Raw genomic sequence first — 57,671 nt, 5'->3', positions numbered from 1 at the left:
TCTTGCGACGTACCGTTTTCTGCTCGACAGAGTTATCAACACAAACTCCTCATAATTAGGTATTTACCCGTAAATGTTTAACCACGAATACAAAAAAGAGGCACAAGATAGACTGCGCCGTGCAGTAGAAAAGTACCAAAGAGATTGTGAGTATTTACAAAATGCCGCTGGAAGTCTTTATCAAACGCGAGTTAATCGGGGGGTTGAGATTATCCAACTATGCGAAAATTACATTAACACGTTGGCCAATTCGCCAAAAGAGTTTAGCAAAGTCGTTACAAAACTGAAGTTTCAGCTCAAGGAAATTACTGGCAAAGATTGGGATCTAATTTATTCGGCTCATAACAGCAATGTAGCAGCAGCAGGTGGTGCAGGAGTCATGGCTGGAGCAGGAGTTGCCTGTTTTGGGCCAGCAGCAGCAATGGCAATTGCCACAACTTTTGGAACAGCCTCAACAGGTACTGCGATTGCTTCTCTTTCCGGTGCAGCCGCCGTTAACGCTGCTTTAGCCTGGTTAGGAGGTGGCGCTCTTACTGTGGGTGGTGGCGGTATGGTGGCTGGAAATGCACTGCTGGCACTAGCAGGGCCGATTGGCTGGGGGATTGGTGGTGTAGCTTTGGCTGGTAGTGCTTTTTGGACAAGTAGCGAGAATGAGAAAATTGGGAGAGAAGCTACTAACCGCGCTCTTGAAATTGAAGGTGACACAGCTAAAGTCAACATCACCAAGAAAGAAGTCAATCTTCTTGAGGGGGAAACTGTCAAACTAGCGAATTTTATTCAAAGTGAACTGCAATACTTTAAGCAGAATGCAGCTTTGAATTACCTGAATTTTAGGTCATCTCTCAAACAAAGGCTGGCGACTTTAATCAATTCTATTGAAGCGCTGAGCCAGTCGCTTAAAAAGACCGTAGACCTGAAACTGTAATTATAATTAGGAGTGCAGCATTGTTCTCTAGCAATTAGGGAGTAATGCTGCTATTTTTTAAACATGGAAAAAAGAGAAGATAGACATCTGACAACTCAATTCGTTGCTGCAATAGTAGCCGAGGAAAATCTGCGCCATGCAGAACAGCTTGCAACGGAACTCAGTAAACAAGACCGAGCCTTTTTTGCAGCGATCGGGGAGATTGATAAAGTTCGTGATTTTGTAGGTATCCCCGAAAAAATTCTGGGAAACACAAGCACAAAACACGGTGAAATAGCTGAACAAGTGGAAGTTGGTATTCGCAATGCAAAATCTATTTTGAACTCCTCTGAAACTCGCGCTACTTTTGAGGGAGTGGGTAGAACAGCACCGGAAGATTATTTAATTGATGGTATTAAAGTACAGTCTAAATTTGTGAATGGGATTGGCAATAATTTAGACCACGTTCTCGACCACATGAATAAATACGAAAACTTTGGCAGAGATGGGTCATATTACCACATCCCTAAAAACCAATATGAAATTATTGATAAAATATTGAAAGGGCAACAAGTCGAGGGAATAACAAGTCGTACTGCTCAAAAAATACAAGAAAAAGCTCAAGAAATAGAGCAGATGTCTGGTCGTCCTTTCACTCAGACTGTTCAAGCTGGATCGTCTAACTATGAAGATGTGCAAATAGGCAAAGTTGACGATACGCTAGACCGCAAAGAGCATGAATTAAAGCAAGAACACAAACAAATTAAGGATGGGATACGCTACGAGGCTCAACCTACTCTGGCTGATTTTGGTAACGTTGCTGTTAAAGGCGCGGTTATTGGTGGTAGTATTCGATTTGCTACTAAGCTTTACGCCAAGTATAAGCAAGGTAAAAACGTTTTCAAGGGCGAATTAACCCTCGAAGATTGGCAAGAAATTGGACTTGATACCGCAAAAGGAGCTGCGCTTAGTGGTATATCGGCAACGGCTATTTATGGGTTAACCAATTTTGCCCAAATATCTGCACCTTTAGCTGGTGCTTTTGTTAGTGCAGGCATGGAAATTGCTAGTTTAGTCGGTAGTTTGAATCGAGGGGAAATTACTCGCGATCAATTCGTTGAATTAAGTTTGTTCGCTTGTGCTGATTCAGCCATTGTTGCTGCTGGAGCTACTATCGGACAAGCTTTGATTCCGATTCCTGTTGTTGGCGCTGTCATTGGTGCGATCGCAGGTCGAATTGTGACTGGTTTCTGCAAGCAGTTATTGGGAAAAGATACTTATCTTGCTCGACAAGTGGAACAATATTATCAACAGTCCCTCGCTAAAATTGACCGCGGTTATAAGGCAGCCGTTGCTAATCTTGTTGCTACCTATGAACGATTAGGTAACTTAGCGGAAGCAGCTTTTGACTCTAACTTAAACCTTGAATTGAGATTGCAAGCTAGTATCGAATTAGCTGAAGCTTATGGCGTTCCTGATTCCAAGATTATTCATAATGTAGATGAGCTTGACTCTTTTATGCTGAGTTGATCGAACAAAATATTAGGAAATCATCGGGAATTTTTAACGCAGATTTAGTATAAGGTGCGCCGCAGCGCACCCTACAGAATTAGATCGCAGCTATCAATTCTTCAACTTCAGCAACGGTTCAATCTGCTGCCTTTGAAACTGCAGTTCATCCGCCAAAGGCTGATAAATTTCTCGATCGCCCGATTCATTGCAATAATCCCAAAGACCATTGTAACAGTGCCTGTCGTCATCCCAACCCGGATGGTTGACAATCGGATACAAGCAGATTCCGTCTATTGGAACTCCTGCTTTCATCGCGGCCACTACCTCAGTGCACACATAATTAAACCAGACAGGTCTAAAATCGTCTTCAGTGCCTGTTTCTGCTACGAATAAGGGGCGGCGGTAGCGCTCGAACACTTCTTGCAGCAGTTCACGAAACGGGCGGTACAGCGGATCGCTGTATTTCATCGGTTCTTCATTGTGAATCCACTGATTGCGATCGTAATAATTCACCCCAATAATATCGAGATATTTTTCCTTACCGCCGAGTTCCGGGCGAAAGCGTCCCGCCAACATATCCCAAGCTTGATATTGAGATAAGCGATAACCTTCCGCCTCGTCCCGATCCTCCGGTTTATCAGGATCGGCAATAATGTTAATTGTGGGGTCGATTTGAACTATGCGGGTGCGGGGATTGACTTCCCAAACTGATTCTATCGCTGCGATCGCTGCTTTAATCAACTGGATTTTGAGTTCGTCTCCTCTTCCTTTGGCAAAAGGATTGATATAAGCAACTTCGCCGCCTGCCCAAGCAATAAATGAAATTTCATTGACAGGTGTCACGAAAGGTGTTTGGTCGGTTTCCTCAGTTAGCACTTCCATAAAAGCGCGCACCATCTGAGCAAATCTAGACACAAACTCGGGACTGAAAATATCAATATCGTCAGGCCAGCCGTAGTGAAACAAATCCCAAATTACCTGCATTTTCATGTCGCGGGCGGCGCGGATGATGGGAAGGGAACTGGAAAAATCGTATTTTCCGGGAGTCTGTTCGATTAAGTGCCAGCGCAGGCCTTCGCGGACTGTGTAAATGCCTTGATCCTGCAAGCGCTGGTAGTCGGCGACTGCAAATTTATCGTGACCGGTGGCGGCTGTGACATCGAGGCGTTTTCCAGATTGCACTCTGTGGGTGGAACATTCAAATCCGCCCATGAAAAAACTTTGAAACATCAATCGAATGGGTAATGGGGCATTCAGGTTTGCAGTCAGGACTAAAGTCCTTAGATTTCAATCATAAAAAACTAAAGTCCTTACTACAAACGGTATTTTTGTAAGAAGTATATCGATCGGTAAAAGTCAAAATGAAATCAGAAAAAAATCTCAGATTTTTACTTTTTTCTTGACTAATCACCAATTAGCACTGAGTAATAGCTTGTGGCTGTGAACTTTCTTCGGGAATATCCCAGCCGAGAGTTGCCGCCGCGATTACGTCTATGGGAAATTTGGGAGTGCGATCGGCATACAGCAAACCGTTAGCTTCTTGGTAAGTATCGGTCAATTGCGTGTAACAAAATCCGCTGAACATTTCCACTTGGTTTACCACCTTCAGCAGCGCGGTGTAGCGCCTTTGCAGTTCGATCGTGTCCCACGCGCGCACGTAGCCCCAAACTCTGTGAAAATCCGGGTTTTCGCGGCCGGCGCAGGCGATGCCGCCGAATTCTGTCAGCATCACCGGCTGTCCTTGGTGCGGGTGCCCGTCCAGGGTGAGGATGCGCCCGCCGGGACGCCCGCGATCGAACAAATCGGCTAGCTGGACTTCGGGCCCGTAGCGTTTTGCCACAGTTTGCGGGTTGTTGTCGTAGTCGTGAATCGCCAGGATGTCGGTATCGATGCTTTCCCAGCCGTCGTTACCGATGACGGGGCGAGTCGGATCGAGGGTTTTTGTCAAGAAATAAAGGGCTTGCACGTAGTTGCGGTGGGCTGCGGCTTCTACTAAATTCGGAACTCCCCAGGATTCGTTGAACGGCACCCAGACTACGATACAGGGGTGGCTGGCGTCGCGGTCGATGACTTCCGTCCACTCCCGCGTCAGCCGTTGCACGGCTTTGGGAGTGAAACGGTAGGCGCTGGGCATTTCTTCCCAAACTAGGAGCCCGAGCACGTCAGCCCAGTACAAAAATCGCGGGTCTTCGATTTTTTGGTGCTTGCGGACGCCGTTGAAACCCATTGCTTTAACTAATTCGACATCGTGACGCAAAGCTTCGTCGGAGGGGGCAGTCATCATGGTGTCGGGCCAGTAACCTTGGTCGAGCACCAGCCTCAGGTAGTAGGGGCGGCCGTTGAGCATGAAGCGATCGCGCTGGATGCTGACCGTCCGCATGGCGGTATAAGATTTAACCTCGTCGAGCAATTTGCCGTCCGCCCACAACTGCACTTGAGCGTTAATTAGCGTCGGCTTTTCGGGACTCCACAGCAGTTCGTTGCGGTAGTCGTCGATACCAGGGTCGGAGAGGGCGATGCGGCGGTGGATTTCGCCGTTGATGACTTCGTAGGTATCGTTGACCAGCAGCATACAGCCGATCGACAGTTTAACTTTAATCTGGATTCCAGACTGGCGATCGCCCGCGACAAACGCTTCAAAACCGATTTCCCAGCGTTCAAACTGAGGAGTCCAGCGGATGCGCTCGATATAAGTGTGAGGCACCAATTCTACCCAGACTGTCTGCCAAATGCCGGTCGTGCGCGGATACCAAATACTGTGGGGCTCTATTTGCCAGTCTTGCTTGCCGCGCGGTTGCTCCAAATCTTGCGGGTCGTCTTGGGCCCAGACTGTCACCCGCTGCGGCCCGTTGAGGTTCAAAACTGCTGTAATGTCTGCCGTGAAAGGAGTGTGTCCGCCTTCGTGTTGGATGACAAACTGACCGTTCACCCAGACGCGCGCGCGGTAGTCTACGGCCCCGAAGTGCAGCAGCACTCTGCTTTCTGTGTGGGGTAAGTCAAATTCGCGTTCGTACCAGCAGTTGGCGTGAAAATTCGTGTCGCCGATGCCGCTTTTTGCCGATTCAGGAGCAAACGGCACTTCTATAGTGTGAGTCCACTCAGAAATATCGATCGGCTGCACGCAGCCTCCCGCGTCGTCGTAAGCAAACCTCCACTGACCGTTAAGACAAATCCAGTTGCTGCGGCGCAATTGGGGGCGCGGATAACCTGTTTTCCGCCCTTGAACAGTTACCTTGCTGTCAACAGTTGCAGACTCTTCAATATCGCAATTTTCTAGCTCTCTACCTAACCAGCTCATCGGCACATCTACCCGAAGTTATATATATAGGTTAGCGACAATTACCCCGACTTTGACAAGTTTTTTGCTGATTAATTGTAAAAGTTTAGCAAATTAAAACAGCCTCATCTAAAGGCTGTCTTGTGCTGAAGGCAGAAGTCATTAGTCATTAGTCAGAAGCAAGGAAGAAGCAAGATTTTTCTGATCCCCGAGTCGGACACTCTGGATCTCTCCTGTCTGGGTCTCTTCCCCTCTGGGCCACTCTGAGTCTGACACTCTCCCGAGTTCATAACTCTAGTTTAGCTAGCAAGACTGTGCAAACCTCCTAAATGGTCAGTTAGCTCACTTTTGAGGGGAACTTCATGTTCTACAGGCGGCAAACACTGAAATATTTGTTCGAGTCCCGTGAGTTCAAATAGGATTCTAACTTGTTCGCTCATGGCAGATATCAAAAGTATACAGGAGCTGTCTCTAACTAATTTTACGATCGCCACTACAGCCATTAACTCCGAATTGTTCAGGAAATTAATTTTTGAGAAATCGAGCATCAGAATTTTGCCACCACTTTCAATTAAGCGCTCTATTTCTTTATGGAAATGCGGAAATTGAGAAGTTTGCAAAATCTCATGAGACAAAACTATTTTAATTATAACTCTCATTTTCACCTCAACACTTGTTTGAATTGTTAAATAAATTTTGATCCAAACCGAGTAGGGTGATCCGTGCATACCTTACGTTTTTAGCGATCGCCGTAGGGTGCTCACGGATCACCAGACATTTTGACCCTTACAAACTCACAGATTCCAGCTACTTGCTACCAGATTTGCCGCCGTTGCCGTTGCCGTTGCCGTTGACAGCAGCGACTTCTAGAGAAGCTGCGGCTGGGCGATCGACAACTCCATTCGAGGAGCTTACATTAGAGGCAGAACCGTTAACATTCGCCGCCAATTCAATCACCGGCTTGGTAGTAATTTGAGTGTAAGTTGTCAAAGCTTGAGCGACCACTTGATCCATGTTGTAATACCTGTAAGTCGCCAGCCTTCCCACAAAAGAAACTCCCGGAGTTGCATCAGCCAAAGCCTTATATTTCTTGTAAATTTCGGCATTTTCTGGACGCGGAACCGGGTAGTAAGGGTCTCCCTCAGCTTGGGGATATTCGTATACAATGCTAGTTTTTAGATGCTCTTGTCCGGTGAGGTATTTAAACTCCGTGCAGCGAGTATATAAATGCTCGTTGGGGTAATTTACCACCGGTGCTGCTTGGTGTACGGGTACGTTTAGCGTTTCGTGCTTGAATTCCAAGGAACGGTAAGGAAGTTTGCCGTAGCAATAATTGAAATAAGAATCAACAGGCCCGGTGTAAATCATTTCTCCGTAAGGGATAAAACCCTCAATCTCCCGGTAGTCGGTATTCAGCATCACCTTGATGTTTGGGTGAGAAAGCATCTTTTCAAACATCCGAGTGTAGCCGTGCAGGGGCATTGCTTGATAGGTATCGGTGAAATAGCGATCGTCCCGGTTAATGCGAGTGGGAACGCGCGCAATCACTGAGTTGTCGAGTTCCGAGGGGTCCATTCCCCACTGTTTCCGGGTGTAGTTGCGGAAGAATTTCTCGTAAAGTTCGCGACCGACTTTGCTGACAACTACATCTTCGGAAGTGCGAATGTAATCCTTTGGTTCTGCTACTTTCGCGAAGAAATCTTCTACTTCAAATGAGGTGAGATTCAGTCCGTAAAGTTGGTTTACGGTGTTGAGATTGATCGGAATTGGCAGCAATTGACCGTCAACGCTGGCGAGGACGCGGTGTTCGTAGGGCCGCCACTCGGTGAACCGCGAAAGATACTCGAAAACTTGGCGCGAATTGGTATGAAAAATGTGGGGGCCGTATTTGTGTACCAGGATGCCGTGATTGTCGTAGTGATCGTATGCGTTGCCCCCGATGTGGTTGCGGGTATCAATTATCAAGACAGTTTTTCCTGCCTCGTTTGCTAGTCTTTCGGCAATGACGCTACCTGCAAAACCTGCTCCGACAATTAAATAGTCAAACATTAAAACACCTCTGATTTTTGGTAAGGGTAATTGGTAATTGGTAATCAACAAGCGAGCATAGTTGAGTGTTAAGTTTTGAATTCATAAATTGGTAACTCTTTAACTTAAACCTCAACATTCCTAACTTAAAACTTTCATCCTGCCTTCTGCTTTCGGCCTTTTCTCGTCGATCGCACTTTCGATCAACCTCAACATTTCGCCCCAGGTATTGTCCCAAGAATTGTCTGCTAAAAAAGCGTCTACTTCGCTAAGCCACTTGGTGCGAACGTCCGAACTTTCGCTGAAGATTTCTTCGGCACAAGCAACGAATTCTTCAGAATTACTAGCAATCCGAACCAAGCCGTTTTCTCCGTAGGGCCGCACCACGTCGCGGATAGGAGTAGAAATCACAGGTTTGCCGGCAGCGAGGTATTCTGGAGTTTTCGTCGGACTAATAAACTTAGTCGATTCGTTAATCGCAAAAGGCAGCATGGCTATATCCCACCCGCCAAGATACGCTGGCAGTTCTTGATAAGATTTGCCACCGAGATAGTGGATATTTGAGTGAGTTGGCAGAGTTGCCGGATCGATTTTCGCCACCGGGCCAATGATGACTAAATGCCAGTCCGGCCTTGCTTCGGCAATGCCCCCCAGCAGTTCGATATCCATGCGTTCGTCTATGACGCCATAAAATCCCAAACGCGGGTGAGGAATGTCTTTTTGATCCGCTGGTTCTTCTGAAAGATTCCTGGCTGTCGCAAAGTGTTCTTTTTCGATGCTGCTGGGGAAGGCGTGAATGTTTGGGTGCTGGTGCTGTTTGGCTTCGTAAAGGTTGTGTCCCCCGGTAAATACTACGCTGGCGCGTTTTAATAATTGGTTTTCATTGGCTTTTAAATCCGGGTGCGCGCCTTGGAATGCTGAGAGTTCATCCATGCAGTCGTAGACTACAGCTAGCGGCTTTAAGTGGCTTGTGAAACTGACAGCCATTGGTGTGTAATACCAGAGGATGTACTGGCTAATTTCTGCTGCTTTAAACAAATCATCTAGCATGGCTTGCTGAGCAGTTTGTGCTGTTGCTTCGCTGGTTCCTTCACTCAGGTGCGGTACTATTACCCAGACTCCGCTTTCGTGGATGCTGACATCAAGCCACCAATCTGTAGCCTCGCTAAAAATCGGTTCTTCTACAAAGAATACGCGACGACTTTTCGCACAGCGACCCAAGAGATGTTGCGGACGCTGATAGACAAAATTCCACCGCAAATGAGACAGGCAAACTAAATCCGGTGCATCTAAAGAATCAGCTTTTAATAATTTAGCGCGCAAGGCCGGCGAGGGAGCGAATTGAGAAGGCGATTTGGCAGGATCTATAGAGGTAAATCGGATCTCCCATGCTCGACCTTTATTGCGGCTATAATTATTGTTTACTGAGTTTGGGGGGGGCGACATAATTAGCCTCTGGAATTTGTCAATGAAAATTTGTCAATGAAAATTTGTCAATAGAATCTGTTTCTCAGCAGTGTCTTGCTAAAAGTCGCAAGAAGCATCAATCTGAGAACTTTTATTGACGAGCAAGCGCCGCATTCATGGAACCAAACAAAGAAACTGTTTAGCTGCGGAGAAACACGCTTATCTGCTTTTTTCAGAATTGAAACGGGGAGATAAGTTAATATTGTTATACTTGCTATTGTTGTTAACTATAACCCAGTTTTTCTGCCATAACTTCTATCTGAAGGATGACTTCTATCTCAGGATGCGCTTAGCTTACACGCTGGGTTCAAAAGCGGTTAAAATGCCGATCGACCTTGTAAAATCACCCTTAACTGGCAGCTACGGGGTGAAAAAAGAGCTAGTTTTATTGCTTTATTTGGAGAGGATAGAAAATTTCCCTTCAAGTTTATGTTGCTTTTTAATTTAACAAACCTAGCCTTTTTTAAACTCATCCGATCGCTCGCATGGAAAATTTGTATCCTAATATACAAAGCTGCACCAGAGATTTCTGACTTCCGATAGATTAACAATTGACAGTTTATGCAGTGGGGTTAAACTCACCGAAGAGTACCTGTCTCAACAATAGCAAAGAAACCAGGTAACGGCAAGGATAAACCTAAGATTTTGCACGAGTCAGTAGCAAGAAACCAATGTGATGACATTTGCACTGTGGGCCTGAGTTTAACGTCGCGCCCACAGCAAAAATATCAATCATCCCTCTAAGGGCGGGTTCGCCGATATCTGCGATCGAACGCAAAATATCCACGTAAACCCGCGACTAAAAAATAGCAGCAACTTTACAGTCGGCTGCTATCAATTTTGGTGATTCCCCCTCCAAAGGCAAAATCTTGCACGGTCGAACTCTTTAAGAAATCGTGGGGAAAACCCAATTCAATTGCACTTACTTTGTCTAACTGCTGCATTTGTTCCGGGGTTAATTCAAACTCCAAACAAGCGAGATTTTCCTGAAGTTGCGAGAGTTTGCGCGAACCGACAATTGGAATAACTTTGACTGGCTGTTGTCGCAGCCAATTTAGGGCTACTTGAGAAGCAGGCTTGCCAATTTCGGCTGCTATTTTGCTAACTTCGTCAGCAATTTTGAGGTCTCGTTCGTTAATTTTTCCAGAGTCCGGTGAATTAAGCCGTTTAGTTTCGGTGGCTGTTTCTGAAGTGTTGTATTTTCCTGTCAGCAAGCCGGCTGCTAAGGGGCTCCAAGCTGTGACGCCAATATCAAAGGCTTTTGCCATAGGGATCAAGTCCCGTTCGGGAGTTCGCTCTTTTAAAGAATACTCGATTTGCAAGCCTATAAATGGTGTCCAACCGCGCAGGTTTGCGATCGTATTTGCTTGAGAAATAATCCAAGCCGGCGTATCGGAAATGCCGATATAAAGAACTTTGCCGGCGCGCACCAAATCGTCAAAAGCGCGCATCACTTCTTCGACGGGTGTCGTAAAATCCCAAGCGTGCAGCCACAGCAAATCTATGTATTCAACTTGCAATCGCTTCAAACTTGCTTCTACTGCTTGCACCATATTTTTGCGGTGGTTGCCGAAACCGTTGATTTCGCCATTCTTCATGTTGAGGCTATACTTAGTGGCAACTACCCATTTTTCGCGATCGGCTGCGATGAACTCACCGACATATTTTTCGCTAGTACCGTTGGTGTAGAGATTCGCGGTATCAATGAAATTGCCGCCCGCTTCTGCAAAGGCGTCGAACATTTTACGGCTTTCGTCGTAGGAACCGCCCCAACCCCACTCTTCTCCAAAAGTCATGGTTCCAAGGCAGATTTCCGAAACGCGAAGTCCGCTGTGACCTAGTAGTTTGTATCTCATGTCACCCTTCCGCTAGTTAATGGTTGTTAACAGTTTAGATCGGGATTTCCCAAACTGTTGCCATCAGTCGGGGTGGCGGGCTTTTGCGGTGCGTTAGCGCGATGCAGGATGTTGAATGTTTGGCTAAGCTAATCAAAATGTCGCAGCAGGGGCGAGGGTTCCCAGACATCGCCCCTGCGTTTAGTTTAAACAGCGCGCAGGGGCGATCGTCTTAACTAAGGTATTTAGGATTAAATTGCTAATTTAAAATACAGTAATATCCGAAAATTTTTATCTACCTTTAGATAGGTATTTTAGGAAAGGAGTTAAATAAAAAAAGTGCTATTTTAATATTCAGAAAACCAGACAGAACAAGAGAAAAAATTAATGTAGCTAAATTAACTTTTTAGCGTTATAGTGATTTATAGATTACAAAAACTAGGTGACTCACTTGGCTGATATTGTTGATACCGCCGTTTCGGCTGGCTCTTTTACAACCCTAGTTGCTGCTGTCAAAGCTGCTGGTTTAGTAGATACTCTCAAAGGCGCTGGCCCCTTCACAGTTTTTGCGCCTACTGACGAAGCTTTTGCTAAGCTTCCCGAAGGTACTGTAGAAGCACTGCTTAATGACATTCCTAAGCTCACAAAAATCCTGACTTATCATGTCGTTTCCGGCAAAGTTCTGGCTGCTGATGTGGTCAACCTGACATCTGCCAAGACAGTTGAAGGTTCAGAAGTGAAAATTGATGCTTCCAATGGCGTCAAAATCAATGATTCTACTGTTACAGCAGCCGATGTTGTTGCTGATAATGGCGTCATCCACGTTATTGATTCAGTCTTGCTTCCTGCGTAAGCACAGGCTTAGATAGCGCAATACTATCTTGAGGGCGGTGGCTATAGGTAGCCACCGCCCTGTTTTCGTTGAGGTTTAAATATTTTAGGCAGCTCCATAATTAAAATTATTATGGTGAATTTACAGTTTAATATTTTTGCACGCATAGGGATGCTCCCGGCATTCGCCCCTTATTAAAAGCCTTCGCTGCGGTTGTTGACAAATATCCCCGTGCCAGATTAGTTTGAAAAGGCTCAGAACTACTCTATCCCTCCAGAGACGAGATTGCCGAAGCCAGCCGAGTTGTCCTCAACGCTACCGAAAGAGCAAAAATTTCGTCCCGATTAATTTATACTGGTAGCCAGCTATCATTTGTTCAAATAGCTCAACTCTACCAAGCAGCAGACGCTTACGTTTCTCCCTATCTTGCAGAATGCTTTAAGCTGCCTGTTTTAGAAGCCACCGCTTGCAGTTTGCCTGTCATCTGTACAGCCGGTGGTCCTACAGACGATTTCACTTACCCAGACTTGGGACTGCCCGTAGAAAGTAAATTTATGGCTGTTGAAATAGCAAAAGAACAACTATTTATTTTTGCTCATGAATGGAACATTTGACTCAGTGGATGCAGACCGTTATCGCACAACCTTCACTTACCGCCAAAGCTCAACTTACAGACCCCCGTTTTGTAGCTAAAAAATTTACTTGGCAACACGCATTAGACCAGTTGCTAGGTGCCATACTACCCGAAAAAACGAGCTATAAAATTGACAAATAAACTTTTGATTACATAACTTTTTAACCAAATAATTATTGATATAAATGGGTAACTGGTAATTGTAATAGGGCATTGGTAAGGGTGATGATGAGCCGTAAAAAATAACAACCAACAAATCACAACTAACAAATAAATGCGTATAATTGTTGAGTGCTGGCGCTTTTTGCCGCACTCCTACGCGATCGCCAATCAATTTCAGCTACTAGAAATGCTGAAATATCCCAACTTAGAAATTTTTCACAAAGATATCCCATATCTAGACGAAAATTGGCAGCCAGCAATCGGTTTGTTAGACGCAACTGCTGAAGCAGCAATAAAAAATATTCCTCACCCTTCCGCGTCTCTAAAAGCAGACGCTACCTTACGGATCTCAGTACCTTACAATTTTGCATCCTCAAACACAAAACGGACGTGCTTGTTTGCCACAACAGAATGGGGAATTCTGCACAACGAAAACTTTAGAATAACGGGCGCAGCTTCCCTGCGCGAAGGACACAGCAACTCCGATATCATTATTATTACGCCTTCCCATTGGTCGAAAACCGGATTTATCCGCAGCGGTGCGAATCCCGATCGCACAATTGTCATACCCTGCGGCACCGATCCGAATATTTACAAACCTTTAACAAAATCGGAACGCGAAGCTTTGCGGAAACAGCTAGGATGGGACGGATTTGTATTTTTGAATGTCGGTGCAGGATCTCCCAATAAAGGCATCGATTTATTGTTAAAAGCTTTCGCAGTTGTAGTTGAAAGTTATCCCGAAGCCAGATTATTGTTGAAAGGAGAATAATTAATATATGAGTCGGATTCTCCGATCGCTCAAAACATAGACGAACTGACATTTGACGAAGCAGAAAAAGTTCTGCCGCGCATGGCTTACATAGGAGAAACACTGCCTTTTGCAAAAATGGCTCAACTTTATCAAGCAGCCGATGCCTACGTATCTCTTTATTTAGCAGAAGGATTCAATTTGCCAGCACTAGAAGCAATCGCTTGCGGCTTGCCGCTTATCTGCACTAAAGGCGGCCCGACGGATGATTTTACAACTCCAGACTTTGCTTGGCACGTCGAAAGTACGTTTCAAGAAGGTACTTCTAACGATCGCCCGATATTTCGCCTGATGCCAGATTTAGAACATTCGATCGCCTTAATGAAAAATATTATAGAACAGCCGGAGTTGTGCGATCGCTCTCGGGAAGCAGGCCCCAAATTTGTAGCGAGTGGGTTTACCTGGAAACACGTTGCAGAGCAACTCCTAGACGTACTTTTGCCAACAATTCGATCGCCAAATTAAACAGGTGCGATCGAATTGTTGGCAACTTCCGAGAATTAGCGCTGGTAACGCGCTGTTCGGAATTCATATAAGATACAATAAGAACAACAAGTTTAAGTTTCAGACCTTATTTGACATTCAAGCTATGCAATCTACAACTCAGTCCGAAACAGAACTGGCGATGGACGCTCCCAAACACGGCTTACCCGTTACCATCATTACAGGATTTCTCGGCAGCGGCAAAACAACCCTGCTAAACCACATCCTGACCAACCAACAGGGTTTGAAAACAGCAGTTTTGGTAAATGAATTTGGCGAAATCGGCATCGACAACGAACTGATTGTCACCACCGAGGATAACATGGTTGAGCTGAACAACGGCTGCATCTGCTGCACAATTAATGAAGATTTAGTTAATGCAGTTTACAAAGTTCTGGAACGTCAAGAAAATCTCGATTATCTAGTAGTCGAAACAACCGGACTCGCCGACCCGCTGCCAGTAGCGATGACTTTTTTAGGCACAGAACTTCGCGACCTAACTCGTCTAGATTCGATAGTTACAGTAGTAGACGCAGCCAACTACAGCTTAGATTTGTTCAACTCTCAAGCAGCTTACAGTCAAATAGCTTACGGCGATATAATTATCCTCAACAAAACAGATTTGGTTGAGGAAGCAGATTTAGATTTGTTGGAAGTTAAGATTCGCGATGTCAAAGAAGGTGCTCGAATTCTGCGAACTGTAAAATCGCAAGTTCCACTGCCGCTTGTCCTCAGTGTAGGATTGTTTGAATCTGACAAATATTTCCAATCTGAGGAAACTCCTAGCAGTCACGAACATCACGACCACGAACATCACGATCACAGCCATCACGACCACGAACATCACGACCATCACGACCATCACGACCACGGCCATCATGACCATCACGGTCACGACCACTCCAACCATTTAGAAAATGACGGATTTACCTCAATTTCTTTCCAGAGCGACAAGCCCTTTTCTCTGAGGAAATTTCAATATTTCTTAGACCACCAACTGCCAACAAACGTGTTTCGCGCGAAAGGGATTATGTGGTTTGAAGAAAGTCCCAAACGGCATATTTTCCATTTGAGCGGCAAGCGATTTTCGATGGACGATGGCGAGTGGAAAGGTGAGCGGAAGAACCAGCTTGTTCTCATCGGTCAGGGTTTGGATACCGAGAATTTGCGATCGCAACTCGAAAACTGTCTTTGTATGCCTTCAACCAGTCGTGGCAAAGGTTTTGGGAAAAACTAAAGGTTGAAAATTAAACAGAACAGACGTGCGCTGGCTAGAAACCCGGTTTTTTCGTCGAGACTTCGCGGTCAAAACCGAGATTTATCCGAGAAACCGGGTTTCTTTCGATCGTTCCTATTCAAAAGGTAAGTTTACCTTTTGATTTTTAGTTTTAAATTTAAGCATTTCTAATTTCCCATGCGAGTCATCATCCAGCGAGTCAAATCATCTCAAGTCGAAATTGACGGTCAAATTGTCGGCAAAATTGGCTGCGGACTTAACTTGCTTGTAGGTATTGCAGATACCGACACCGAAGCAGAACTCGATTGGATGGCTCGCAAATGCCTAGAATTGCGTTTGTTTCCCGACTCGGCTAGGGATACCGGCCGCTGGGACAAGTCCGTACAAGACATCGGCGGTGAGTTGCTGGTTGTGAGTCAGTTTACGCTCTACGGCGACTGCCGCAAAGGTCGGCGGCCTTCCTTTGACCGAGCAGCGGCTCCGGAACGAGCCGAAATTTTTTATGAGAAATTTGTAGAAAAGTTGCGCCAGAGCGGCTTAAAAGTCGAGACAGGCTTGTTTGGAGCGATGATGCAAGTCTCGATCGAGAATGACGGGCCGGTGACTTTGGTATTAGAGAGAGAATCCGGGTGAATTGTTTGCAAACAAAGCTCTCTGCCGGCACCCTACACTATTACTTTTCTTGTCTTCCTTCGTGTCCTTTGCGTCTTCACGGTTCGTTCAAAAAAGGCCGTTGCGCGTTTTACTAAGACCAAATTTGCAGATCGACCGGGTTTCCTAATTGCTGTTGCGTAGGTTCAGAAGACATGGGTTTTCGCTACATTTTCTCCCATCCCGATTCCAGAACATCAAACCCTTAAAAAACCAGTTTGTAAATCGTCCACTCAGCGGCCCCGGAACACCGTCAATCTTTGTCGCGATCGCCACACCCGCATAACAGCTCAGAATGCTTGTACAGTAAGGCTTTAAGGGCAATAAAACAAATCTCCCACAGCCAGTGCTTAGAATCAGATTCAGCAGCCAAAAACTGTTGCATGAGAGAGTGGAACACAGGCATCACTGCGGTTATCTCTACTTCCGTAACATTCAATGTATAGAGAGTTGAATCAGCACAGCAAGCGAAACCGCCAGCAACTGCCGCCTCACTCTCTGACAAATGTCCTCGCACACCCGCTGTGCCCTACCACCCGATAAACGCCATGACTGTCAAAGCTGCCACCAACACCGTCAACTGCAACACCGCTTCTGACCTCAACAGCATTCCGGCCGCCTCCAGCGAACAAACCGCCGAAATCAATGTTCCCAGCATCGATATCCTCGCTTTGGCTAACTTCGCCCTCAAAGAATTGCAAGCGGAAATGAAAACTGCCAGTCGCAGCACTCAAGCAGTGGCGATGCGGATTGCTAAGGAAGTCGAACGGATTTGCCAAAAAAGCGATCGCATCCAAATTTCCGGCGAAGTGGAAGCTTGGCAAATCACCTTGGCCGAGCACCGGTTGCAAAAAACCCTCCAATACTACCGCCTCGGTTCCAAACAAGGCCGCGTCGAACTGCACTCTCACCTCGCGGCCATGATTTACCGCCATGTTGCTTCTTTCCGATCGAACTTGAACTTCCAAGCTCGCTACAACATGATTGAAGACTTTTTGCAAGGCTTTTACATCGAATCTCTGCGAGCTTTCCGCCGGGAACACCAACTCGATCTCACCTACCAGCCCCGCACGCAGCTAGAATTGGCTGAGTACATGGCTTTTACCGAACACTACGCCAAGCGCCAAATCGGTTTGCCCGGCCGCAACCGCCAGCGCCTGATCGTGTTGCGCGCTCAAGGATTTGCCAAGGGCCAACCTCCCGAAACTGCGATCGACATTGAAATGGCTGTAGAATCCGGCAAGGGAGAAGATGCGGAAATGTACAGCCGCTCTCCGGCGCTGCAACAAGTGCGCGAGCAAATGGTATCGGAAACTGTCGATCCGGCTGATGCTGTGCTGCGCGATCGAGTAGTCTCGGAATTGATCGCTTATCTGGAATCTCAAAATCAGCCCGAATGCGTGGACTACCTAACTTTAAAATTGCAAGACCTTTCGGCTTCGGAAATCGATCAAGTTCTCGGTTTGTCTTCCCGGCAGCGCGACTACTTGCAACAGCGCTTTAAGTACCACGTCGAAAAATTTGCCCGCACTCAAAATTGGAAACTCGTGCACGAATGGCTGGGTGCTGATGTCGATCAAAAGCTGGGAATGACTTCTGACAAATGGGAAGCATTTCGCGCTCAACTGTCGCCGGAAATGCAGCAACTGTTAGAAATGAAGCGGAATCAAGAAAGCGACAAGGCGATCTCCACCGCGCTCAAATGCACTCCCAAACAAGTCCAAAAACGCTGGGCGCAACTGTTGGAGCTGGCTAGCCAGACTCGCAACAGCAGCCAAGCTTAACTGGTACTCAAATATGAATGCAACTGTTTTCTTGAGACTGGAAAATGCGATCGGGTGCGGCACCTGCACAGGAATGCCCGCCCCGACGTCCGCTCTCAAATTAACAAGGGCTGCTACTAATTTATCGCCGCTTTTTGGCAAATTCAATTTATTAAAACAACATTACTTTTTTAAATATTTTTCCTTCCCCGGTTATGCCGGGGAATTTGTTTTTATTAGTCATTAGTCATTAGTCATTAGTCATTAGTCATTAGTCATTAGTCATTAGTTATTAGTCATTAGTCATTGGAAATTGCTTGCTAAAGAGGCAGTACCTCGCTCGGTTGAGAAATGCTGTACCCGCTGTCGTCCCGCAATTAAAACTATATAATTTTCCAGCGGGCATAAAAATTTTTCCTTTGAGGTGCGACTGATGTTTCCAGTGTGGTTGCAGGCAGGATTTTGGGGTTTAGTGGGGGGTTCGGCGCTGCTACTGGGAGCGGCGGTGGGTTACTTTGCGAGCATTCCTCAGCGGGCTATCGCGACAATTATGGCTTTTGGCGCTGGTGTGCTGATTTCAGCGCTATCCTTTGAGCTGATGGATGAAGCTTACAAGCGCGGCGGTTTCGACTCGACGGCGCTCGGCTTTTTGGGGGGCGCTGCTGTCTACACAGCCGCCAATTGGTTTTTGAGTCAACAGGGAGCAAAACACCGCAAGCGATCGGGCGCTTTGCACCCAGCTAAAACAGAGTCAGGCGGTGGCGGATTAGCCATCGCCCTCGGCGCGCTGTTAGACGGGATACCCGAGTCGATCGTCGTTGGCGTCAGCATGATTTCTGGAGGCGCTGTCAGTTGGGTGACAGTAGCGGCAATTTTCCTCTCCAACATTCCCGAAGGACTTTCCAGCGCCGCCGGCATGAAAAAAGCAGGGAGATCGATCGCTTACGTTTTTGGAGTTTGGGGCGCGATCGCAGTTATTTCCGGTATCGCAGCATTGTTAGGATATACGGTTTTCAGCGGCTTTTCTGCGGAAGTAATAGCCGCAACTACCGCCGTAGCAGCAGGGGCTATTTTAGCAATGATCTCAGATACCATGATGCCCGAAGCATTCGATGAAACTCACGATTTTGCGGGACTAATTACTGTCTGCGGATTTTTAGCTGCTTTTGTACTCAGCAAGTTAGCAGAAAGATAATTGATAATTAGTCATCAGTCATAACTAATAGAGAATTGCTAATTGCTGATATTTATAGTGTTTTTGATAGAGACACAGAGGAATTTGATATGTTGCCAAGCTGTATCTGGACATAAAAAAGTTTATAATTAACATTAAAGACCGCAGCCTGTCAAGAGGTGTTGGAAAATTTATGTGTGTCAACTTAGGGGATATCCTGCACGAAAGCTACAAAATTATCGCTTTGTTGGGACAGGGAGGGTTTGCTAGAACCTACACGGCTGCACAAATAAACAAACCCAATAATCCTCTGTGCGTTGTTAAGGAAATTCCTTTTCCCTCATCGAACGATCCGCGAGTCTTAGAGAGGGGAAGGACACGATTTGAAACGGAGGCTAACGCTTTGCGCCGTCTCGGCAATAACTCGCGCATTCCCGAATTATTCGATCGCTTTGAAGCCAACAACCATTTTTATTATTTAGTTCAAGAATACGTTCAAGGACATCCGCTCAGTCAAGAACTCACTGCGGGCGAGCGGTGGAATGAGAAAAAAACCGTTGCCTTTTTGCGTGAAGTTCTGGAAATATTAAAATCAGTCCATCAAGAAAATATTATTCACCGCGATATTACACCTTCTAACTTAATTCGGCGCGAAACAGATAAAAAAATTGTTTTAATAGATTTTGGGGCGGTCAAAGAAATCAGCACTTTTACCTCTAACTCTACAGGTGAAATATTCACATCGCAGGCGATCGGCACCAGGGGTTATATGCCGGCAGAACAATACAATCCGCGGTCTCTCCCGCAACCCTACAACGACATTTACGCCCTCGGAATCATCGCCATCCAAGCTCTCACAGGCCAACGTCCCATCAATCTGCCGCAAGACCCCGAAACTGGTGAAATTGTCTGGGATTACTCGACGCCCGATCGCCCTGCTGTACAAGTTAGCGACAAGCTCAAAAATATTATCACCAAGATGGTGCGTTTCCACTTTCAAGACCGCTACCAATCGGTTGATGAAGTTTTGCAAGACTTGGATTTGCCGATCGTCCCAGGGCCCGAGTTACCCAAAACTTCGCGGAAGTTGCGATCGGGCTTTCGCTGGCTGCTGTTAGGTGTTGCGGGAATTGCGGCTTGTGGGGCGATCGTACTTTTAATCCCCAGAATTCGCCCCCTAATCCCGATAATTTCCCCGCAACCAACGCTTCCTACACTCTCCGCAGATGGTGTAAGTTCTGGCGAAAAACTCCTAGTGCAAACCTCCGCCCTGTGGTCAAAACAAAGGGGAATTAATGAGTTTGCCGACTCAAATTATCCCGAAGCTTTAAAATTGCTCAAACAGTCCTGGCGGGAAGACCGCAGAGATCCAGAAACTTTAATTTACATTAACAATGCTCTGCTGAAGGCAATAAATGCAGAATATTACACGATCGCAATTGTTGTTCCCATTCGCAGAAATCAGAACGGCAGCATCCTCAACGCAAATTTAGCAGAAGAACTGCTGCGCGGCATTGCTCAAGCTCAAACCGAAGTTAATTTAGGTCTTATCCAACCCAATGACAGCAGCAATAAAGATTTTCCCGGTCAAGGATTTCTCGAACCAAAAGCTATTAGGAAAAAAGGTCTGAAAGTCATCATTGCTGATGACGGTAATATCAAATCCTACGCAGTTAAAAGGGCTAATTATTTGGTCGCTCAGCCCGATATTATAGCAGTCATCGGACACTACACCAGCGACATGACTGTGGAAACCGTAGATATTTACAATCAAAATCAACTGGTCGCCATTTCTCCGGGAAGCACAACAGAAGAACTGACGCGAAAACCTCGAAAATTTTTCTTTCGCACGGCTCCGACAACTAGCAGAGAAGCTGAATCTTTAGTAAATCAACTGATAGCGGTCGGCGAGAAAAAAGCCGCAGTATTTTACAATCCCAACAGTCCGTTCAGCGCTTCTTTGTGGGAAGAATTCAAGAAGCAATTTGAAACGCAAGGAGGAGCGACTTTTAGAGTAAGTAATTATTACGACTTATCTAAAAATAATTTTAACGCCAAAGCAGCTATCAAAGAAGTTGAGAAAGCCGGAAAAACAGCCTTACTTGTCATTCCCGACGGTCAAGTCACCAATTCCCTAGAAAATGCGATCGAAATGATTAAAATTAACAGCGATCGCAATTGGATTGTCGGGCCCTGGACGCTGTACGAGCAGAGAACATTAGAAGTAGCAAAAGAGCTAAAGTCTATTGAAAAACTGGGCGTATCCGTGTTTTGGCATCCGTTAATCAGTTTTGACAAAAAATTTCCCCAAAACGCTGACAAATTGTGGGGAGGCCCGGTCAATACTCGATCGGCTTTAACCTACGATGCCGCCCGGACGCTGATTAAAGCCCTAGAAATGCAGCCAGAACCCAGCCGCGAAGGAATGCAAAAAACTTTAGCCGCTCCCAACTTTAAAGCAGAAGGAGCCACGGGTATAATTGAGTTTGACTCGAAGACTGGAAATCGGAAAAACCCTCCTCAACGAGTGGCGCATCTTGTGCCGTGTTCTAAAGAACAGTTTGGAGTTAAATTTGTGCCGATCGAATTTCCCACAGCCGCAGCCGCAGGTTTAAACTGCGATTGAATTGATATCTTGTGGCATTCTCAACAAACCTGTAGAGGCAGGTTTTACCAACCATAATTGCCTAAAATCAATAATCTCATAAACCCGCCGCCGCGCCACGGTAAATCGCTATTGCGACTATCGCGATCGGTGCAACATATCAATTTATTGGATATATTAAACAAGGCTAGTTTTTTTTATAGAAACCCTTATGACTGTCAATCTCGCTCCCTGCCACGATTCTAGTCTCAAACCTGAAGCCCAAAATATCTCAGCACTCAAACAAGTCTTGCAGACAATTGATGCCGATAGCTGTCCCGGTTCCTATAACTTCCATATGCACACAATTAACTCTGACGGGCGATCGCAGTCAGAAAAAGTGATGGAACAGGCGATCGCGATCGGTCTCAAAGGCTTAGCTATTACCGACCACCACAGCACCAAAGGCTACGAGCAAGCTCAAATTTGGTTGGATAATTGGAAATTAGACCATCCCAAGAACAACATCGCAGCACCAACTCTCTGGACGGGTGCTGAAATTAATGCCGAATTGCTCAACAACGACGTACACATTCTCGCTTACGCCTTCGATCCGCAACATCCCAGTCTCCAACCTTACTTGCGAGGTAAAGGTACGGAAGGCAGCCCTCATTATCCAGCAGCCAGGGTAATTGAAGCTATTCAAGAAGCAGGAGGTTTAGCAGTTCTAGCACATCCTTGCCGGTATCGATCGACGGCAGATAAACTAATCCCAGAAGCCGCTCGTTTAGGAATTGACGGCGTAGAAACCTACTATGCCTACGGTAATCCAAATCCTTGGAAACCGAGTCCCAAACAAACTGCTTTAGTCAAAGATTTAGCAGAAACTCACGGCTTGCTTGGAACTTGCGGAACCGACTCTCACGGCCTCAGTCTTTTAGTCCGAATCTAGATAGTTTGGAAATTAGAAATGGCGATTTATACGGACTGTGCGGGAATTGCGGCAAAGACATACAGATGTTTTTCGGTCAGTCTGTCTTTGACAAACAACTTGTTTGGCATCTATCTTATGACTGCCCTCACTGCGGCGAAGCAATCGAGTTAGATGATACCGGCACTCTACCTAACGAACTCAGAGAAGCGATTTTAGCGAAAGAAGGGACTTGGAACTTTACTGTTCTGGAAACAGAAGAACGCGCTACGCTAGCAGTAAAGATATTGCGCGCGGCTATGTCGCTGTCATTAGCTGAAGCTATGAAGCTAAAAAAGAAGATGCCCGGTGGTGTTTGCAGCGGAACTAAAGCTGAGGTCGATCGACTCAAACAGCTTTTAGATGCTGAAGGCTTGAAAGCTGAGATCGGCATAAATTATATAGCTTAAAAGGGAATTTCTTCCTCAATTGCAGGAAACCTGGCAACCAGTTTATCCCAGGCTTCATTTGCCGCTTGTTTTACCCTATAATCGCTATCCCGTAAAACATCAATCAGGGGTTCTACTGCTCTTAAATCTCAGATTTCTCCTAACGCCCAAACTGCCATCTCTCGAACTCGATTATTGCTATCTTTCAAAGGTTCGATCCAAGGGTCATTTGCTGGTTTAGATTTGACCTGACCTAGCGATCTTGCTGTCCAATATTGAGTCATCCAGCTATCGTTTTGTAAAGCCGAAATGAGAGATTCAACAGCCCCAGCATCGCCTAATTCTCCTAACATCTCGGCAGCGAATTCTTGAATACATAAATCATCGAAAGTCAAAACAGGTCTTTCTAAAGCCCGAATTAGGAGTTTTACAGTTCTTGGGTCTTTTAGCTCCCTTATATCGGCTGCTATATCTATAAATGATTGATAAGACGATAATTTTTGCAGTTTTTCCAGTAGTGAATCTACGATTTCTGAATTGTGTTTGCACCAAATTTGATGCGCTTTTTGATGATCTTTAGTTTGTGACCCTGTAAAATATTCATCTTTAGTTATGGAATAAGCCCCTGTTTCATAACACTCTGCTATCGTTGTTATCATGCTCGTGAGGTTGGTATATTTCTTGGTAATGTCATCAGCGTCTTTATGATAGGCGAAAATTACCTGACTGATTTCTTGACTGCCGTCAACTAATACATAACCTCCAACTTCTGGTATATAACAAAAAAATAGTTCCATCCAACTGGAACTATATATATTATTTCTCCACTGTTTATTAAAATTTAGCTTCGAGCGATATTGTTCTATAGCAGTTTCTAGAGGATAAAAACTAAAATACTCAAAAATGTAAGCAGCATTTGCTATACCTAGACTATCTTCCGAACCATTTTTCCATTTGTATAAATCGTAAAGTTCTTGTGGAAATTGAATCGACAAGTCTTTAACAAGTTCTTCAATTTCATTATTAGACAAGCCTGGTTGTAATAATGAAATAGCTTCCGGCTTGTGTTCTTCTAACCATTTTAAAATTCGATGTAAAGCTTGATTCAATGATGTCAAAGTCATTTGAACTCACCAAAAAGCAGCATTTTCACAAACAATTAAGGACTTACGTGCTCCAATGCTTAGAAACCGGGTTTTTTACCTGATCTGCTGGCTGGAACGCGTCTTTTTGGCAAAAAACCCGGTTTCTGGCCCCCGTGCGTCCAAGACTGCGATTGTAGTGCTCCTCGCTGTGGACTTTAGCTTTGAGCAAGGGGTTTAAACCCCTTGCGGACTGACGGGATACGTGAAAGATATCAGTTTATTCGATGTATTAAACAAAGCTAGTTTTTTGATAATAACCTCTATAACCCTTATTGTCAATACAAATTGCGGTGCGTGATTTCCGCATTCGCAAGTTGCGAGTCAAATATTTCTCGCTGTCACGCACCCTACAATTACCGTTCTGGGAACAACTGACAGGCCCGGTTAGTTGGCTGATTTGCCCAATCCAAGCGAGAATTCCCAAATCGATCCATCCAACCTTCCAAATAAGCCCGATTAGCCTTTCTTTCCTCATAATCCGATGTATTCATTGGATGAGGTGCTAAACCCAAAATAGTCGCCGTCGTCACGCAAAACATCGACTTTTGAAAACTCTGGCAAATTTGCACCCGCACATCGTCTTCACCCCGACAACTCGTGCGATAAACTTCGTGCAAATACTCCGGCAAATAATGCCGCATATCTTGCATCAATTGAGTTGGCGGAATCCCTGCACCTCCAATCGGTAAAGGGTCAGCAAACAAAGCTCCGTAGGCAAATTCTCTTTGTTCTTCCGGGATTTGATGCGCTTGAGCATTGTATGAAACTGTGCCAAAAAACGCAGTGCCCCGAAAGAAAACAGCCTCTACATAAGGCACGGCTACATCTGGTAAAAATGTCAAATTAGCCGTCGCTGGCAGTATATCGTAAACTTGAGGGCCAATCTTGACGCTGTAGGTAATAGGTAGGCTGGCGGCGGCGACTAAACCGGCTTTGACAAAATCAACTACATCAGAAATAGACTTAGTTTCCCCTCGATCGTAGGAATCAGATAAGTCCATAAACAAATCGCTCATTACCCGCCAAAACTGACCGAGACCGGTGTAGTAAGCCAGCATCCGCACTTGTTCCGGCAAAAAATCGGGAAATGCTTTGTGAAGTCCCTGCATGAAAAAATTGCCTTTTAATTTAGCTGCGATCGCCTTTTCGACCAAACTGCTAAATTCCGGAGAATCCAAATAACTGTCCAAACCCCCGCCGCCGTGCCAAAGCATTGTTCTCATGCAATACTCCGCATACTCAAAATTTATGCGATCGTGCCATAAATAGCGTATTAACTTCGGCAGAGTGACTTCCCCATTGAAATATTTAAAAAATGGGAAAAGCACTAAAAACTGTTCTTCAGCAATATAATTGAGATTGCGAGAATAGGCATCTAAAACAATACCATAACTTTTCAGAACGCCGACAACTTCTACTACATTTTCCGCCGATTCAGGCAGCAAAGCTTTGCCTGATTCTAAGACATCAATGTATGCGGCTAGGGGATGGACAGACGGTTTTAATACGGTACTTTTCATCTGGATTCAGCCTGAATTTAATAACTATTTTCTTACTGCTTATAGTTCTGGTATTATATCATTTTTGGCAATGTTGGCTACCTAAAAACACAAATATTTACTTTATTTTGATATAAAAATACCTAATCTCCTGGAGGCACTCTATATCGAAAAAAGCGGTTTTTTTCGGTTTCTGCGGGGTGCGTTTGTTTGTAGTGAGGAATGCAAGTCATTATACAATTCTGAGGACTGTCATACTCACTACAAACGAATTGGAGTGCGGTCGATCGACCGGACATCCTATCAGTCTAAGTTTTGAGAAACTTTAACTTGCGCGGGCCCAGGAGCTGCCATTGCGATCGCAGTTTTCTCGCTCAAAGCAACTAAAACTCCCGGCTGCACTCCCATGATTGCAATAATTATTGCTAAAACCAGCGAAGGAATGCGATCGTTCCAGCGGACTTGTGGCAAATTTACCACCAAATCCGAAAGGCGGCCGAAAAAGGCGCGGTTGACCATAATTAAAAAGTAAACTGAAGTTAAGCCAGTGCCGATCATGCAGAGGAAAGTTTGCACGGGAAACACTGGCAAACTGCCCCGAAATATCAAAAATTCAGCAATAAATCCAGCCAAACCCGGAATCCCCGCACTTGCCATCACGCCGAGGATCATTAAACTGCCAATCATCGGCAAACCGCGATCGGGATTGAACAAACCTTTTAGCACATCAATGTTGCGGGTGCCGGATTTTTTGTAAACAACGCCGACACTCAAAAATAGCAGCCCCGAAATTAAACCGTGGCTAACCATTTGCAAAACAGTTCCCAACATACTAATCGGAGTAGCTGCGGCGCTAGCTAACAAAATGTAGCCCATGTGAGCGATCGAACTGTAAGCTACAATTTTTTTCATATCTTTTTGGGCGATCGCGCAACTCGCCCCGTAAAGCACGCTTACCACAGCCCAACTCGCCAACCAAGGCGCCGCCACCGCCCACGCATCGGGAAACAAACCCAAACCAAAGCGCAGCATCCCGTAAGTTCCCAGCTTCAAAAGCACCCCCGCCAGCAGCACCGAAACCGGCGTGGAAGCTTCTACGTGAGCATCCGGCAGCCAAGTATGAAAAGGCACCAAAGGCATCTTAATCCCAAAAGCCAGCAACACCCCAGCCAGTAAAATCATTTGCCTTACCAAAGGTAAAGGCAATCCTCCTTGCAAATGCAATGCGCCCGCTCCACCAACCAAATCGAAACTAGAAGCACCGCTCAGCCAAACAGTTCCCAAGAAAGCAGCCAGCAGTACAATGCCGGAAAAAGCAGTATAGATTAAAAACTTAGTAGCAGCATAACCCCGGCGCTCGCCTCCCCAAATCGCAATTAACAAGTAAAGCGGAATCAATTCTATCTCAAAAAACAGGAAAAATAGCAGCAAATTTTGAGATAAAAAAGCCCCCGTTACGCCGCCGGTAATTAACAGAATCAAAGAATAATAAAATCTAGGTCTGCGGATCGACTCATCCGTAGCGTAAATTGCCACCCCTGTCAGCAGAGTATTTAAAATTACCAAAGGCAGAGACAAACCATCAACGCCGAGATTGTAATTCAATCCCAAAGCATCTATCCAAGGAATAAATTCCGAAAACTGCAACTGACTCGTACTGGGATCGAACTGAGTTGCCAAAATCACCGAGAGAATCAAAGTTATGCCCGCAATGGCGATCGCGGCATTCCGAACTATTTTAGAACTCACTGAACCGGGCCACAACCCAATCACGGTGGCAGCCAACATTGGTATCCAGATTAAAGCACTGAGCATCAATTAAAACTTTCCTTTACTACAGATTTTTAAACTATATTTAACATTAACGCAAAGCAACTAAATATAAAAGCGATCGGCTATTTTTTTTCTTAACATAGCTTCAGATGTATTTGGAACCGTCCCATGACCTCAAGTCTTACAGAAAGTCTCACAGATCGGGAAGATTTGCAAATTAAATCCGACTATCCTTCCACCCCCTTAACAGTTGCCGACTTGGAACAACTGGAAAGTATACTCTGCGAAGCACATCTAGACTACGAATTAGAACTCGTAGACCATTGGTAACAAGTTAAGCTAAGAAAGCATTTGTCAATCAGCAATTATGCTCAACCTTGACTCGGATTTTGGGCATAAAACTGAGATTTGGGCGATCGAGGAATCATGCCGAGGGTGATATTTATACCTACTCTCTCTCAAATCGTGAATTTTCCACTCCTAAGAAAGCAGTTTTTTTGAGTAATATTACTGATTGACAAATGCAATTAAGTCTTAACTTATCACCAATGCTCGTAGACGGAAAGATTATCATTATGGGCCCATCAGACATTGTATCGAGCGAAATAGGGGCAGAGTTAGTCAGACTTTTGGGCAACTGGGTCAAACCCCGCAAACTCGGACGAGTGTTTGAGTCTAGCGGCGGGTTTATCCTCCCCAATTCCGATCTGAGAGTTGCCGATGTTTCGTTTGTGGCTGCCGATCGCCTCAAACAAAGTAAAAGGTATTTTGCCGAACTCGTTCCCGACTTAGTTGTAGAAATCAAATCTCAGTCCGATCGCCTCAAACTCCTGCGATAAAAAATTCTATCATTCATCGAAAGCGAAGCCAAAGTCGGAATATTAATCGACCCGGACAAGCGCACAGTAACAATTTACACTCCGACAGCCGAGCCAGTTGTATTGAGAGATGGCGGCACGATTGCAATTCCCGATATTTTGCCCGGTTGGGAAGTTCCGGTTGCCGAATTGTGGTCGATAGAGTTCGAGTAAAACTCGATAAAAAAGCAGACAAACCCAGAAGAAAATCATCTGCGTTCATCTGCATTCATCTGCGGTTTAAAGTTGCATAAAATTAGATCGAAAGCAGACAAACCCAGAAGAAAATCATCTGCCGACCTCTACAGTTTAAAACTGCCAAATAATCAACCCCAGCAACACAGCAACCCCCGACGCAATAGTCAACACATAAAACTGGGACTGACCGGTGCCGCTGTACTTCAACCCTTCGCCGCTGAAAATTGTCGCCAAACCGAACAAATTCACCGCCCCGTCCACCAAATACCTGTCAGTCCAAGCACTGATTTTAGAAATAGAAGCCACAGCCCAAACGACAGTCAAGCGGTAAACTCGATCGATATAAAAATCGTAAGCAAACAAATCCTGCAAAACCGGAACAGGTAGCCGTACCGGTCGAGGTAACACCCCGTACCAATAAATCGCCACCCCAACCGCACAGCCAATCAACCCAGATAATACCAACAGCGGCGTATCCAGCGTCTTCAAAAGCAAATTTAAAGCATCAAAATCTCCCGTTTCCGACCAAGGCCCGCTCCAACTAATTAATAGTTGCCACTTCTGCAACATCCAAGGCACTAACAGCCCCATCACCGTCAAAATTACCATTGGCAAAGCCATCGGCCAACCAACTTCTGGAGCTCTGCGAGTTTTCGGCTGCGGTTGTCCGACAAACACTAAAGCGAAAATGCGAGTTAAATTTAGCGCCGTCAAACCATTAACCAAAAGCAACACAATTACTAGCCACAAAGGCACCGTCCAAAAACCGTTGAGCCAGCGGCGCATCGCCCAAAAGTTACCCAGAGGCAACAGCGCCACCATCCCCGCAGCGCCTACTAAATAAGCCGTAGTCGTGGCAGGCATCTTCGACCACAACCCACCCATTTCTGTTAAATCTTGAGTGTTAGTTGTGGTAATAATTGACCCTACGCTCATGAATAATAAGCCCTTGGCGATCGAGTGCGCGAACAGCAACAGCAAAGCAATGTCAACTTGATTTAGCCCCACGGCGATAAACACCAAACCCATAGAAGCGCTAGTAGAATGCGATAGTGCTCTTTTGATGTCGATTTGGGCGATCGCCACCAAGGAAGCGCCAACCGCAGTCACCGCACCCAAAACCACCAGCACCCCCTCTACGATCGGCGACAGCGCTAAAACAGGCTGAAGTTTAATCAAAACATAGGCCCCAGCGCCCACAACTACCGTATTCCGCATAATCGAAGCCGGGTTGGGCCCTTCCATCGCCTCGTCGAGCCACAAATGGAAGGGAAATTGAGCGCACTTGGCCGTAGGTGCGGAGATTAAAGCCAAACCTAAAAGAGTCGCCACTACGGGAGACAAAGTTGCAGTTTCTGCCCATTTTTCCAAATCGGAAAAATTCAAACTTCCCGCTAAAGTTGAAAGCGTCACTACTCCCATCAGCAGCGGCACGTCTCCTACACGCTTTGTTAAAAACGCATCTCTAGCGGCTGTTACTACTAGCGGTTGAGCGTACCAAAACCCTACTAGCAAGTAAGTTGAAAGCGTCAGCATTTCCAACAAAGCGTAAGTTATAAGCAGCGAGTCGCTAATGGCAATGCCGCTAATTGCCGCTTCAAAAAAACCCATCAGCCCAAAAAATCGAGCTAGCGCCCAGTCTTTTTCCATGTAGCCGAGAGCGTAAATTTGTGCTAGCAAACTCAGAACACTAACTAACTCCATTGCTCCGACGCTGACCGTGGAGATTTCTATTGCAAAAGACAAATCTAAATCTGCTGCTTGCACCCAGTGCACGAGCAACTGTTGGGGCGGTCGATCCCAAGTCGCTGTAAAAATAACTGATCCGTGCAGGAAAGCCAACACCGTCATCAGCAAATTGAAGTAAGCCGCCGGTCTGGGCCCTGTTCTGCGAACGGTTCCCGTAGACCACGGCAAAGTTAAAACTGCGCCTATTAAGCCATATAAAGGTACCCACCAACAGGCTTGGAGGAGAAATTGAGTCATTTAATCTATCCCTTAAACTTCAAATTACCGGCTGCGTTTATACACAAACAGTCGCGGGCGATCGTGTGATACCCTAAAACTTTAACTAAAGCCGATCGTATAGTTCTGGCAAAATAATTTGCACTCAACAAGATTAACTATACATTAAAGCATCAAAACAGAGAATTCTCTCAATACAAAATTACCGACTGAGCAGGCTCGGCACTCAAAGAAAAAAATGCCTGCCGAGCGGCCAAGACTGCCTTTTTTGCCGATTTCCCCGCGATCCCCCTTTTTGAAATCCCCAAGTTTCCCGGCAATGCTCAGCCCCGGCTTCACATACCGAACTCTACTTTATAAGTATTGTTACTTACTCTAATCCCCGATCTCTGTCGGCATCTACTCGTCTTTATATTAACTTTATTAAATAAATATTAAATTATTTGAAGTAACATAAAAAATTTTAATTTTTGTTATTAAACATTATGATGTTAGTTTATATTGTCAAGGTGGACAGCTTCCCCTATTCTTAAAGAATAGGAAGCTTTACACTGCATTACTAAATAATGTGGGCCTCCCCGTCCAAATTTTTAGATTTCTCAAAGATTTGTAACGGTAATTTCACTAATCCTCTAGGAGATTCAAAAATGTCAATTGCCGTGGGAATGATTGAGACAAAAGGTTTTCCCGCTGTTGTGGAAGCTGCCGATGCTATGGTCAAAGCTGCCCGCGTTACCCTCGTGGGCTATGAAAAAATCGGCAGCGCCCGCGTCACCGTAATTGTGCGCGGCAACGTGTCGGAAGTCCAAGCCTCAGTGGCCGCTGGAGTGGAATCCGTCAAGCGGGTGAACGGCGGAGAAGTCGTCTCTACCCACATTATCGCTCGCCCCCACGAAAACCTAGAATACGTTCTGCCCATTCGGTATACAGAAGCAGTAGAACAGTTCCGAGGCTACTAAGTTCTTTGCGCACAGAAATTTCGTTTGACGAAAATTAGTGCGATCGTCAAAAATTAACTGTTTAGTTCCCCAAATATTCAATCAGGAGTAAAACCAATGGCAATTGCAGTTGGCATGATCGAAACCTTAGGCTTCCCCGCAGTTGTAGAAGCTGCTGACGCGATGGTCAAAGCAGCCCGCGTCACCTTGGTAGGCTACGAAAAAATTGGTAGCGCTCGCGTTACAGTCATTGTCAGAGGAGATGTCTCGGAAGTGCAAGCTTCGGTCGCCGCTGGAGTAGAGTCAGTGAAGCGCGTTAACGGCGGACAAGTGATGTCCACCCACATTATCGCCCGCCCTCACGAAAACTTGGAGTACGTGCTGCCGATTCGCTACACCGAAGCTGTAGAACAGTTCCGCGAAGGCGTAAGCGGCATTCGCCCTCTCAACAGATCGTAAGATAGGCGATCGGCAAAGGGGCCTTAGGTAATTAAAAATTAAAAATTAAAAATCGCGATGTTTTTGATTTAGCATTTTTAATTTTTAATTGAGGAAGGCATGGGATATTGGTTATTAGTCATTAGTCATTAGTCATTCATTAGTTACTAGACGAAGAACTCTAAACGGCGGACAGCGGACTGAGTAAAGCTAATTAAAACAAAGACAAGTGACAGTGTAAAAATGACAGTTACCAATTACCTATTACCTATTACCTAAAATGCAAATGGCCAAAGTTCTCGGCACAGTTGTCAGTACCCAAAAAGAGCCGACACTCAGAGGATCGAAATTTCTACTGCTGCAATTCATCGATGAGGAAGGTTCCCCAGTTCCCGGATATGAGGTAGCCGCTGACTGTGTGGGTGCTGGTATCGATGAATGGGTTTTAGTGACCCGAGGCAGCGCAGCCCGGATAGCGCCCGGAAGCGAAAACCGTCCGATCGATGCTCTGGTAGTAGGCATTATAGATACTGTCAATGTAGAAAATCGCCTCATTTACAGTAAAAAAGACGACCCGTACCGCTAGTTGCAACCGTTAGCAGTTAGCAGTTAGTGGAAGAATAACTAACAACTAACAACTAACAACTAACAACTAACAAAAAGATTTTTCAGCTTAGGAGAACTTAATTTATGGCAGTCCGCAACGTTGCGGCTCCCCCGACGCCTTGGTCGAAAAACTTGGCTGAGCCCAAAATTCACGATACCGCCTTCGTACATTCCTTTTCTAACATTATTGGGGATGTGCATATCGGTTCTAATGTGATGATTGCCCCCGGGACATCTATCCGCGCCGATGAAGGCACTCCTTTTCATATCGGAGAAGGAAGCAACATTCAAGACGGAGTAGTGATTCACGGCCTAGAAAAAGGGCGAGTCACAGGAGACGACGACAAATCCTATTCTGTGTGGGTGGGGAAAAATACTTCCCTCACCCACATGAGTTTAATTCACGGCCCTGCCTACGTGGGCGACGACTGCTTTATCGGCTTTCGCTCTACGGTGTTCAATGCCAGAGTGGGCAACGGCTGCATTGTCATGATGCACGTACTAATTAAAGATGTGGAGATTCCCGAAGGTAAGTACGTACCTTCGGGAGCCATCATCACTAATCAGAAGCAAGCCGATCGCTTGCCTGACGTTCTAGATTCTGACGTTCAATTTGCGACCCATGTCATCGGCATCAATGACGCTCTGAGAACGGGTTATCGCTGCGCTGAGAACATCGCCTGTCTAGCACCAATTCGCAACGAACAAACTAAAAACCCAAATATGACTCAAACCAAATATTCTACCCATGCCGGCACCCAATTGAGTTCTTCTCTAGCCGATAGCATCCGCAATTTACTAGCTCAAGGATACAGCGTGGGAGCCGAACACGCCGACGTGCGACACTTCCGGACCGGTTCTTGGCGCACTTGCGGCCCGATTTCCTCAAAGCGCGACTCTGAAGTAATCGCGGCTCTGTCAGCTTGCATGGCTGAGCACCAAGGAGAATACGTCCGCTTGATCGGGATTGACACCAAAGCCAAGCGCCGCGTATTAGAAGAAATCGTCCAAAGACCGGGAGACAACGGCTCTAACGGTTCTAACGGTGCGAAAACTCACCAATCTAACGGTAAAGTTGCACAACAAGCTTCATACCACAATAGCGGTTCCGTGTCAAGCGGAAAATTGAGTGCCGAAACAGTGGCTCAGGTTCGCGGCTTGCTAGCTCAAGGCTACAAGGTGGGGACGGAACACGCCGACGCGCGCCGCTTCCGCACCAGTTCTTGGCAAAGCGGGCCTTCGCTACAAGTGAGAAACGAATCTGAGGCGATCGCCGCTTTGGAATCTGTGATGAACGAGTACCCGGGCGAGTACGTGCGCTTGATCGGGATTGACCCGAAAGCTAAGCGGCGCATAGTTGAAGAAATTATTCAGCGTCCCGACGGCCCAGTTGCTCAATCGGCTAAGCCGGGAGCAACATCTAAGTCGGCAGCAACATCGGGATACAAAGCAGCTTCGACTGGTTCGGCGAGCAGCGGAAGTTTGACCGGCAAGACGATCGACCAAATCCGCAACCTACTCTCCCAAGGCTACAAAATTGGCTCGGAACACGCCGACGCGCGCCGTTTCCGCACCGGTTCTTGGAGCAGTTGCGCGCCGATCGCATCCAACCGCGAATCCGAAGTGATTTCCGCCCTCGAAAGCTGTCTCAAAGAACACAGCGGCGAGTACGTCCGCTTGCTTGGCATCGACTCCAAGGCGAAGCGCCGGGTACTCGAAGAAATTATCCAACGACCTTAATTTGCCTGGTAATTAGCCTGTTTCTCCCGTTAAGCCCTCGCACAGGGGCAAACGGGAGAAACCCCAGCGGATTGAAGTTGGATTTGAGATAGTTATAAAGCTCGATTGAGAAATGTTGGTCAAAATCTAGAATCTTCTGAAAGTTTCTATAAAACGTTAAAGCATCAAGCTTCTCAGTATTAGTAAATAATCGTTTCTTAGATTGACATGGTTAAATTTATCAGTCGAAAAAACCCATAATTTAAAGTCCTTTTATCGAAAAAAATAGCTCCTTTCATGGTGAAGTCGAATGTATTTATCGCCACTGCAATTAAGTAGCAACTCTCAGATTTTGATGAGTGGCGATGTAGTTGTGAATGAGGGTGCGGCGATCGCCCCTGGAGCAATCCTGCAAGCAGATTTGGGCTGCCGGATCTCGATCGCCGCCGGTGCCTGTATCGGTATGGGAGTTATCCTTCACGCCCGTGAAGGTACTCTGGAAATCGAGGCGGGCGTTATTCTGGGTGCAGGGGCGCTGGTGGTAGGTGCGGGAACGATCGGGGCAAATGCCTGTATTGGGGCGGGGACGACACTGATCGATCCTTGTATCGACAAAATGCAAATTATACCAGCAGGTTCTCTAATCGGAGATACCAGCCGCCAAGCGACCGCAGAAGCAACCGCAGCAGCGCCAACATCACCAGAAACCCCCGAAGCCACTACGCCACCAGTCGATCGACCGATCGATCCGATCGATCCGCCACAACCCGCCCAAACACCGCCTCAAACTGCGCCGGAGACTGCCCCAGAGCCGCCGGAATCCACCGCCGCAGAGCCTCCGCAACCAGGGGAAACGCCAACTATTCTGTACGGTCAAGCTCACATCAATCGGCTGTTGGGGACGCTGTTTCCGCACCGGCAAGCTTTTAATCGATCGGACGAAAACGGTCAAACTTTATCGGGCGGTTCCGGGTAGCCGTCATTTCGGCAAAAGGCAGCTATGCTGAAGGCAGAAAGATCAAATATAAATAGGTAATCTCATATTATTGGTAGCTCAGCAATTTGTCAGACCTTGCCGCAGCAATCTGTGTCTTGTAGCTCGTGCAGTCGGTCTTCTCATCTGAGAAACTATAAACTATCAACAAATTTTTATTTTGGGAAGTTTCTAAAGGTAATAGAAGATGGACGGACAAATAGATCGTAACAGTCAGCAAGAGCGATCGCAGCGCCAGGAATACTTCAAAGACACTGCTTTGGGTTTGGTATCCACCAAGAGTTTTCCGGCAATTGTCGGGACTGCTGACATGATGCTGAAGTCGGCAGGGGTGATTCTGGTAGGATACGAAAAAATTGGTTCCGGTCACTGTACGGCGATCGTCCGGGGCAGAATTTCGGATGTGCGTTTGGCTGTGGAAGCTGGAGCTCAAACTGCCGAACAGTTCGGGCAGTTTGTTTCTAAGTTGGTGATTCCTAGACCTTTGGCTAATTTGGAAGTGGTTTTGCCGATCGGCTTTCGCCTGACTGAGCTTTCGGAAAGCGGCAATTATTCTCGGCTTAGCAATCAGGCGATCGGTTTGCTCGAAACCCGGGGATTTCCGGCAATGGTCGGCGCTTGCGATGCTATGCTCAAATCCGCAGACGTACACTTGGCAGCTTACGAGAAAATCGGCGCGGGTTTGTGCACGGCAATTATTCGCGGTGCAGTTGCAGATGTAGCAGTAGCCGTAGAAGCCGGGATGTACGAAGCTGAGCGAATTGGCGAGTTGAACGCGGTGATGGTCATTCCGAGGCCTTTGGAAGATTTGGAACAAACTTTACCGCTGGCGAGTTGCTGGATCGAGCAGCGTAAACCTGTGATGATGCCCGTGTCGGTTAAGGAAAAGGAACAAGAATTGATTGAACTTCCAGATTTGGAGAAATTGACTGTTTATGTGGAAGAAGAAATCAATCGGTAATTGGTAATTAGGCAACAAAATTTTGTAGAGAGGTGCTGCTGCAAATACTGAAACGAAGTTTCTCAAAAAAATATAAACTTTACTCGGTGGGAGTGGGTGCAACAATTTATACTGAGTAGCTGTCTCAAACTTAATTTGGCGATCGAGCCGATCGCAGCCGTATCAAGAGACACAGAACACCAACTAAAACTAGACTTTTAAGATCGAGTCGATCGCCTAAACAATGGAACTGACGAAGTAAATCCAGCCGAGGTGCAGACTCTTTCCACAGGATTTAACTGCTGTTAAAATGAACCTAAAATCCTGTTTCCCGTAGATAGCCTACAATCAATTTGAGGGTAATCTAATAATGGGTGGCAAAAAAAGAGAAGTTTAACAGTTGTTCAACTCAAAACTGGCAGCAAAGGAATCAACCCCCAGAATCAAGCACTCCTGAAAGTTGACCTATGAACCTCAAACAATTTTACAAACGCGGTTTGCACAGCGCCAAGAAAGGAAACTATGAAGCGGCGATCGACGATTTCGATCGCATCCTGCAACTCAATCCTGCCGATGCCAAAGCCTATAACAATCGCGGCTTAGTCTACTATTACATGAAAGACTACCAGAAAGCGATCGCAGACCTCAGCCAAGCGCTAGATATCAATCCTAATTTGTTCGAGGCTTATCTGAATCGAGGCAATGCTTGGCGCCATCTCGGAGAACACGAAAAAGCCATTGACGATCTCAACTGTGCTTTAGCAAGTAAGCCTGGAAACCACGCTATCTACAACAACCGAGGACTCGTACTTGCTAATTTAGGACATTACGAAGAAGCAATAGAAGACTACAATCGAGCTCTCTCTATCAATTCCCACAATTATAAAACCTATTACAACCGGGGGCGCGCTTACTACCTTTTGGGAGAAAAAGAGGCCGCAACGGAGAACTTTAACGAAACGCTGCGGTTGAATCCTAAATATATCAAAGCTTACATAAATCGCGGTCTCTGTTATCACCAATTAGGAGACAACACGCAGGCGATCGCCGATTACAACACTGCACTGGGGATCGACCCACAAAATGTTTATGCGTATTATAACAGAGGTTGCGTTCGCTATAAATTAAAACAAATGCAGCTTGCAATTGAAGACTTTGACAAAGCAGTGGAACTCGATCCGAACTATGTTAAAGCTTATCTCAACCGGGGCTTAGCGCTCTATAAACTCGGAGATGTGACGGCAGCAAATAAGGATTTTTACTTGGTAATGTGCATTAATGCTGAAGCTTATGTATACTACCAAGCCCAGCGTTGTACGCCTGATATTAATTCGTACTTCAAAGAAGCGCCGCAGGTGGAACTTAATAATGCTGTAGAATACTACAACACAACATTAAATACGATGTCAACTTCCTTAAGTTCGGCAGCATTAAATGCGGTCTGGAATCAAGAAGATTTGGAGAACAGAGACTCGATTATCTGTGAAGGTGAATTTATCAATAATTGAATTAGTCAGCAGTCAGCAGTCAGTAGCCATGAGGCTTATTGCATAAATTTTTGAGCGACCGGAAACCGCATATGCAACGCAAAGCCATCTTAAGATAGGAGAGCGAATGTATGGAATTTACGTCTCATGACTCAGCAGTCATTAGTCATTTTTCATTAAGTAGGTCATCGCAAAAAAACAATACCTCAGAAAGCCAGTTTCTTCGTATATTTTTCGTGAGTCGTGGCAAAATCTCGTAGAAATCAGCTTTCTAGCCCCCTGCGCAAGCCCCGAGAGGTTTTTAACGCGGATTGTGTACCAGTTAAAAATTAAAGTCCTTACTGCCAAAAAACAGCAAGGACTTCAATTATTTATTCCTGAGTTTTAAGGACGAATGTCCTTACTACACACGTTAAATACTCGCCATCACTTCACGCGCTGCAGCCAAAGTTCGATCGACATCTTCCTCAGTATGAGCCAAAGAAGTAAATCCAGCCTCAAACTGCGAAGGAGCAAGATAAATTCCGTGCTCCAACATTCCCCGGTGAAAGCGGCTGAACTTCGTCAAATCCGACTTTTTCGCATCATCGTAATTGTGAACCGGGCCAGCCGCAAAAAACAAGCCAAACATCCCGCTAATTTGCCCGCCACAAACCGCGTGTCCGGCTTCCTTTGCAATTTTTAGCAATCCGTCGGACAGTTTTTTCGTAATCTTATCTAACTGTTCGTAAGTACCGGGTTTTTGCAGCAATTCCAAAGTTTTAATCCCAGCAGTCATCGCCAAAGGATTACCCGAAAGCGTACCTGCTTGATACATCGACCCAGCAGGAGCAACCATCCCCATAATATCGCGCCGTCCGCCGTAAGCTCCCACCGGCAAACCGCCGCCGATAACTTTACCCAAAGTTGTCAAATCCGGGGTAACACCGAATTTTTCTTGGGCGCCGCCGTAGGCGATGCGGAAACCGGTCATTACTTCATCAAAAACTAACAAAGCACCGTTATCTTTGGTAATTTCCCGCAGTCCTTCGAGAAAACCTGCATCCGGGGTAATAAAACCGGCATTGCCCACAACTGGTTCGAGAATTACCCCTGCTATCTCGCCCGGATTTTCGGCAAATAAAGCTTTTACTGCTTCCAAGTCATTGTAGGGAGCGTTGAGAGTGTTGGCGGTAGCGGATTTCGGAACGCCCGGGGAGTCTGGAAGGCCCAGAGTTGCCACGCCGGAACCTGCTTTTACCAAGAACATATCGGCGTGTCCGTGATAGCAGCCTTCAAATTTAATCAGTTTATCGCGCCCGGTGAAAGCTCGCATCAGCCGCAAAACGGCCATACAGGCTTCGGTGCCAGAATTGACAAATCGCACCATTTCGATGCTGGGAACCGCATCGATGACCATTTCCGCGAGCACGTTTTCTAACAGCGACGGTGCGCCGAAACTCGTACCTTTTTCTAAAGATTCGTGAAGGGCTTTGATGACTTCTGGGTGGGCGTGGCCGCAGATAGCCGGGCCCCAAGTGCCTACGTAGTCGATGTATTGGTTTTCGTCAACATCCCAAATGTAAGCTCCTTTTACCCTGTCAAAGACGATGGGCTGTCCGCCTACAGATTTGAAGGCGCGGACGGGGGAACTGACGCCACCTGGCATCAACTTCTGGGCGGCGGCGAAAATTTCTTCTGATTTGGTCGTTTTCAAGGTTGTGGAAACCAATGTTTTCTCCTTAGTGAACGTCTGTTGTTGGTAGAATAATTTTATAGCCAGTTCAACATAAAGGTTAGGTCGATTCAAGGAAACTATTCTAGTAGATTTTAGGGTACAAACCAATGAGTAGCAATACTAGCTTAGGTTTTTTAGGCTTTGTCGCACTAGCACCGTGAAGCGAAGCTATCCCGTAGGGAATCGCCCTAAAGTGTAATATTTTGTAAAATACTTCTTGACAATTTGTCCATCACTTCCTCAAACTCCTCTCTTCTCTTCCTCTGCGTCCTCTGCCTTCTCTGCGGTTAATTAAAAAAAATCTCCGACAGGAAAGCGTTAATCTATATTACCAAGTTGAAATAAAATTATGTCTACTAATGATTTATCGAGTTTGAGCCGATCGATCCCAATTGAAAAGATTCGTTACGACGATCGAGGTTTGGTACCTGCGATCGTCCAAGATTATTTGGACGGTACGGTTTTGATGATGGCATGGATGAGCCGGGAGTCGCTGCAAAAAACCCTGGAAACCGGCCAAACTTGGTTTTGGAGCCGTTCTCGTTCCGAATTGTGGCCCAAAGGCGCGACTTCGGGACACGTTCAAAATGTCAAAGGGCTGCGTTACGACTGCGATAGCGATGCTTTGTTGGTAACAGTCGAACAAGTTGGAGATATTGCTTGTCACACCGGAGAAAGAAGTTGTTTTCACCAAGTTGACGGAGCAATTGTACCGCCGCCTGGAGATATGTTATCTCAATTATTTGAGGTAATTTGCGATCGGCGCGACCATCCTAACGAAAGTTCTTATACTTGCAAATTGTTCGAGGGCGGCGACAACAAGATTCTCAAGAAAATTGGCGAAGAGTCGGCGGAAGTTGTAATGGCTTGCAAAGATGACGATAAAGATGGAATTGCTGGGGAAGTTGCGGATTTATTTTATCACGCTTTGGTTGCTTTGGCTCACCATCAAGTTGATTTGAGAGAAGTTTACCGCAAATTGGACGATCGACGAAAATAATCGGTAATTGGGAATTGGTAATTGGGAATTGGTAATTGGTAATTGATAATTGCCGTCCCGGACGCACTCTGACGCTCAGAAACCGGGTTTTTTACCAAGTCTGCGATGCTCTAACGAACTATTTTGGTAAAAAACCCGGTTTCTCGGCCCCCATGCGTACTCGTGCGTAAGTCCTATCTAGGTTAGCACTGCTTAAGCGGCAACAGTATCAATTCCTGGTAATTGCAGATAGCTATCGCGACTCTCTTTAGAAGGTAAAAGTTGTGCGCAGGACTCCCACCCCTACTGTGTCATTATCCTTAGTTCCTTCAGGGTTGAACAGCACAAAAGCTCCCGGTGTAATGCTGATATTATCGTTGACTTTGAAGCGGTAATAAGCTTCTAAATGGTAAGGAGTTGCTTTGTTTTGCTGAAAGCGAGCACCGCCACTTACTGAATCGCGATCGAGTGGCTGTCCAAACAGAATACCTGCATTATTGCCCTGTGCGAACAAATCTCGGAAATGGAAACCTACCATCCAACTGTTGAAAGTTGTAGAAGCATTGCTTCTTTCAGCGTCAGCAATTATCCAACCTCCATAGGTAGAAATAGCAATTTTCGGAGAAAACCGCCAAGTTAAAGTACCGCCAAACGAATTGAGCCTCACGCCACCGTTAACAGGTTCTCTATCTGCTCCCAAAATAGAACCCAAATCGGCATCACCTAATCCTGTAGCAAGAATATTCAATTTGTGGCGACTGTAAGCGTAATTTAAACCTATGTCGATACTGCTGGTAGGTTTAATAGTTAACTGAGCCGCAGCCACGATACTTCCCTCAAATGCACCTGCTCCTAAAGGCGTGGCTGGAAAGCCTAAATCAACGGGCAAGGCTGCATTTGCACTGCCGTACAAAGCTGTTAGATTAAGCTTGCGGGAAATGTTCCAAATAAACCCGCCTGCTGATGCCAAACCCCTGCCTGAAGTGCCACCTGATACGCGGACTACAGGGTTATAACCTGCAAACCTAGAGACGGCTTCTTGCCCTTCTCCAGCAAAGGGAGTAATAGCTTGAAAAGCGTCAGAAGTTTCTGCTTTCGGGCCGGCAAATAAAGTGATACTATTAGAAACTGGAAAGACGTAAAGCAGCTTGTAAAGTTCAACAGTATTGGCGTCAATGCTAGATAGAGTCTCAGGATTAATTCCTGGGAATTGCGGTTCAAAACTCAGCTTTGCCTGACTGTCGGACAAACCACTAAATGCCCCTGTTGATAAACCTAAATTAGGGCCGAAGCTGCGAATGTTGTAAGCTTGCAAGCCAGTTATTAGGGTATCTTTGCCTGTAAAACTGGTCAGCAGATTCAAGCGCACTCGGTAGTTTAAGACTGTCTGAGTATCGCTGTTATTGTTTTTAGTAGTATCGGCAACGCTAAAAATTGCTTCGCCACTGAGTTTAGTTGTTGTCGAAAATTGATTAGCTTCTAATTCGGCGGTACGAGATTCTAAAGCATCGACTCTACCCCGCAAAGTGGCTAATTCTGCTGCAAATTCTTCTTGCAATCTTTGCAATGCGGCTAAGTCTTCCTTGGTTGCTAAGTTGGTTGTACCTGCTTTAATTAGCTCAGTAACTTTATCCAAGCAAGCATTTAAACCGGCCGCAAATTCGTAGCGAGTCATTGCCCGATTGCCTCGGAATGTGCCGTCTGGATATCCTGCTATGCAGCCGTATCTTTCTACTAGAGATTGCAGGGCTTGAAATGCCCAGTCCGTCGGGCGCACGTCGGAGAGTTGAGATACAGATGTTACTTGTTGTAGCTCGATCGACCCCTCGGTTTCGCTGTTGGTTGCTGCGGGTTCTAAGGAACTGCTGTTTTCGATTTCAGCCAACTTTTGGGCAGTAGAAGTTTCTGTGGGTACTGGTGCAGATATGCCTGTTTGGGCAATAGCTGGTGCGGGTGGGTTTTGGGCAGGAATGACTGATGTTTCTGCCGTAAATTCTGCTGATGTCTGCTGGTTTTCGGAAGGGATAACAGATATTTCTTCTGTAACTGAGGCTGCCTCTGAGTTGGCTGGTTTTTCAGCTAAGTTTAATGAGTTTTCCGGCGTATTTTCTGCGGTAAATGTTGCTGTTTGTCGCCCATTGAGTTGAGGGCTGTTTTGGGGGAGAGGCGCGAGTTCCTTGGCTGTTGAGACGGGGCGATCGCCCGTGTTTTCAACTTCCACCGCATCGGCGGGTTTTAATTCATCTATTCCCGGAATTTTGACCGCATTGTCAACACTACTTTTATCCAGGCTGATTTGAGTCTCTAATTCTTTCAATCCTTCAGTACCTAATGTCTGTTTCTCAGGGACGAGAGGCATCGCTGCCAATGGTAGAGAACCGACAAGTAGATAAACTAAACCTATTCCGCTAGCACTAAAGAGTAGATGTGCTTTCATTACAACTCCTCACCAAATAGATTGTAAAATTGCTCTTATGTTTCGAGAATTATAAATCTATTTGGCATCTACAAGCACAAAGTTTTTAATTCATAATTATTATGTTTTTCATAAGAAATAGCAGGATAACTTATCACAAAACAAGTATTGAGGCAACTATTTTTTTAACATTCGATCGAGGTTCTGTAAAAAAAGAGATAAAAATTTATCACAGAACAGGTGTTTAGGCAACTATTTTTTTAACATTCGATCGAGCTTTTGCAAAATAACAATAGCAGCGCCCACACTCAAAGCCAAACCCAACCAAAAATTATCCGCCGCCAATTTACCTCTATCCAAAGCCAAACCGCCCAAGGGCGGCCCGATTAAATAGCCGATCGCCCAACACTGAGAATTAACCGCCAAATAAACGCCGCGCAAAGACTCCGGCGCTAAATCCACCACCAAAGCCGAAGCAAAAGGCGTATAAGCAACAGTCGCCACCGACAAAAAACTCAAGCCTAAAACAGCTAACAATAGATTGCCAGTTGCAGCCATTCCCGTCAAGCCGATCGCAATAAATCCCATTCCCCATAGCAGCGCAGAAATCATCAAAGCTTTTGGATGGGAAAATGGCCTCAAAACTTTAACAACTGGCAGTTGCAAAGCCACAGTTAAAAACGTGCTAAAAGCAAACAAAACCGTAATTGTACCTGTTGAAAAACCTTTGTCCGCCCCCACCGCGACAAACTTGCTAAAGTAGAGCGGCATTGTGGTTTGGATTTGGGAAATATATAATGTGAACAAAGTATTTACTAAAGCATAAACTAGAAGACTTCGATCGCTCAGCGCCACCATCCAGCCATTTTCCAAATTTTTGCTGCCTCTATCCGCTGAATTAGCTGGTTTGTAGGTTTCGGCGATCGCGATCGCAACTACCGCAAATAGCACTAAAAACGAGATACCATCAATAATAAAGAGCGATCGATAATTACCCGTTACCTCAATCAATAAACCCCCCAAAATAATCCCAACTTGCAAACCTAAATTATCAGCCAGCCTTGTCAAAGCAAAAGCTTCCTGTCGCTGTTCGCCCTCGGTTAAATCCGCCACCATCGTCTCGGTTGGAGGCCAATACAAACCCACGCCCAAACCCATCAGTAAATTGCCCGCAACTAAACCAGCGAAATCATTAGTCGCCGCCAGTACAAAAGATGCCACAGCCGAAATAATTGCCGCCAGCAATAAAGTTCGCCGCCTTCCCCAAAATTTGGAATCGCAAAAAGAACCGCCCAATATTCTGCCCAATATTCCCGAAACTGAACCGCTACCCAAACCAATCCCAACAGCAGTAGCAGATAAACCGACGCGATCGACAAAAAATATGGGCGCGTAAAATAAAGTAAAACCGGTGCCGCTTTGGGAGAGGAATCTGCCAGCAGCAAGAATCCAGACTTGATGGGGGAGACGGGGAAACCAAGATGATAATTGAAATTTAGGCATATACAGTTAAATTAGGAGTTAGTCCTGGACGCAGAAACCCGGTTTTTTTTTATGAACATACGTTATAGCCTTTAATCACGGTCAAAAACCCGGTGTCTTTGGTCGCAGTGCGTAAGTTCTGTGAGTAATTATTAATTTATTCCGTACTTTTTCCGAATTAGTATTAGTTAACGCAGGTGATGACAAACATCAGTGAGCTTAACAATTCTTCAGGCTCTGTTACACAAAAGTTACCATTAATTTAAAAATACTTAACACGATTTTATAAAAAAGTTAGTTAAACTCTAGAAAAGGCAGAAGAAAATTTTAGAGGGTCTAATTATATGACAGCTATTACAACATCAAGAGTGGAATCAATCAAACCCCGCTGGCAAGCAATTGTCATGGTGGCCTTAATTTTCTGGGCCAGCGTTAGTCTGATTTTGGATCTAGTAATTATGCCTAGTCTCTACGTATCTGGCATGATGACATCTCCCGAGTTTGCAACGGCCGGAAATTTAATGTTCTGGGGATTCAACCGCGTTGAGTTAATCTGTTCGGGCCTGGTGGCAACGGGTTTGATGGTTTTGAGCAATTTAGTCGGTGACTTCGGCAAGCGCAGCCGCACAGCAATCTTATTATCATTGGTACTTCTGGCGATCGCCCTGATTGACACCTACGCCCTGACGCCCCAAATGAGCGCCTTGGGAATGCAGCTAAATTTGTTCGATTCCGCAGCAGAAGTGCCTACCGGGATGAATCTACTGCACCAAGGCTATTTTGGCTTGGAAGCGCTGAAGTTGGCTGTCGCCGGTACGCTGATCGGCTGGTGCTACCAAAACCAAGTTTAATCAACACAATCCTCAGATGTTGAGTTGAGAAAAACTCAACCTTTAGCAGCGGGCATGAATTCACGCCCGCTGCTAATTTTTTATTAAATTTTAGCGATCGTAAACTATGCTTGAATTGCAGGCATTCGCTCTCCTATATTGAAATGCACCTGCGTTCTATCTGCGGTTTCCCGATAGATCGAACATTTATGCAATAACTCTAATGTCAAGTTTCCTGACTCCGCCCAAAAACGGATACTTGCGAACGAATCCTGTCGTAAAGAACTAAAAATTTTAGACTCTTTTTCAAACTCCCAGATTCATCTGTAGAGTAAATCTAAAATCTAAAATCTAAAATCTAAAATCTAAAATCGACTGACGGTGCCCTACTCGGATGCTTCCGGTACATCTGCTTTTGGCCACAGCAGGCGCAAGCCCATCACCGCAAATCCGATCGCCGCGATCGCCTTTACCAGTCGCTCCGGCAATACCTCTGCCGTGCCTTGCCCAACTAAAACGCCGATTAAACTCGCCAGCAGCAGCGCCGACGCCGTACCGAAAAATACAGCCCGCGGCGAGTTACAACTGCTGCCGAGGGCGATCGCAGCTAATTGACTTTTGTCTCCCAATTCTGACAAAAAAACTGTAAGAAAACTTATTCCCAAAAGTTGCCAATCCATGTTTTTTAGTTATTAGTTAATTAAGAAATCTCGGACAGTATATGTAGGGTGCGCCTCGGCGCACCTTGCCCATATAAGGTGGTTAAAGTTAGGGCGATTGACAATTAACCCAGCACTTCCCACAGCAGAACAGCCGCAATCCCCAGCAAAATCACTCCTGCTGCTCTCTCCAAAGTTCTCGGAGCAATCCGACTTGCCAGCCACCTTCCCAGCAAAACTCCCAGCAAACTGGTTGCTATCAAAGCCGAACCCGCACCGGCAAACACAATCCAAGGCTCCCGAGATTCAGCCGTCATCAGCAAAATTGCGAGTTGAGTTTTGTCTCCTATTTCAGCTAAAAAAATAGTTGCAAAAGTAGAAGCAAAAATTGCCCACTGCTTCGACTTCAGTTTATTTTGTTCCTGACAAATCTCGGGATTTGCACTCACTGAGAGTTCAGCGGGTTCCGGGTTTAAAGCAGCACAAATCTCAGAAACCTCTTTTATTTGTATTTGTACCTGTTGTGGCAAATCATAATTGAGGTTTACTGAGTCAGAAGCAGACAAGCTTGGCGGAACAGAATCAAGTTTCACGGGCAATGAGTGCTAAACGCTATTTATTTTTGACTTGTACTTTTGATTCTAACTTTCTCTGTACCTGCTTTTACGAAACCAGGGTCATCTTTTTCGCAGGAGATTTCAGCAACTGATTCCTGGAACAACTCACCGCACCCAAAAAGGGATACAAGCCCCCAGATTTATCTGTCGAGTCAATCTAAAATCTAAAATCTAAAATCTAAAATTGACTGGCTGACTGATTGGTTCACGTACCGTAAGTTCGATCGCCCGCATCTCCCAAACCCGGTACAATAAAGCCCTGTTCGTTGACTGTTTCGTCGATCGTGGCCGTATAAATATTCAAACTCGGGTACTCTGCACTCAGCCTCTTCAAAGCCGGAGGAGCAGCCACCACAGAGATAATCCGAATCAAGCTCGGGTCAATTCCCCGCTTCGTCAATTCCTGCATTGTCGCCACAATCGTGCCGCCAGTCGCCAGCATCGGCTCGCTAATTATCACCCGCGTTTCCGGGATAAACTGCGCCGGCAACTTGTTCAAATAACAACTCGGTTCCAGCGTCTCCTCATTTCTTGCCATGCCGAGGTGGTAAACCGACGCCAGCGGCACAACCGTCTGAATTCCTTCGAGCAGTGCCAAACCCGCCCGCAAAATCGGTACCACAACTAACGGAGCTTCCGGGTTGATAAAAGTCGCCGGACATTCTGCCAAAGGAGTCTGCACCGTTGTTTCCACTGTCGGCAGCCATTCTCGAATCGCCTCGTAAGCCAGCCACCTTCCCAATTCTGTCATCGCAGAACGAAAAAGTACCGAGGGGGTGCCGGCGTCGCGGGCGACAGCCAGCCAGTGTTTAATTAACGGATGCGGGGGAACGTAAACGCGCAGTTGCAGGGACATTAGAAAATTGGGGAGATTGCTAGGTTTGAGGGATTTTATGCGGTGCGGTCGATCTTCTTCGAGGACTTCGCCAACCGGCGATCGATCGCTCTGTGCAACTTATCACATCCTTGAGGGCGCATACAACCCAGAGAGTGAGAATCGACCGAAGAGCACCATTTTCAAGATTGCCGTCGCCAGTTCAAACTCCTGCCGGACTGTGGCGACAAGCACAAGCCGTCCGTTACAACCCATTCGCGGATGGAGGCCTCCATCCGCTTATTGAAATATTTTTTTAATAGTATTGACATTAATTAGCAACAAGGCTATAGTAATTTTCAGTGTTCTCCTCTCAAAGGATCGGCAGACGGGGGCAGTCGGCAATGGTAGACTGTTCCCGCATTTTTTTTGGGGAAAGAAGAAGGAAGAAGTCCGATGGAAGAGGGAAAAGGAAAAAAGGCAGAAGGCTACATATACAAAGGGAAAATGGCAGAGGCAAGAGTTCGGCGACGGCGATCGACTGTAATATTATGGAAATTATTAAGATTTTTAACGCAATGTCAGCTCCTACCCAATCCCAGTTATTTTCTTCCAACTCCCGCCCAACAGAGCAAGAGTTTGATGTAATTGTCATCGGTTCCGGCATTGGCGGACTCGTGACAGCCACCCAGTTAGCCGCTAAGAAAGCCAAAGTTTTAGTGCTCGAAAGCTATACAATTCCGGGGGGTAGCGCTGGATATTTCGATCGAGAAGGCTACAGATTCGATGTCGGCGCCTCCATGATTTTTGGCTTCGGACAGCGCGGCACCACGAACCTCCTCACCCGCGCCCTAAAAGCAGTCAACGTCACTTTAGAAACGATTCCCGACCCCGTACAGCTTCACTATCACTTACCCAGCGGCTTGGAACTTGAAGTTCCCCAGGCTTATGATAAATACTTGCAAGAATTAACTGACAGGTTCCCTCACGAACGCGAAGGAATCCACAAATTTTACGGTGAATGCTGGAACGTCTTTAACTGCCTCAACGGGATGGAATTGCTATCCCTAGAAGAACCCGGATATCTGGTTAGAGTCTTTTTTCAGAATCCTTTAGCCTGTTTGGGATTAGTAAAATATCTGCCTCAAAATACTGGAGACATTGCACGGCGCTACATAAAAGACCCTACTTTGCTGAAATTTATCGACATGGAATGCTACTACTGGTCTGTAGTACCCGCAGACTTGACGCCGATGATTAACGCCGGAATGGTATTTTCGGATAGACATTACGGCGGCATAAATTATCCCAAAGGCGGAGTCGGTCAAATTGCCCAAAAATTAGTAGAAGGATTAGAAAAATGCGGCGGGAAAATTCAGTACAAAGCTAAGGCGAAAAAAATTCTTACAGAAAACGGCCGCGCTGTCGGAGTTGAGCTAGCAACCGGCGAAGTTTACCGGGCCAAGCGGATAGTTTCTAACGCCACGCGGTGGGATACTTTTGAGAAATTGCTGCCTGCAGAAGAGATGCCCGCGAGCGAAAAGAAATGGCAGCAGCGCTATCAAAAAGCCCCCAGTTTCTTGAGTTTGCATTTGGGAGTGGAAGCAGGCGTAATCCCTGTCGGTACTGCCTGCCACCACATTTTGTTAGAAGATTGGGACAAAATGGAAGCGCCGGAGGGAACTGTTTTGGTGTCAATTCCGACCGTGCTCGACCCGGATTTAGCTCCCGCAGGATATCATATCGTTCACGCTTTTACGTCGAGTTGGATGGAAGATTGGGAAGGACTTTCGCAGCAGGCATACGAGGATAAAAAGGAAGAGGCGGGAGGAAGAATTATTGAAAGATTAGAAAAGATTTTTCCCGGTTTAGATGCGGGTTTGGATTATATGGAAGTAGGGACAGCGCGTTCTCACCGCCGCTTTTTGGGGCGCGAAGACGGAACTTACGGGCCGATTCCGCGACAGAAGTTAATGGGTTTGCTGGGAATGCCGTTTAATCGAACTTCTATGCCTGGTTTGTATTGTGTGGGTGACAGTACGTTTCCCGGACAGGGTTTAAATGCGGTGGCGTTTTCTGGGTTTGCTTGCGCGCACCGAATTGCCGTTGATTTGGGTTTTTAGCGGTAGTGGTAAGGTGCGTCAGATTGTTCGCTTGAAATACGAGAGAAAATGTGACACTCCGGCCACCCTACAAAAAGTTTAAAAACCCGGTTTCTGGGGAGAAACCGGGTTTTTAAACTGAAAATTGGCGTTTTCCATTCTTTTAAGGAGTTTACTGGTCGTAGCTGCCGCCGACGCCAATTTGAGTATTGTAGATTTTTGCCTCAGTGATGGTCATATCTTCCATTGATGCGCCGGATACGTCAGCGGTATTAATGATGGCAGCGGTCAGATTTGCCCGATCGAGGTCTGCGTAATTTAAACTGGCATTAGTCAGGAAAACTTGGGTTAAGTTAGCACCCGTCAAGTTAGCACTCGTCAAGTCAGCGCCTTCGAGGTTGGCACTAGATAGGTTTGCTCCTCGTAAATTTGCTTCTCTCAAGTCAGCACCAATTAGATGGGCTCCCGTTAAATCTGCTCCAGCTAAGTCGCACTGAAAACATTGCCCGGTTGACAATAACTGTTTGACGTGAGCGGGATTTTCAGCGCGAGCCGGGCCTGCCAACATTAGGGGAGTAATTAAAAAAGTAGCGGCTAATAGATGGCGTTTCATAATCCCTTTTCCTCACCAGACTGTGTGTTGAAGTTCTTCTGTTTATATCTACAATCTTACCACGGTTGTTTTCGGAATTTGCGATCGAATTCACAGATTGGCTGTGATATCCATTCCCCTCGACAAGCCACAGATGGTCTCGAAAAGCTCGCAAAACTTACTTTGGCAAAACTTAACACTGCCGAACTTAATACAGTGCTTTTTTGTAGTAACCTTTCTAGGTTAGCTACTCAAGCTAACAGATGTGTATTTCTGAAGATGGATATGATTAGCGCTGCGATCGATGATTTTAGCCAGCAATCCGATCGCAACAAGTTCAAAATTAATACATTATTTTTAATAAAAGTGTCACGGGACAGAAAATTTAACTTAAAATAAAGATCCGCTTATAACTTTATAGGTAGACGGAGAGCTGTCACCGACCAGATCCCCAGCCAAAGAGCGGGGTGCATTCTTAACAAGAAATTTTAATTAGGTCTCAGTAGCAGCGCTGTAAAAATTCACATAGTGCTTGAAAAGCAGCGCTTTTTTGGAATGTCGCAGAATCAACGCGATCGCAAAACTAAATTAAATATGCTCAAAAACGATTCCTCTAAGTATCTGCCAACCTTAGATCAAGTAATTGACCCCTACCCCTTGACAGTTACGCCCGATACCCCACTAGCAGAAGTAATTACCCTGATGGGCCAATGGCGCGGAAGTTGCTCTCTAAACGCAGACATTCCACCAAGCGATATCTACCAGCAACTAACAGAAATCGTAAATGCCCCCACCTCAAGTGCGTTCAGAGACGCCACAGGTATCTGCGTCTTTGTCGTGGAAAAATCTCTCGAAAAATTATCCTCGCACTCTGCTCAAAATTATCAATTACAAGGAATCTTTACCGAGAGGGATCTTGTCGATTTGATTGCTTCGGGCAAAAACTTAAAAGGTGTCACCATCGCAGAAGTGATGAGGCAGCCGGCAGCAACTCTGACCAAATCCGAGACTCAAGACATTTTCAGCGCCCTAATTCTGCTGCGGCAACGAAAAATTAACCATTTGCCAATATTGGACAGTGAGGGTCAACTCTTAGGAGTAATTACGCCGGAAAGCATTCGCCAAGCGATGCTGCAACCGGGAAATATCTTAAAAATGCGCAGCGTGAAAGAAGTAATGACCGCACAAGTCATTCAAGCGCCTCGGTCCGCCTCAGTTATGACTTTAGCCGAGTTGATGGCGCAGCACCGGGTTAGCTGCGTGGTAATTACAGAATCAACAGAATTATCGATGAATTTGCCGTTCCCCATTCCAGTAGGTATAGTCACAGAACGGGATATTGTGGAATTTCAAGCTTTAGATATAGATTTGTCGCAAACGATCGCCCAAACGGTGATGAGTACCCCCCTATTTAGTCTCAAGCAAGAAGACTCGCTGTGGGTAGCTCATCTTGAAATGCAGCAGCGTTTAGTGCGCAGGTTGGTAGTAACGGGGGAACGGGGAGAACTCCTGGGAATAGTCACTCAAAGCAACTTACTGCGGGTACTTGACCCGATGGAAATGTCCGGGGCGATCGATGTTCTGCACGATTCAGTCGTAGAACAGACTAGCGAATTGCAAAAAGCGATCGCATCACTCAGCTTGACTAACGCCACATTAGAAAGCGAAATCGCTACCCGCGTGCGGGCCGAGGTGCGGCTGCAACTGCTAGAATCTGCCGTAGTTAACGCTAACGACGCGATCGTGATTATGGATGCGGGACACAGCGATATCTCCGATCCCAGCATCATCTATGCCAACGAAGCTTTTACCCAAATGACGGGCTACCTACCCGAAGAAATCATCGGACAAACCCCCAGTTGCTTGCGCGGCCCAAACAGCGACCCGACCCAAGTCGCTAAAATTCGGCGTGCTTTCTCTCGCCGAGAACCCCTACGCGTGGAATTGATTAACTACCGTAAAGACGGTTCAACTTATTGGGTGGAACTCAACAGCGTACCCATTGCCGACACATCCGGCAACGTTACCCACTGGGTGTCCGTGCAGCGGGATATTAGCGATCGCAAGCGCATGGAACAAGCATTTTTTGAAGAAAAAGAACTCGCTCAGGTTACTCTACAATCGATCGGCGATGCCGTAATCGCTACTGATGCCTACGGCTGCATTTCCACCCTTAATCCAGTTGCCGAAAAACTCACGGGTTGGTCTACCTGGGAAGCTAAAGGTTTGCCCCTCGACAGCGTACTCAGAATAGTTGACGAAACTACCCGACTGCCGGCCGAAAATATCGCCGAAATCGCTTTGTGCGAAGGCCGGATTGTTGACCAAAGGCACAACAGCTTGCTGATTGCCCGCAACAACCAGGAATTTGCGATCGACCACTGCGTCGCCCCCATCCACGCCAGCAGCGGCAAGATTGTCGGGGCCGTCGTTGTGTTCCGAGATGTTACCCAAGTGCGAACTCAAGCGCGACAACTCACCTGGCAAGCAACTCATGACCCCCTGACGCAATTAGTCAACCGCCGCGAATTTGAGTACCAGCTAGAACAAGCCCTGCACAGTGCTCAAGGTTACGGGCACGAACACGTTATGCTTTACCTGGATCTCGATCGCTTCAAAATAGTTAACGACACTTCCGGTCACGCTGCAGGCGACGAACTGCTGCGCCAAGTCAGCCAGCTATTTAAAGGCAAAATCCGCCAAACCGATATTTTGGCGCGTCTGGGCGGCGATGAATTTGCTGTACTCCTGTATTACAGTCCCCTCGAACGAGGCTTGGATGTTGCAGAATCGCTGCTGCGAAGCATTCAGGGATTCCGGTTTGGGTGGCAGGACAAAACTTTTTTGATCGGTGTCAGTATCGGTTTAGTAACAATTAATCCCAAAACAGTATCGACATCTGCGGTTTTGAGCGCGGCCGATATGGCCTGCTACGCTGCTAAAAATAAAGGCCGCAACCGGGTGCAGGTTTATCAAGCGGGCGATCGAGAATTAATCAAACAGCACGGCGAAACCGAGTGGGTGGTGCAAATTAATCAAGCTTTAGAAGAGAATCGCTTTTGCTTGTACTCTCAGCCGATCGTACATTTGCTCAACTCTCCAACCACCGGAACCCACTGCGAAATCCTGCTCCGCCTCCAGCTTGAAACCGGTCAGTTGGTGTCGCCGATGGCGTTTATTCCCGCGGCCGAACGCTACAACTTGATGCACGCCATCGACTGCTGGGTAATTCGCACTTTATTTAGCAATTTATCTAAAATTTTTACGGCCAATTTATTTGTCCAAAACCCCGGGGTAGACAGCGACAAAATAGTTACCTTCCCTGCTTGCTCTCTGTTGTCTAATCCCAAATTCTCATTTGGCAAGTATCCCAGCCTTTATTCAATCAACCTTTCTGGGGACAGCCTCAACGAAGAAAAGTTTATCGAGTTTATTCAAGAGCAGTTTTCCATCCATCAAATACCGCCAGAAATAATTTGTTTTGAAATTACAGAAACTGTGGCGATCGCTAATCTCAGCAAAGCAGCCAGCTTAATTTGGCAGCTCAAGGAACTCGGCTGCCAGTTTGCCTTGGACGACTTCGGCAGCGGGATGTCTTCCTTTGCTTACCTGAAAAGCTTGCCAGTTGATTATCTCAAAATTGACGGCAATTTTATTAAGAATATTGCCGACAATCCTATTGATATCGCAATGGTGGAAGCTATTACCAAAATTGCTCACGTCATGGGAATTAAAACTATTGCCGAGTATGTGGAAAGCAAAATAATTATGGAGAAACTCAATGAACTTGGGGTAGATTACGCTCAAGGTTATTATTTGGGAAAGCCTCAACCTTGTAACTTTATCTCTCCTAGTTTAGAGGAAGTTTTGGGGGATTTGACGGTTAGTTCTTTGGCTTTTGAGGCTAAGCTGGCTTCTTAAACAGGGACGTTGAGCAATAGATTGTATAACGGATTTAACAGAGGGATGTTGAGGGAAGAAGGAAAAGGGAGATTTTAAGTTGTGATATCAATTTCCGATTCCCGATTCCCGATTACCTTCTACATTAGTTTCCGCCCCTTCAATGTACTGACTGTCTAACAGAAAAGCACCTTTTTCAAAGCGAATGCCCCAATAATTGCCGGGACGCCGATCGATCACAACACCTTCAGCGCCGATCGCAATTAAATTCGCAGGCCGCAGCATCGGCATCGGTTCGGCAGTTTTGACGTAAGGCGGCATCGCCACAACTCTGACTTTTTGACCGATTGTAAATTCTTTTTCCATGAGTTTTATTCCCTAAAAAAACACGGCGATAAATAAATTTTAACACGGAATGTTTCTGTTTGATTGATTAGGGATGATATAAAATGAAGAACTATGAAGCATAATTAAGGGAATTATCGGCAAAATTATTGATATTTTAGGGTTCCATCTTCGTTATATTCAAGTTCATAATATTTTCCCCCTAACCCTAAGTCATGAATACATCGTTGGTAGTTTTTTGCTCCCATATCGAAAGGGTTAATTCTGTTAACTCTTGCCCATTCAGCTATCTTTAGCTGGTTAGTTACCCCTGAAGCATCAGCTACGGTTTTGACAATCCAATCAAACATTTTTTTTCCAGTAAGCTGTATCTCACTCTACCTCTCTAGATTAGCTATATATTGACCTATAGGCAATCAAACATTTTTTTTCCTCTAAGCTGTATCTCACCCCTAACTCGGACGATCGCCCGTAACACCCCCTGACCGATCGCGCTACAATTGTCAATCGGGATGAAAATGGCTGATTAGGAAAGTAGAGGAGTAGGTGTTATGGCTACAAGTCGTCGCATTGAGCGTGTAGCTTCAATGGTTAAACGGGAAGTCAGCCTGATGTTGCTGAATGGAATCAAGGACGACCGGGTAGGTGCCGGTATGGTTAGCGTTACCGATGTAATTGTTTCGGGAGACCTTCAGCATACAAAAATTTTTGTCAGCATCTACGGTACTGATGAGGCAAAGGCTGAGACTATGGAGGGTTTGAAATCTGCAACTAGCTACGTCCGCAGTCAGTTGGGCCAACGATTGCAACTGCGCCGGACGCCGGAAGTGATTTTTCTCGAAGACCATTCTTTGGAACGGGGCGATAAAATGCTCATACTGCTGAATCAGCTTTCTGCCGATCGCAAACCGGATATTCTAGATGCGGAGGAAGAATTCGCTGACGATGAAATTGACGAAACAGACGAGAATTAGTTTATGAAGGAAGAAGGAAGAAGGAAGAAGGAAGAAGGAAGAGGAAAGAATTTCTGATTCCTGATTCATAATTCCTGATTACCAATTCGCAATTCCCGATTCCCAATTCCCGCTTCCCAAATCTAAAATCTAAAATCTAAAATCTAAAATCGAATGATTGACAATCTTTCCTTACCAGAACTGGTTGCCCAGATGTTCGTGGTGCGCGCTTCTGGCTACTTGTTCGACCACCAAATTCGCTATCCCGAATGGGAACCAACTGCTAGCAAACTCCGCTATTATCTGGAAAAGTTGGGCGTCGGCGGTGTGATTTTGGTGGGGGGAAGTGCTGCGGAGTTGGCGGTTCGATCGCACCAATTGCAGTCTTGGGCGAAGTTTCCGCTGCTGCTGGCGGCTGATATTGAGGAAGGTGTAGGCCAGCGGTTCGCGGGGGCGACTTGGTTCGGGCCGCCGATGGCAATTGCCGAAGTGGCGCGGCACGATGCAGGTAAAGCCGATCGATATGCTGAAGCAATGGGCGCTGTCACTGCGATCGAAGCTAGGGCGATCGGTCTCAATTGGGTTCTCGCACCGGTGGTTGATGTTAACAACAATCCCGACAATCCTGTGATTAACGTCCGCGCTTTTGGCGAGACACCGGAAATTGTCGGCAAATTAGCCGCTGCTTTTATTCGCGGTGCAGGCCCGCACCCGGTTTTGACTACAGCTAAGCATTTTCCCGGCCACGGGGACACGGCGGTTGATTCTCACTTGGAATTGCCGGTTTTGCCGCATTCGCCAGCGAGATTGGCCCAGGTTGAGTTGCCTCCTTTTGTCGAGGCGATGGCTGCTGGGGTCGATGCTGTGATGAGTGCTCACTTGCTGATTCCGGCTTGGGATGCCGAGTTTCCTGCTACTCTTTCTCGCAAAATTTTGATCGGGAAGCTGCGAGAAGAGTTGGGATTTGAAGGTTTGATCGTGACGGATGCTTTGGTGATGGGTGCGATCGCCAATAAATACGGCGCTAATGAAGCTGCTGTTTTGGCGGCTGAGGCTGGTGCTGATGTTTTGCTGATGCCGCTGGACCCGGAAGGGGCGATTCTCGCTGTCTGCGAAGCTGTCACTCAAGGGCGGCTTTCTATATTACAAATCAAGGAATCTGTCAAGCGAGTTTGGGAAGCGAAAATAAAGGTGGGTTTGTCGATTTCTGACCCCCCCCAACCCCCCCTTGCTAAGGGGGAAAGCAAGAATTTACAATCCATCGACTCGATCGACTTAAGTTTGCTGGCAAATCCTGACTCAAGGGCAACTGCTGCCGATATTTTGCGAGATTCTGTGAAATTTGGCGGAAATCTGCCTTTGCAGGTTTCAAAGTCCCCAAAAAACCAGCTTTTGCGGAATTTGATTGTTGTAGATGATGTTTTGGGGTGCGAGTTTTTGGGAAACCACACTCCGGCGATCGCCGTACCCGAACAGTTTGGTTACGAATTGCAACTGATTGACGATCGCACAGGTGCGATCGCTGATAATGCAGGTGCAGAGGATTTTTCTCCGACACTGCTGCAAATTTTCATTCGCGGCAATTGCTTCCGAGGCAGTGCTGGTTTGACCCAAGCAGCTCAAGATTTGTTTAAGAAATTATTAAAGACGGGAGAACTGCAAGCTGTATTAATTTACGGAAGTCCCTACGTTTTAGAGCAATTTTTGCCGCACTTGCCTCCGAGTATTCCTTATGTATTTTGTTTCGGGCAGATGCCGGTAGCGCAATCTCTCGCTCTAGAAGTGCTGTTTGGACTTGACGCACCGGCAATGCTTGAACTGCCGGACTCCTAAATCTTTCTTTTGCTGCTGCCTCAGGACTTAAATTTATCAACCCGGTTTCTCGCAAGAAATAATTTTGCCTTTAGCGGCGAAGCATCCAGAAACCGGGAATCGGGCGCGGGTTCCTACATTCAGAATTGAGCTTTGCAGCAGATGGGCCTGCTAGCGCGGAAAAGTTGCGGCCAAAATCCCAAGACAAATCCCATCACTTACTAATCGTTCCTATAATTTTTTAAAATAGACGGCAGTGAATTGTATACCTGTATACTGACAAAATTTTAATTACATATCCGGAATTTTGGATTATATTATTACCAGGGCCATAATTTTTTTTTTACTAAAACCTTGAGGGCGCATTATGATTCAGTCCACTATCAAAATCCAATACTCTTTAGATGTCATCCAGGATGAAGCCCGCCACCTCGTGAACGAGGGCGTGCTGAGCCGACAACAGCCTATCTACACGCTTTGTCAGTTCATCCCACCCCGAGAATGGGCTTGCGTAGAGTGCGAGTTAGAAAAATGCGACTTCTTGCTCCGCGATCGCATTGCCGACCTGATCGGTTCTGAAAACTGGGACAATGACTAAAGTTTGGTTCTCTTAAATAAGTTTGCAAGTCAGTTTCCAAGTCAACTCCGGCTGTGTTAGAGAATCTTGATTCTTTAATCCTGGAAATTTTCGGTCTGCAAATTTTCCAATTCGGCCCTCAGCGCTGCCATGTGTGCAGTTAATTCTTGAATCTCTAGCTTTACGTCAGGCTGTACAACCGACTCGGGAGGAGCATCAGTCGCTGCATCCGATTCCTTGGGCGAGACAGATTCGCTGTCTGCATTCTCCCGCTCCCTCGGTTGAGAGAAAATAGTATCTACAAAATTCCGCGCTTCTCGATCGGTCATTTCTCCTTTTTCCACCAGCTCATCGGCGAGCTGGCCCAAATCTGACTTCAGTTTGTCAAGATTTTCTTCTCGCTTTAGCGGATCTTGCAATGTCTCAATTAAAAAGGAAGTTGCACCTAAAGTTAGGTGAAATCCTGTTTGCAGCATTTGAGGCAGGTTGTCGAGATTCATCTAAAAATGCCGCTATAGCAATCCTAAATGAATTGTGAAAAGGCATCAAATCTTTTCAAGTTAGGAAAATTGAAAAGATTATATTTAGCAAACAATTGAAATAA

Annotated in this window: 49 protein-coding genes and 1 pseudogene; 29 read left to right on the top strand and 21 right to left on the bottom strand. The window is 46.0% G+C overall.

Annotated elements, in window-relative coordinates:
- Window positions 1-73: 73 nt before the first annotated feature.
- Window positions 74-925: a hypothetical protein gene (locus tag E5S67_RS10100; RefSeq protein ID WP_172186902.1), complete on the top strand. Its 852-nt coding sequence runs from the start codon at window positions 74-76 to the stop codon at window positions 923-925.
- A gap of 63 nt (window positions 926-988) precedes the next feature.
- A complete protein-coding gene (locus E5S67_RS10095; RefSeq protein ID WP_172186901.1) occupies window positions 989-2,434 on the top strand; it encodes a hypothetical protein in 1,446 nt (481 codons plus the stop codon).
- 93 nt (window positions 2,435-2,527) lie between these two features.
- Here the strand turns inward: E5S67_RS10095 and E5S67_RS10090 are convergent, their stop codons facing one another.
- The 6 genes from E5S67_RS10090 to E5S67_RS10065 all read right to left on the bottom strand — a co-directional run bounded on the left by E5S67_RS10090 (window position 2,528) and on the right by E5S67_RS10065 (window position 11,044).
- Entirely contained in the window at window positions 2,528-3,646 is a 1,119-nt protein-coding gene (locus E5S67_RS10090) for a glycoside hydrolase family 1 protein (protein WP_246276714.1), read from the bottom strand.
- Between the two features lie 184 nt (window positions 3,647-3,830).
- Window positions 3,831-5,714: a glycoside hydrolase family 2 protein gene (locus tag E5S67_RS10085; RefSeq protein ID WP_172186899.1), complete on the bottom strand. Its 1,884-nt coding sequence runs from the start codon at window positions 5,712-5,714 to the stop codon at window positions 3,831-3,833.
- 278 nt (window positions 5,715-5,992) lie between these two features.
- Window positions 5,993-6,352 (bottom strand): STAS domain-containing protein, encoded by a 360-nt coding sequence (locus tag E5S67_RS10080; protein ID WP_172186898.1) that lies wholly within the window; start codon window positions 6,350-6,352, stop codon window positions 5,993-5,995.
- Between the two features lie 148 nt (window positions 6,353-6,500).
- Window positions 6,501-7,742, bottom strand: coding sequence for a UDP-galactopyranose mutase (gene glf, locus E5S67_RS10075; protein ID WP_172186897.1), 1,242 nt, complete (start codon window positions 7,740-7,742; stop codon window positions 6,501-6,503).
- 120 nt (window positions 7,743-7,862) lie between these two features.
- Window positions 7,863-9,167, bottom strand: a complete 1,305-nt coding sequence (locus tag E5S67_RS10070; RefSeq protein ID WP_172186896.1) for a glycosyltransferase family 1 protein — start codon at window positions 9,165-9,167, stop codon at window positions 7,863-7,865.
- Window positions 9,168-10,006: 839 nt separating this feature from the next.
- Window positions 10,007-11,044, bottom strand: coding sequence for an aldo/keto reductase (locus E5S67_RS10065; protein ID WP_172186895.1), 1,038 nt, complete (start codon window positions 11,042-11,044; stop codon window positions 10,007-10,009).
- 430 nt (window positions 11,045-11,474) lie between these two features.
- Between E5S67_RS10065 and E5S67_RS10060 the strand changes: the two genes are divergently transcribed.
- The 6 genes from E5S67_RS10060 to dtd all read left to right on the top strand — a co-directional run bounded on the left by E5S67_RS10060 (window position 11,475) and on the right by dtd (window position 15,815).
- Window positions 11,475-11,876, top strand: coding sequence for a fasciclin domain-containing protein (locus E5S67_RS10060; protein ID WP_172186909.1), 402 nt, complete (start codon window positions 11,475-11,477; stop codon window positions 11,874-11,876).
- A 263-nt stretch (window positions 11,877-12,139) separates the two neighbouring features.
- Window positions 12,140-12,469 (top strand): glycosyltransferase, encoded by a 330-nt coding sequence (locus E5S67_RS33260; RefSeq protein WP_339382819.1) that lies wholly within the window; start codon window positions 12,140-12,142, stop codon window positions 12,467-12,469.
- Window positions 12,470-12,763: 294 nt separating this feature from the next.
- Window positions 12,764-13,423 (top strand): hypothetical protein, encoded by a 660-nt coding sequence (locus tag E5S67_RS33255; protein ID WP_246276713.1) that lies wholly within the window; start codon window positions 12,764-12,766, stop codon window positions 13,421-13,423.
- Between the two features lie 3 nt (window positions 13,424-13,426).
- Window positions 13,427-13,927, top strand: a complete 501-nt coding sequence (locus tag E5S67_RS33250; RefSeq protein WP_339382818.1) for a glycosyltransferase — start codon at window positions 13,427-13,429, stop codon at window positions 13,925-13,927.
- A gap of 124 nt (window positions 13,928-14,051) precedes the next feature.
- Entirely contained in the window at window positions 14,052-15,182 is a 1,131-nt protein-coding gene (locus E5S67_RS10045) for a CobW family GTP-binding protein (RefSeq protein ID WP_172186894.1), read from the top strand.
- Window positions 15,183-15,359: 177 nt separating this feature from the next.
- Complete coding sequence (gene dtd / locus E5S67_RS10040; protein WP_172186893.1) at window positions 15,360-15,815, top strand: D-aminoacyl-tRNA deacylase; 456 nt, start codon at window positions 15,360-15,362, stop codon at window positions 15,813-15,815.
- Window positions 15,816-16,086: 271 nt separating this feature from the next.
- Here the strand turns inward: dtd and E5S67_RS10035 are convergent, their stop codons facing one another.
- Entirely contained in the window at window positions 16,087-16,350 is a 264-nt protein-coding gene (locus E5S67_RS10035; RefSeq protein ID WP_172186892.1) for a hypothetical protein, read from the bottom strand.
- A gap of 31 nt (window positions 16,351-16,381) precedes the next feature.
- Between E5S67_RS10035 and E5S67_RS10030 the strand changes: the two genes are divergently transcribed.
- From E5S67_RS10030 to E5S67_RS10010, 5 genes are all read left to right on the top strand, one after another.
- On the top strand, window positions 16,382-17,617 hold the full coding sequence (locus E5S67_RS10030; protein WP_172186891.1) for a HetZ-related protein: 1,236 nt from the start codon (window positions 16,382-16,384) through the stop codon (window positions 17,615-17,617).
- A 412-nt stretch (window positions 17,618-18,029) separates the two neighbouring features.
- The gene (locus E5S67_RS10025) at window positions 18,030-18,791 is read left to right on the top strand and encodes a ZIP family metal transporter (protein ID WP_172186890.1); all 762 of its coding nucleotides are present in this window, start codon (window positions 18,030-18,032) and stop codon (window positions 18,789-18,791) included.
- Window positions 18,792-18,963: 172 nt separating this feature from the next.
- The gene (locus tag E5S67_RS10020; protein WP_172186889.1) at window positions 18,964-21,396 is read left to right on the top strand and encodes a bifunctional serine/threonine-protein kinase/ABC transporter substrate-binding protein; all 2,433 of its coding nucleotides are present in this window, start codon (window positions 18,964-18,966) and stop codon (window positions 21,394-21,396) included.
- Between the two features lie 190 nt (window positions 21,397-21,586).
- A complete protein-coding gene (locus E5S67_RS10015) occupies window positions 21,587-22,306 on the top strand; it encodes a PHP domain-containing protein (protein WP_172186888.1) in 720 nt (239 codons plus the stop codon).
- A 5-nt stretch (window positions 22,307-22,311) separates the two neighbouring features.
- The gene (locus tag E5S67_RS10010) at window positions 22,312-22,734 is read left to right on the top strand and encodes a hypothetical protein (RefSeq protein WP_172186887.1); all 423 of its coding nucleotides are present in this window, start codon (window positions 22,312-22,314) and stop codon (window positions 22,732-22,734) included.
- A 128-nt stretch (window positions 22,735-22,862) separates the two neighbouring features.
- Here the strand turns inward: E5S67_RS10010 and E5S67_RS10005 are convergent, their stop codons facing one another.
- The 3 genes from E5S67_RS10005 to E5S67_RS09995 form a co-directional block, all read right to left on the bottom strand.
- Window positions 22,863-23,837, bottom strand: a complete 975-nt coding sequence (locus E5S67_RS10005) for a HEAT repeat domain-containing protein (RefSeq protein WP_172186886.1) — start codon at window positions 23,835-23,837, stop codon at window positions 22,863-22,865.
- Window positions 23,838-24,211: 374 nt separating this feature from the next.
- Window positions 24,212-25,378, bottom strand: coding sequence for a CO2 hydration protein (locus tag E5S67_RS10000; protein ID WP_172186885.1), 1,167 nt, complete (start codon window positions 25,376-25,378; stop codon window positions 24,212-24,214).
- A gap of 282 nt (window positions 25,379-25,660) precedes the next feature.
- Window positions 25,661-27,172 (bottom strand): NADH-quinone oxidoreductase subunit M, encoded by a 1,512-nt coding sequence (locus E5S67_RS09995; RefSeq protein ID WP_172186884.1) that lies wholly within the window; start codon window positions 27,170-27,172, stop codon window positions 25,661-25,663.
- A gap of 126 nt (window positions 27,173-27,298) precedes the next feature.
- Here E5S67_RS09995 and E5S67_RS09990 point away from each other — a divergent pair, with 126 nt between their 5' ends.
- Both E5S67_RS09990 and E5S67_RS34695 read left to right on the top strand, forming a co-directional pair.
- Window positions 27,299-27,460 carry a hypothetical protein gene (locus E5S67_RS09990; protein ID WP_246276711.1) on the top strand — a complete coding sequence of 54 codons (162 nt, stop codon included), beginning with the start codon at window positions 27,299-27,301 and terminating at the stop codon, window positions 27,458-27,460.
- Window positions 27,461-27,651: 191 nt separating this feature from the next.
- Window positions 27,652-28,161 (top strand): annotated as a pseudogene (locus E5S67_RS34695) (Uma2 family endonuclease).
- Between the two features lie 135 nt (window positions 28,162-28,296).
- On the opposite strand, the gene E5S67_RS09980 reads toward E5S67_RS34695, so the two are convergent.
- Window positions 28,297-30,171, bottom strand: a complete 1,875-nt coding sequence (locus tag E5S67_RS09980) for an NAD(P)H-quinone oxidoreductase subunit F (protein WP_172186883.1) — start codon at window positions 30,169-30,171, stop codon at window positions 28,297-28,299.
- Window positions 30,172-30,797: 626 nt separating this feature from the next.
- Between E5S67_RS09980 and E5S67_RS09975 the strand changes: the two genes are divergently transcribed.
- The 7 genes from E5S67_RS09975 (at window position 30,798) to E5S67_RS09945 (ending at window position 37,293) form a co-directional block, all read left to right on the top strand.
- A complete protein-coding gene (locus E5S67_RS09975; protein WP_006635059.1) occupies window positions 30,798-31,109 on the top strand; it encodes a carbon dioxide-concentrating mechanism protein CcmK in 312 nt (103 codons plus the stop codon).
- Between the two features lie 96 nt (window positions 31,110-31,205).
- The gene (locus E5S67_RS09970; protein WP_006635058.1) at window positions 31,206-31,547 is read left to right on the top strand and encodes a carbon dioxide-concentrating mechanism protein CcmK; all 342 of its coding nucleotides are present in this window, start codon (window positions 31,206-31,208) and stop codon (window positions 31,545-31,547) included.
- 259 nt (window positions 31,548-31,806) lie between these two features.
- Window positions 31,807-32,112, top strand: a complete 306-nt coding sequence (gene ccmL / locus E5S67_RS09965; RefSeq protein ID WP_172186882.1) for a beta-carboxysome shell vertex protein CcmL — start codon at window positions 31,807-31,809, stop codon at window positions 32,110-32,112.
- A 104-nt stretch (window positions 32,113-32,216) separates the two neighbouring features.
- On the top strand, window positions 32,217-33,872 hold the full coding sequence (gene ccmM / locus E5S67_RS09960) for a beta-carboxysome scaffolding protein CcmM (protein WP_172186881.1): 1,656 nt from the start codon (window positions 32,217-32,219) through the stop codon (window positions 33,870-33,872).
- 289 nt (window positions 33,873-34,161) lie between these two features.
- On the top strand, window positions 34,162-34,827 hold the full coding sequence (gene ccmN / locus E5S67_RS09955; RefSeq protein WP_172186880.1) for a beta-carboxysome scaffolding protein CcmN: 666 nt from the start codon (window positions 34,162-34,164) through the stop codon (window positions 34,825-34,827).
- A 205-nt stretch (window positions 34,828-35,032) separates the two neighbouring features.
- On the top strand, window positions 35,033-35,806 hold the full coding sequence (ccmO, locus tag E5S67_RS09950; RefSeq protein WP_172186879.1) for a beta-carboxysome assembly protein CcmO: 774 nt from the start codon (window positions 35,033-35,035) through the stop codon (window positions 35,804-35,806).
- Window positions 35,807-36,252: 446 nt separating this feature from the next.
- Window positions 36,253-37,293 (top strand): tetratricopeptide repeat protein, encoded by a 1,041-nt coding sequence (locus E5S67_RS09945; RefSeq protein WP_172186878.1) that lies wholly within the window; start codon window positions 36,253-36,255, stop codon window positions 37,291-37,293.
- Window positions 37,294-37,684: 391 nt separating this feature from the next.
- Here the strand turns inward: E5S67_RS09945 and hemL are convergent, their stop codons facing one another.
- On the bottom strand, window positions 37,685-38,983 hold the full coding sequence (gene hemL, locus E5S67_RS09940) for a glutamate-1-semialdehyde 2,1-aminomutase (protein ID WP_172186877.1): 1,299 nt from the start codon (window positions 38,981-38,983) through the stop codon (window positions 37,685-37,687).
- 355 nt (window positions 38,984-39,338) lie between these two features.
- Here hemL and hisIE point away from each other — a divergent pair, with 355 nt between their 5' ends.
- Window positions 39,339-39,989: a bifunctional phosphoribosyl-AMP cyclohydrolase/phosphoribosyl-ATP diphosphatase HisIE gene (gene hisIE / locus E5S67_RS09935; protein WP_172186876.1), complete on the top strand. Its 651-nt coding sequence runs from the start codon at window positions 39,339-39,341 to the stop codon at window positions 39,987-39,989.
- Between the two features lie 247 nt (window positions 39,990-40,236).
- Here hisIE and E5S67_RS09930 read toward each other — a convergent pair whose 3' ends face one another.
- Window positions 40,237-42,405, bottom strand: coding sequence for an iron uptake porin (locus E5S67_RS09930; RefSeq protein ID WP_172186875.1), 2,169 nt, complete (start codon window positions 42,403-42,405; stop codon window positions 40,237-40,239).
- Between the two features lie 231 nt (window positions 42,406-42,636).
- Window positions 42,637-43,887, bottom strand: coding sequence for an MFS transporter (locus tag E5S67_RS09925; RefSeq protein WP_172186874.1), 1,251 nt, complete (start codon window positions 43,885-43,887; stop codon window positions 42,637-42,639).
- Window positions 43,888-44,210: 323 nt separating this feature from the next.
- Here E5S67_RS09925 and E5S67_RS09920 point away from each other — a divergent pair, with 323 nt between their 5' ends.
- Window positions 44,211-44,717, top strand: a complete 507-nt coding sequence (locus E5S67_RS09920; RefSeq protein ID WP_172186873.1) for a DUF4149 domain-containing protein — start codon at window positions 44,211-44,213, stop codon at window positions 44,715-44,717.
- Window positions 44,718-45,082: 365 nt separating this feature from the next.
- On the opposite strand, the gene E5S67_RS09915 is transcribed toward E5S67_RS09920, so the two are convergent.
- From E5S67_RS09915 to upp, 3 genes are all read right to left on the bottom strand, one after another.
- Window positions 45,083-45,376 (bottom strand): TMEM165/GDT1 family protein, encoded by a 294-nt coding sequence (locus E5S67_RS09915; protein ID WP_172186872.1) that lies wholly within the window; start codon window positions 45,374-45,376, stop codon window positions 45,083-45,085.
- Between the two features lie 104 nt (window positions 45,377-45,480).
- The gene (locus E5S67_RS09910) at window positions 45,481-45,948 is read right to left on the bottom strand and encodes a TMEM165/GDT1 family protein (protein WP_172186871.1); all 468 of its coding nucleotides are present in this window, start codon (window positions 45,946-45,948) and stop codon (window positions 45,481-45,483) included.
- Between the two features lie 229 nt (window positions 45,949-46,177).
- Complete coding sequence (gene upp, locus E5S67_RS09905) at window positions 46,178-46,828, bottom strand: uracil phosphoribosyltransferase (protein WP_172186870.1); 651 nt, start codon at window positions 46,826-46,828, stop codon at window positions 46,178-46,180.
- A 536-nt stretch (window positions 46,829-47,364) separates the two neighbouring features.
- On the opposite strand from upp, the gene crtH reads away from it, so the two are divergent.
- On the top strand, window positions 47,365-48,909 hold the full coding sequence (gene crtH / locus E5S67_RS09900) for a carotenoid isomerase (RefSeq protein WP_172186908.1): 1,545 nt from the start codon (window positions 47,365-47,367) through the stop codon (window positions 48,907-48,909).
- Window positions 48,910-49,060: 151 nt separating this feature from the next.
- Here the strand turns inward: crtH and E5S67_RS09895 are convergent, their stop codons facing one another.
- Window positions 49,061-49,501 carry a pentapeptide repeat-containing protein gene (locus tag E5S67_RS09895; RefSeq protein WP_172186869.1) on the bottom strand — a complete coding sequence of 147 codons (441 nt, stop codon included), beginning with the start codon at window positions 49,499-49,501 and terminating at the stop codon, window positions 49,061-49,063.
- 534 nt (window positions 49,502-50,035) lie between these two features.
- Here E5S67_RS09895 and E5S67_RS09890 point away from each other — a divergent pair.
- Window positions 50,036-53,401: an EAL domain-containing protein gene (locus E5S67_RS09890; RefSeq protein ID WP_172186868.1), complete on the top strand. Its 3,366-nt coding sequence runs from the start codon at window positions 50,036-50,038 to the stop codon at window positions 53,399-53,401.
- A gap of 87 nt (window positions 53,402-53,488) precedes the next feature.
- Here the strand turns inward: E5S67_RS09890 and sipA are convergent, their stop codons facing one another.
- On the bottom strand, window positions 53,489-53,746 hold the full coding sequence (gene sipA, locus E5S67_RS09885) for a regulatory protein SipA (RefSeq protein WP_172186867.1): 258 nt from the start codon (window positions 53,744-53,746) through the stop codon (window positions 53,489-53,491).
- Between the two features lie 125 nt (window positions 53,747-53,871).
- Complete coding sequence (locus E5S67_RS09880) at window positions 53,872-54,075, bottom strand: hypothetical protein (RefSeq protein WP_172186866.1); 204 nt, start codon at window positions 54,073-54,075, stop codon at window positions 53,872-53,874.
- Window positions 54,076-54,276: 201 nt separating this feature from the next.
- Here E5S67_RS09880 and rbfA point away from each other — a divergent pair, with 201 nt between their 5' ends.
- The 3 genes from rbfA to E5S67_RS09865 all read left to right on the top strand — a co-directional run bounded on the left by rbfA (window position 54,277) and on the right by E5S67_RS09865 (window position 57,088).
- Window positions 54,277-54,699, top strand: coding sequence for a 30S ribosome-binding factor RbfA (gene rbfA / locus E5S67_RS09875; RefSeq protein WP_172186865.1), 423 nt, complete (start codon window positions 54,277-54,279; stop codon window positions 54,697-54,699).
- 153 nt (window positions 54,700-54,852) lie between these two features.
- Complete coding sequence (locus E5S67_RS09870) at window positions 54,853-56,511, top strand: glycoside hydrolase family 3 protein (protein WP_172186864.1); 1,659 nt, start codon at window positions 54,853-54,855, stop codon at window positions 56,509-56,511.
- 346 nt (window positions 56,512-56,857) lie between these two features.
- Window positions 56,858-57,088 (top strand): DUF4327 family protein, encoded by a 231-nt coding sequence (locus E5S67_RS09865; RefSeq protein WP_172186863.1) that lies wholly within the window; start codon window positions 56,858-56,860, stop codon window positions 57,086-57,088.
- A 74-nt stretch (window positions 57,089-57,162) separates the two neighbouring features.
- On the opposite strand, the gene E5S67_RS09860 is transcribed toward E5S67_RS09865, so the two are convergent.
- Window positions 57,163-57,567 carry a hypothetical protein gene (locus tag E5S67_RS09860; RefSeq protein ID WP_172186862.1) on the bottom strand — a complete coding sequence of 135 codons (405 nt, stop codon included), beginning with the start codon at window positions 57,565-57,567 and terminating at the stop codon, window positions 57,163-57,165.
- Window positions 57,568-57,671: the final 104 nt, after the last annotated feature.

Origin of the sequence: Microcoleus asticus IPMA8, from assembly GCF_013179805.1 — a bacterium.
In the GTDB taxonomy this organism is placed as follows: domain Bacteria; phylum Cyanobacteriota; class Cyanobacteriia; order Cyanobacteriales; family Microcoleaceae; genus Microcoleus; species Microcoleus asticus.
This window is presented reverse-complemented; position numbering and strand designations above follow the sequence as displayed.

Excerpts from the sequence above, each read along its gene's own strand:
- E5S67_RS09915 (WP_172186872.1), bottom strand. The coding sequence starts at position 45,376 with ATGGATTGGCAACTTTTGGGAATAAGTTTTCTTACAGTTTTTTTGTCA.
- E5S67_RS09975 (WP_006635059.1), top strand. The coding sequence starts at position 30,798 with ATGTCAATTGCCGTGGGAATGATTGAGACAAAAGGTTTTCCCGCTGTT.
- dtd (WP_172186893.1), top strand. The coding sequence starts at position 15,360 with ATGCGAGTCATCATCCAGCGAGTCAAATCATCTCAAGTCGAAATTGAC.
- ccmL (WP_172186882.1), top strand. The coding sequence starts at position 31,807 with ATGCAAATGGCCAAAGTTCTCGGCACAGTTGTCAGTACCCAAAAAGAG.
- ccmN (WP_172186880.1), top strand. The coding sequence starts at position 34,162 with ATGTATTTATCGCCACTGCAATTAAGTAGCAACTCTCAGATTTTGATG.
- E5S67_RS10090 (WP_246276714.1), bottom strand. The coding sequence starts at position 3,646 with ATGTTTCAAAGTTTTTTCATGGGCGGATTTGAATGTTCCACCCACAGA.
- E5S67_RS10020 (WP_172186889.1), top strand. The coding sequence starts at position 18,964 with ATGTGTGTCAACTTAGGGGATATCCTGCACGAAAGCTACAAAATTATC.
- E5S67_RS10025 (WP_172186890.1), top strand. The coding sequence starts at position 18,030 with ATGTTTCCAGTGTGGTTGCAGGCAGGATTTTGGGGTTTAGTGGGGGGT.
- E5S67_RS33255 (WP_246276713.1), top strand. The coding sequence starts at position 12,764 with ATGCGTATAATTGTTGAGTGCTGGCGCTTTTTGCCGCACTCCTACGCG.
- E5S67_RS09925 (WP_172186874.1), bottom strand. The coding sequence starts at position 43,887 with ATGCCTAAATTTCAATTATCATCTTGGTTTCCCCGTCTCCCCCATCAA.
- E5S67_RS10045 (WP_172186894.1), top strand. The coding sequence starts at position 14,052 with ATGCAATCTACAACTCAGTCCGAAACAGAACTGGCGATGGACGCTCCC.
- E5S67_RS10080 (WP_172186898.1), bottom strand. The coding sequence starts at position 6,352 with ATGAGAGTTATAATTAAAATAGTTTTGTCTCATGAGATTTTGCAAACT.
- E5S67_RS10085 (WP_172186899.1), bottom strand. The coding sequence starts at position 5,714 with ATGAGCTGGTTAGGTAGAGAGCTAGAAAATTGCGATATTGAAGAGTCT.
- E5S67_RS09930 (WP_172186875.1), bottom strand. The coding sequence starts at position 42,405 with ATGAAAGCACATCTACTCTTTAGTGCTAGCGGAATAGGTTTAGTTTAT.
- E5S67_RS10005 (WP_172186886.1), bottom strand. The coding sequence starts at position 23,837 with ATGACTTTGACATCATTGAATCAAGCTTTACATCGAATTTTAAAATGG.
- ccmO (WP_172186879.1), top strand. The coding sequence starts at position 35,033 with ATGGACGGACAAATAGATCGTAACAGTCAGCAAGAGCGATCGCAGCGC.
- upp (WP_172186870.1), bottom strand. The coding sequence starts at position 46,828 with ATGTCCCTGCAACTGCGCGTTTACGTTCCCCCGCATCCGTTAATTAAA.
- E5S67_RS09890 (WP_172186868.1), top strand. The coding sequence starts at position 50,036 with ATGTCGCAGAATCAACGCGATCGCAAAACTAAATTAAATATGCTCAAA.
- E5S67_RS10100 (WP_172186902.1), top strand. The coding sequence starts at position 74 with ATGTTTAACCACGAATACAAAAAAGAGGCACAAGATAGACTGCGCCGT.
- E5S67_RS09990 (WP_246276711.1), top strand. The coding sequence starts at position 27,299 with ATGACCTCAAGTCTTACAGAAAGTCTCACAGATCGGGAAGATTTGCAA.
- E5S67_RS10065 (WP_172186895.1), bottom strand. The coding sequence starts at position 11,044 with ATGAGATACAAACTACTAGGTCACAGCGGACTTCGCGTTTCGGAAATC.
- E5S67_RS09980 (WP_172186883.1), bottom strand. The coding sequence starts at position 30,171 with ATGACTCAATTTCTCCTCCAAGCCTGTTGGTGGGTACCTTTATATGGC.
- E5S67_RS09970 (WP_006635058.1), top strand. The coding sequence starts at position 31,206 with ATGGCAATTGCAGTTGGCATGATCGAAACCTTAGGCTTCCCCGCAGTT.
- E5S67_RS10000 (WP_172186885.1), bottom strand. The coding sequence starts at position 25,378 with ATGAAAAGTACCGTATTAAAACCGTCTGTCCATCCCCTAGCCGCATAC.
- rbfA (WP_172186865.1), top strand. The coding sequence starts at position 54,277 with ATGGCTACAAGTCGTCGCATTGAGCGTGTAGCTTCAATGGTTAAACGG.
- ccmM (WP_172186881.1), top strand. The coding sequence starts at position 32,217 with ATGGCAGTCCGCAACGTTGCGGCTCCCCCGACGCCTTGGTCGAAAAAC.
- E5S67_RS09860 (WP_172186862.1), bottom strand. The coding sequence starts at position 57,567 with ATGAATCTCGACAACCTGCCTCAAATGCTGCAAACAGGATTTCACCTA.
- sipA (WP_172186867.1), bottom strand. The coding sequence starts at position 53,746 with ATGGAAAAAGAATTTACAATCGGTCAAAAAGTCAGAGTTGTGGCGATG.
- crtH (WP_172186908.1), top strand. The coding sequence starts at position 47,365 with ATGTCAGCTCCTACCCAATCCCAGTTATTTTCTTCCAACTCCCGCCCA.
- E5S67_RS09880 (WP_172186866.1), bottom strand. The coding sequence starts at position 54,075 with ATGTTTGATTGGATTGTCAAAACCGTAGCTGATGCTTCAGGGGTAACT.
- E5S67_RS10070 (WP_172186896.1), bottom strand. The coding sequence starts at position 9,167 with ATGTCGCCCCCCCCAAACTCAGTAAACAATAATTATAGCCGCAATAAA.
- E5S67_RS09870 (WP_172186864.1), top strand. The coding sequence starts at position 54,853 with ATGATTGACAATCTTTCCTTACCAGAACTGGTTGCCCAGATGTTCGTG.
- E5S67_RS09920 (WP_172186873.1), top strand. The coding sequence starts at position 44,211 with ATGACAGCTATTACAACATCAAGAGTGGAATCAATCAAACCCCGCTGG.
- glf (WP_172186897.1), bottom strand. The coding sequence starts at position 7,742 with ATGTTTGACTATTTAATTGTCGGAGCAGGTTTTGCAGGTAGCGTCATT.
- hisIE (WP_172186876.1), top strand. The coding sequence starts at position 39,339 with ATGTCTACTAATGATTTATCGAGTTTGAGCCGATCGATCCCAATTGAA.
- E5S67_RS09995 (WP_172186884.1), bottom strand. The coding sequence starts at position 27,172 with ATGCTCAGTGCTTTAATCTGGATACCAATGTTGGCTGCCACCGTGATT.
- E5S67_RS10030 (WP_172186891.1), top strand. The coding sequence starts at position 16,382 with ATGACTGTCAAAGCTGCCACCAACACCGTCAACTGCAACACCGCTTCT.
- E5S67_RS10095 (WP_172186901.1), top strand. The coding sequence starts at position 989 with ATGGAAAAAAGAGAAGATAGACATCTGACAACTCAATTCGTTGCTGCA.
- E5S67_RS09865 (WP_172186863.1), top strand. The coding sequence starts at position 56,858 with ATGATTCAGTCCACTATCAAAATCCAATACTCTTTAGATGTCATCCAG.
- E5S67_RS09945 (WP_172186878.1), top strand. The coding sequence starts at position 36,253 with ATGAACCTCAAACAATTTTACAAACGCGGTTTGCACAGCGCCAAGAAA.
- E5S67_RS09895 (WP_172186869.1), bottom strand. The coding sequence starts at position 49,501 with ATGAAACGCCATCTATTAGCCGCTACTTTTTTAATTACTCCCCTAATG.
- E5S67_RS10015 (WP_172186888.1), top strand. The coding sequence starts at position 21,587 with ATGACTGTCAATCTCGCTCCCTGCCACGATTCTAGTCTCAAACCTGAA.